The organism is Mesorhizobium sp. M0048 (genome assembly GCF_040323405.1).
GTDB lineage: Bacteria > Pseudomonadota > Alphaproteobacteria > Rhizobiales > Rhizobiaceae > Mesorhizobium.
In genome coordinates this window covers 1-54434 of record NZ_JAMYUV010000017.1, presented here as the reverse complement: position 1 = coordinate 54434, position 54434 = coordinate 1, and the positions used below count along the sequence as shown (strand labels likewise).

Annotated in this window: 57 protein-coding genes and 2 pseudogenes (1 of these 59 running past the window's edge); 25 read left to right on the top strand and 34 right to left on the bottom strand. The window is 63.3% G+C overall.

Annotated elements, in window-relative coordinates; all coding sequences use genetic code 11:
- The 3 genes from NKJ84_RS16695 to NKJ84_RS16685 all read right to left on the bottom strand — a co-directional run.
- Positions 1-129: the 5' portion of a DUF805 domain-containing protein gene (locus tag NKJ84_RS16695; RefSeq protein ID WP_352507362.1), read on the bottom strand. The gene continues 549 nt to the left of window position 1, outside the view; the window shows 129 of its 678 coding nt (coding positions 1-129); it begins with the start codon at positions 127-129; its stop codon lies off the left edge, out of view.
- 108 nt (positions 130-237) lie between these two features.
- Entirely contained in the window at positions 238-951 is a 714-nt protein-coding gene (locus NKJ84_RS16690) for a DUF805 domain-containing protein (protein ID WP_352507361.1), read from the bottom strand.
- Between the two features lie 87 nt (positions 952-1038).
- On the bottom strand, positions 1039-2886 hold the full coding sequence (locus NKJ84_RS16685) for a DEAD/DEAH box helicase (protein WP_352507360.1): 1848 nt from the start codon (positions 2884-2886) through the stop codon (positions 1039-1041).
- Positions 2887-3342: 456 nt separating this feature from the next.
- Here NKJ84_RS16685 and NKJ84_RS16680 point away from each other — a divergent pair, with 456 nt between their 5' ends.
- The gene (locus NKJ84_RS16680) at positions 3343-4377 is read left to right on the top strand and encodes an aspartate-semialdehyde dehydrogenase (RefSeq protein WP_352479700.1); all 1035 of its coding nucleotides are present in this window, start codon (positions 3343-3345) and stop codon (positions 4375-4377) included.
- A gap of 185 nt (positions 4378-4562) precedes the next feature.
- On the opposite strand, the pseudogene NKJ84_RS16675 reads toward NKJ84_RS16680, so the two are convergent.
- A pseudogene (locus NKJ84_RS16675) lies at positions 4563-4961 on the bottom strand (ACT domain-containing protein).
- A gap of 253 nt (positions 4962-5214) precedes the next feature.
- Here NKJ84_RS16675 and NKJ84_RS16670 point away from each other — a divergent pair.
- Entirely contained in the window at positions 5215-5625 is a 411-nt protein-coding gene (locus NKJ84_RS16670) for a DoxX family protein (RefSeq protein ID WP_352507359.1), read from the top strand.
- A 206-nt stretch (positions 5626-5831) separates the two neighbouring features.
- Positions 5832-6095, top strand: coding sequence for a YMGG-like glycine zipper-containing protein (locus NKJ84_RS16665; RefSeq protein ID WP_023680734.1), 264 nt, complete (start codon positions 5832-5834; stop codon positions 6093-6095).
- A 71-nt stretch (positions 6096-6166) separates the two neighbouring features.
- Here NKJ84_RS16665 and rpsP read toward each other — a convergent pair whose 3' ends face one another.
- The 8 genes from rpsP to NKJ84_RS16625 form a co-directional block, all read right to left on the bottom strand.
- Entirely contained in the window at positions 6167-6568 is a 402-nt protein-coding gene (gene rpsP / locus NKJ84_RS16660; protein ID WP_254817891.1) for a 30S ribosomal protein S16, read from the bottom strand.
- A 50-nt stretch (positions 6569-6618) separates the two neighbouring features.
- Positions 6619-6945 carry a chorismate mutase gene (locus NKJ84_RS16655; protein ID WP_254817890.1) on the bottom strand — a complete coding sequence of 109 codons (327 nt, stop codon included), beginning with the start codon at positions 6943-6945 and terminating at the stop codon, positions 6619-6621.
- A gap of 7 nt (positions 6946-6952) precedes the next feature.
- Entirely contained in the window at positions 6953-8581 is a 1629-nt protein-coding gene (ffh, locus tag NKJ84_RS16650) for a signal recognition particle protein (RefSeq protein WP_352507358.1), read from the bottom strand.
- A 411-nt stretch (positions 8582-8992) separates the two neighbouring features.
- Complete coding sequence (locus NKJ84_RS16645; RefSeq protein ID WP_352507357.1) at positions 8993-9961, bottom strand: CPBP family intramembrane glutamic endopeptidase; 969 nt, start codon at positions 9959-9961, stop codon at positions 8993-8995.
- Between the two features lie 147 nt (positions 9962-10108).
- On the bottom strand, positions 10109-10711 hold the full coding sequence (locus NKJ84_RS16640; protein ID WP_352479695.1) for a DUF1236 domain-containing protein: 603 nt from the start codon (positions 10709-10711) through the stop codon (positions 10109-10111).
- A gap of 63 nt (positions 10712-10774) precedes the next feature.
- Complete coding sequence (locus tag NKJ84_RS16635; RefSeq protein ID WP_352507356.1) at positions 10775-11869, bottom strand: zinc-binding metallopeptidase family protein; 1095 nt, start codon at positions 11867-11869, stop codon at positions 10775-10777.
- A gap of 90 nt (positions 11870-11959) precedes the next feature.
- A complete protein-coding gene (locus tag NKJ84_RS16630) occupies positions 11960-13030 on the bottom strand; it encodes a flavin monoamine oxidase family protein (RefSeq protein WP_352507355.1) in 1071 nt (356 codons plus the stop codon).
- Positions 13031-13207 (bottom strand): FAD-dependent oxidoreductase, encoded by a 177-nt coding sequence (locus NKJ84_RS16625; protein WP_352507354.1) that lies wholly within the window; start codon positions 13205-13207, stop codon positions 13031-13033.
- Positions 13208-13392: 185 nt separating this feature from the next.
- Between NKJ84_RS16625 and NKJ84_RS16620 the strand changes: the two genes are divergently transcribed.
- Positions 13393-14187, top strand: a complete 795-nt coding sequence (locus NKJ84_RS16620; protein ID WP_352507353.1) for a lytic murein transglycosylase — start codon at positions 13393-13395, stop codon at positions 14185-14187.
- A 92-nt stretch (positions 14188-14279) separates the two neighbouring features.
- On the opposite strand, the gene NKJ84_RS16615 is transcribed toward NKJ84_RS16620, so the two are convergent.
- The gene (locus NKJ84_RS16615; protein WP_352507352.1) at positions 14280-14951 is read right to left on the bottom strand and encodes a hypothetical protein; all 672 of its coding nucleotides are present in this window, start codon (positions 14949-14951) and stop codon (positions 14280-14282) included.
- Complete coding sequence (locus tag NKJ84_RS16610; RefSeq protein WP_352507351.1) at positions 14948-16171, bottom strand: argininosuccinate synthase; 1224 nt, start codon at positions 16169-16171, stop codon at positions 14948-14950. The genes NKJ84_RS16615 and NKJ84_RS16610 overlap by 4 nt, the downstream gene beginning before the upstream one ends.
- A gap of 167 nt (positions 16172-16338) precedes the next feature.
- On the opposite strand from NKJ84_RS16610, the gene NKJ84_RS16605 reads away from it, so the two are divergent.
- A complete protein-coding gene (locus NKJ84_RS16605; protein WP_352507350.1) occupies positions 16339-16980 on the top strand; it encodes a LysE family translocator in 642 nt (213 codons plus the stop codon).
- A 46-nt stretch (positions 16981-17026) separates the two neighbouring features.
- On the opposite strand, the gene NKJ84_RS16600 is transcribed toward NKJ84_RS16605, so the two are convergent.
- From NKJ84_RS16600 to NKJ84_RS16590, 3 genes are all read right to left on the bottom strand, one after another.
- A complete protein-coding gene (locus tag NKJ84_RS16600; protein ID WP_352507349.1) occupies positions 17027-17479 on the bottom strand; it encodes a hypothetical protein in 453 nt (150 codons plus the stop codon).
- Positions 17476-18708, bottom strand: coding sequence for a dual-specificity RNA methyltransferase RlmN (gene rlmN, locus NKJ84_RS16595; RefSeq protein ID WP_352507348.1), 1233 nt, complete (start codon positions 18706-18708; stop codon positions 17476-17478). The genes NKJ84_RS16600 and rlmN overlap by 4 nt, the downstream gene beginning before the upstream one ends.
- 261 nt (positions 18709-18969) lie before the next feature.
- The gene (locus tag NKJ84_RS16590) at positions 18970-19476 is read right to left on the bottom strand and encodes an invasion associated locus B family protein (protein ID WP_023721899.1); all 507 of its coding nucleotides are present in this window, start codon (positions 19474-19476) and stop codon (positions 18970-18972) included.
- 361 nt (positions 19477-19837) lie between these two features.
- Here NKJ84_RS16590 and NKJ84_RS16585 point away from each other — a divergent pair, with 361 nt between their 5' ends.
- On the top strand, positions 19838-20344 hold the full coding sequence (locus NKJ84_RS16585; protein WP_352507347.1) for a methyltransferase family protein: 507 nt from the start codon (positions 19838-19840) through the stop codon (positions 20342-20344).
- Positions 20345-20486: 142 nt separating this feature from the next.
- On the opposite strand, the gene NKJ84_RS16580 is transcribed toward NKJ84_RS16585, so the two are convergent.
- The 4 genes from NKJ84_RS16580 to NKJ84_RS16565 form a co-directional block, all read right to left on the bottom strand.
- Positions 20487-20849, bottom strand: coding sequence for a YkvA family protein (locus NKJ84_RS16580; RefSeq protein ID WP_352507346.1), 363 nt, complete (start codon positions 20847-20849; stop codon positions 20487-20489).
- 92 nt (positions 20850-20941) lie between these two features.
- Positions 20942-21238: a 4a-hydroxytetrahydrobiopterin dehydratase gene (locus NKJ84_RS16575; RefSeq protein WP_254817876.1), complete on the bottom strand. Its 297-nt coding sequence runs from the start codon at positions 21236-21238 to the stop codon at positions 20942-20944.
- A 6-nt stretch (positions 21239-21244) separates the two neighbouring features.
- Complete coding sequence (gene thpR / locus NKJ84_RS16570; protein ID WP_352507345.1) at positions 21245-21841, bottom strand: RNA 2',3'-cyclic phosphodiesterase; 597 nt, start codon at positions 21839-21841, stop codon at positions 21245-21247.
- A gap of 137 nt (positions 21842-21978) precedes the next feature.
- Positions 21979-22623 carry an arylesterase gene (locus NKJ84_RS16565; protein WP_352507344.1) on the bottom strand — a complete coding sequence of 215 codons (645 nt, stop codon included), beginning with the start codon at positions 22621-22623 and terminating at the stop codon, positions 21979-21981.
- A 109-nt stretch (positions 22624-22732) separates the two neighbouring features.
- On the opposite strand from NKJ84_RS16565, the gene NKJ84_RS16560 reads away from it, so the two are divergent.
- The 4 genes and pseudogenes from NKJ84_RS16560 (at position 22733) to NKJ84_RS16545 (ending at position 27669) form a co-directional block, all read left to right on the top strand.
- Entirely contained in the window at positions 22733-23443 is a 711-nt protein-coding gene (locus tag NKJ84_RS16560) for an ABC transporter ATP-binding protein (protein WP_352507343.1), read from the top strand.
- The gene (locus tag NKJ84_RS16555; protein WP_352507342.1) at positions 23443-25992 is read left to right on the top strand and encodes an ABC transporter permease; all 2550 of its coding nucleotides are present in this window, start codon (positions 23443-23445) and stop codon (positions 25990-25992) included. The genes NKJ84_RS16560 and NKJ84_RS16555 overlap by 1 nt, the downstream gene beginning before the upstream one ends.
- A gap of 219 nt (positions 25993-26211) precedes the next feature.
- Positions 26212-26991 (top strand): Bax inhibitor-1/YccA family protein, encoded by a 780-nt coding sequence (locus tag NKJ84_RS16550; RefSeq protein ID WP_352507341.1) that lies wholly within the window; start codon positions 26212-26214, stop codon positions 26989-26991.
- A gap of 109 nt (positions 26992-27100) precedes the next feature.
- A pseudogene (locus NKJ84_RS16545) lies at positions 27101-27669 on the top strand (GNAT family N-acetyltransferase).
- Between the two features lie 4 nt (positions 27670-27673).
- Here NKJ84_RS16545 and NKJ84_RS16540 read toward each other — a convergent pair.
- Complete coding sequence (locus NKJ84_RS16540) at positions 27674-28060, bottom strand: DUF2794 domain-containing protein (RefSeq protein WP_254817869.1); 387 nt, start codon at positions 28058-28060, stop codon at positions 27674-27676.
- A gap of 477 nt (positions 28061-28537) precedes the next feature.
- Positions 28538-29287: a DUF1223 domain-containing protein gene (locus tag NKJ84_RS16535; protein WP_352507393.1), complete on the bottom strand. Its 750-nt coding sequence runs from the start codon at positions 29285-29287 to the stop codon at positions 28538-28540.
- Positions 29288-29462: 175 nt separating this feature from the next.
- Here NKJ84_RS16535 and NKJ84_RS16530 point away from each other — a divergent pair, with 175 nt between their 5' ends.
- Positions 29463-30134: a ceramidase domain-containing protein gene (locus NKJ84_RS16530; RefSeq protein ID WP_352507340.1), complete on the top strand. Its 672-nt coding sequence runs from the start codon at positions 29463-29465 to the stop codon at positions 30132-30134.
- Positions 30135-30174: 40 nt separating this feature from the next.
- Here the strand turns inward: NKJ84_RS16530 and acnA are convergent, their stop codons facing one another.
- The gene (acnA, locus tag NKJ84_RS16525) at positions 30175-32865 is read right to left on the bottom strand and encodes an aconitate hydratase AcnA (protein WP_352507339.1); all 2691 of its coding nucleotides are present in this window, start codon (positions 32863-32865) and stop codon (positions 30175-30177) included.
- A 283-nt stretch (positions 32866-33148) separates the two neighbouring features.
- Between acnA and ccmA the strand changes: the two genes are divergently transcribed.
- The 4 genes from ccmA to NKJ84_RS16505 all read left to right on the top strand — a co-directional run bounded on the left by ccmA (position 33149) and on the right by NKJ84_RS16505 (position 35377).
- Complete coding sequence (gene ccmA / locus NKJ84_RS16520; protein WP_352507392.1) at positions 33149-33757, top strand: heme ABC exporter ATP-binding protein CcmA; 609 nt, start codon at positions 33149-33151, stop codon at positions 33755-33757.
- Between the two features lie 88 nt (positions 33758-33845).
- Positions 33846-34511 carry a heme exporter protein CcmB gene (gene ccmB, locus NKJ84_RS16515; protein WP_352507338.1) on the top strand — a complete coding sequence of 222 codons (666 nt, stop codon included), beginning with the start codon at positions 33846-33848 and terminating at the stop codon, positions 34509-34511.
- Positions 34512-34637: 126 nt separating this feature from the next.
- Positions 34638-34805, top strand: coding sequence for a heme exporter protein CcmD (ccmD, locus tag NKJ84_RS16510; RefSeq protein WP_352479673.1), 168 nt, complete (start codon positions 34638-34640; stop codon positions 34803-34805).
- Positions 34802-35377, top strand: a complete 576-nt coding sequence (locus tag NKJ84_RS16505; RefSeq protein WP_254817862.1) for a DsbE family thiol:disulfide interchange protein — start codon at positions 34802-34804, stop codon at positions 35375-35377. Before ccmD ends, NKJ84_RS16505 begins: the two co-directional genes overlap by 4 nt.
- 34 nt (positions 35378-35411) lie before the next feature.
- Here NKJ84_RS16505 and NKJ84_RS16500 read toward each other — a convergent pair whose 3' ends face one another.
- On the bottom strand, positions 35412-35579 hold the full coding sequence (locus NKJ84_RS16500; protein WP_254817861.1) for a hypothetical protein: 168 nt from the start codon (positions 35577-35579) through the stop codon (positions 35412-35414).
- Between the two features lie 262 nt (positions 35580-35841).
- Between NKJ84_RS16500 and NKJ84_RS16495 the strand changes: the two genes are divergently transcribed.
- Positions 35842-36759 carry an SMP-30/gluconolactonase/LRE family protein gene (locus tag NKJ84_RS16495; RefSeq protein WP_352507337.1) on the top strand — a complete coding sequence of 306 codons (918 nt, stop codon included), beginning with the start codon at positions 35842-35844 and terminating at the stop codon, positions 36757-36759.
- 41 nt (positions 36760-36800) lie between these two features.
- Complete coding sequence (locus NKJ84_RS16490) at positions 36801-37001, top strand: tautomerase family protein (protein ID WP_352507336.1); 201 nt, start codon at positions 36801-36803, stop codon at positions 36999-37001.
- A 7-nt stretch (positions 37002-37008) separates the two neighbouring features.
- Here the strand turns inward: NKJ84_RS16490 and NKJ84_RS16485 are convergent, their stop codons facing one another.
- The 8 genes from NKJ84_RS16485 to NKJ84_RS16450 form a co-directional block, all read right to left on the bottom strand.
- Positions 37009-37542: an NADPH-dependent FMN reductase gene (locus tag NKJ84_RS16485; RefSeq protein ID WP_352507335.1), complete on the bottom strand. Its 534-nt coding sequence runs from the start codon at positions 37540-37542 to the stop codon at positions 37009-37011.
- A gap of 33 nt (positions 37543-37575) precedes the next feature.
- Positions 37576-38196 carry a pyridoxamine 5'-phosphate oxidase family protein gene (locus tag NKJ84_RS16480; RefSeq protein WP_352507334.1) on the bottom strand — a complete coding sequence of 207 codons (621 nt, stop codon included), beginning with the start codon at positions 38194-38196 and terminating at the stop codon, positions 37576-37578.
- Between the two features lie 67 nt (positions 38197-38263).
- A complete protein-coding gene (locus NKJ84_RS16475; protein ID WP_352507391.1) occupies positions 38264-38938 on the bottom strand; it encodes a septation protein A in 675 nt (224 codons plus the stop codon).
- A gap of 60 nt (positions 38939-38998) precedes the next feature.
- Positions 38999-40825, bottom strand: coding sequence for a signal recognition particle-docking protein FtsY (gene ftsY / locus NKJ84_RS16470; protein WP_352479668.1), 1827 nt, complete (start codon positions 40823-40825; stop codon positions 38999-39001).
- Between the two features lie 11 nt (positions 40826-40836).
- Positions 40837-42138 carry a tRNA (N(6)-L-threonylcarbamoyladenosine(37)-C(2))-methylthiotransferase MtaB gene (gene mtaB, locus NKJ84_RS16465; protein WP_352507333.1) on the bottom strand — a complete coding sequence of 434 codons (1302 nt, stop codon included), beginning with the start codon at positions 42136-42138 and terminating at the stop codon, positions 40837-40839.
- On the bottom strand, positions 42138-43022 hold the full coding sequence (gene dapF / locus NKJ84_RS16460; protein ID WP_352507332.1) for a diaminopimelate epimerase: 885 nt from the start codon (positions 43020-43022) through the stop codon (positions 42138-42140). Before dapF ends, mtaB begins: the two co-directional genes overlap by 1 nt.
- A 74-nt stretch (positions 43023-43096) precedes the next feature.
- A complete protein-coding gene (locus NKJ84_RS16455) occupies positions 43097-43258 on the bottom strand; it encodes a DUF1328 family protein (protein WP_031195454.1) in 162 nt (53 codons plus the stop codon).
- Between the two features lie 71 nt (positions 43259-43329).
- A complete protein-coding gene (locus tag NKJ84_RS16450) occupies positions 43330-44340 on the bottom strand; it encodes an MBL fold metallo-hydrolase (RefSeq protein WP_352507331.1) in 1011 nt (336 codons plus the stop codon).
- A gap of 313 nt (positions 44341-44653) precedes the next feature.
- Between NKJ84_RS16450 and NKJ84_RS16445 the strand changes: the two genes are divergently transcribed.
- Both NKJ84_RS16445 and zapE read left to right on the top strand, forming a co-directional pair.
- Entirely contained in the window at positions 44654-45193 is a 540-nt protein-coding gene (locus NKJ84_RS16445) for a protease inhibitor Inh/omp19 family protein (protein WP_352479663.1), read from the top strand.
- A 144-nt stretch (positions 45194-45337) separates the two neighbouring features.
- Complete coding sequence (gene zapE, locus NKJ84_RS16440; protein WP_352507330.1) at positions 45338-46534, top strand: cell division protein ZapE; 1197 nt, start codon at positions 45338-45340, stop codon at positions 46532-46534.
- 39 nt (positions 46535-46573) lie between these two features.
- On the opposite strand, the gene NKJ84_RS16435 is transcribed toward zapE, so the two are convergent.
- Positions 46574-47002 carry a GNAT family N-acetyltransferase gene (locus tag NKJ84_RS16435; protein ID WP_352507329.1) on the bottom strand — a complete coding sequence of 143 codons (429 nt, stop codon included), beginning with the start codon at positions 47000-47002 and terminating at the stop codon, positions 46574-46576.
- Positions 47003-47232: 230 nt separating this feature from the next.
- Between NKJ84_RS16435 and mdh the strand changes: the two genes are divergently transcribed.
- The 6 genes from mdh to NKJ84_RS16405 all read left to right on the top strand — a co-directional run bounded on the left by mdh (position 47233) and on the right by NKJ84_RS16405 (position 54357).
- Entirely contained in the window at positions 47233-48201 is a 969-nt protein-coding gene (mdh, locus tag NKJ84_RS16430) for a malate dehydrogenase (protein WP_352507328.1), read from the top strand.
- 41 nt (positions 48202-48242) lie between these two features.
- Complete coding sequence (gene sucC / locus NKJ84_RS16425; protein WP_352507327.1) at positions 48243-49439, top strand: ADP-forming succinate--CoA ligase subunit beta; 1197 nt, start codon at positions 48243-48245, stop codon at positions 49437-49439.
- Positions 49439-49930 carry a hypothetical protein gene (locus NKJ84_RS16420; protein ID WP_352507326.1) on the top strand — a complete coding sequence of 164 codons (492 nt, stop codon included), beginning with the start codon at positions 49439-49441 and terminating at the stop codon, positions 49928-49930. The genes sucC and NKJ84_RS16420 overlap by 1 nt, the downstream gene beginning before the upstream one ends.
- Positions 49931-49962: 32 nt before the next feature.
- A complete protein-coding gene (locus NKJ84_RS16415; RefSeq protein ID WP_254817847.1) occupies positions 49963-50334 on the top strand; it encodes a cupin domain-containing protein in 372 nt (123 codons plus the stop codon).
- Positions 50335-50383: 49 nt separating this feature from the next.
- Positions 50384-51286, top strand: coding sequence for a succinate--CoA ligase subunit alpha (gene sucD, locus NKJ84_RS16410; RefSeq protein ID WP_352507325.1), 903 nt, complete (start codon positions 50384-50386; stop codon positions 51284-51286).
- A gap of 131 nt (positions 51287-51417) precedes the next feature.
- Positions 51418-54357 carry a 2-oxoglutarate dehydrogenase E1 component gene (locus NKJ84_RS16405; protein WP_352507324.1) on the top strand — a complete coding sequence of 980 codons (2940 nt, stop codon included), beginning with the start codon at positions 51418-51420 and terminating at the stop codon, positions 54355-54357.
- The last annotated feature ends 77 nt before the right edge of the window (positions 54358-54434 follow it).

The following is a 54434-nucleotide window of genomic DNA, read 5'->3' as shown; positions in this document are numbered from 1 at the left end:
GGGTGCGCCTCTGACCAACGCCACGCCGGGACTCAGATCCTCATGCCCGACGATGTAACGCTTGCCGTCGGCTCCATTGATGTATCCGAAACCCTGATCCTGGTCATAATGATAAATCGCGCCGCGCACTGCTTGCCCCCAAATACTGTGCCGTACGGATACTATCCAAGGTTGTTTTCAATTGCAATATGCACGCATCACATGTGCGAATGGAGCGGCTGCTAGGCACGGCGCCAGCTAAACCCTGACGCCTGCCGGCACCGGACCCCACTGGTTTTCACGCGGCTGGGTCGGGATCAGCGCGAAGATCAGGATGATCACGGTGCCGAAGGTCGGGATCAGGAAAAGCAGGAAGAGCCAGCCGGTCAGGCCGATGTCGTGCAGGCGACGCACGTTCAGCCCGAACCACGGCAGGGCTGTCGCCAGCAGAAAGAGGCCGAAAAGGCCGACCGTCACTGCCGGCAATTCACTGTTGTCGAGATTGCCCATGGCGTCGTCGATGAAGACGCCGATGCCTATGACCACAATCAGCGCGATCGTCCAGAACAGGCAATACCCCCAATATTCCTTGCGGCGGGCACGGCCGGCGAAGTTGAAGTAATTCTCGGTCAGACCCAGCCAGAAATAGTTCCACAGGCCGGCGGATTCGGCCGGACTTTGTTCAGCGGAACGGCCGAAATGTTGCGGCTGACGTGCCGCTGGCGCATTGCCGGCCTGAGATGGCACGGCGGTTGCAGTGGAGGCGTCGGCAGGCGCACTGCGAGGTTGGACGCGGATCGAAAAAACATCGCGTGCCCGTCCGCCAGCCGGCTGGAATTCGACGGTCGTACCTCCGGCAACCGATGCTTCGCGGCGCAAATCTTCGCGCGCCAAAGTGTAGCGGTTGCCGTCGGCTCCGGTGATGAAACCAAAACCCTGGTCTTCGTCGTAATGAAGAACTTCGCCGCGCATGTCCTGCCCACCCCCATTTCCCCGCCCCAGACTGTGCAAAGTTCCGGCAGACGCAAGGGGCGTGCGGAAATGGAGAGTGCTGGCTATTTACCCCGGCCGTTTCTTCGATTTCTTGTGTTTCGCAGGTCCGCCTTCGAACTTCGCCTTGGCCGGTTTCCCGGCCCAGGGCTTCGCCTCGAATGCCGGGCGCTGGTCGGCCGGTGCGCGCTTCTCGAATTTGGGCGCGTGCTGATCGAAGGTGCGCTTGCCGCGATGCGGCTTCTTGTCGGGCCGCGGTTCCTGATAGCCGGCTCGCGACAAATCCGGCGTAGCGTCCAGCCGCTTGACCGCAATGTTGCCCTGCAGCTTGCGGTCGGGACCGATCGCAGCGAGGAAGCGCTCGGCCCAGTCCGCCGCGATCTGCACGAAGGTTTCCTCCGGCTGCATCTTGATCGCGCCTATCTCGCGCTTGGAAATGCCGCCTGTCCGGCACAGCATCGGGATCAGCCAGCGCGGCTCGGCGTTCTGCCGGCGTCCGACCGACAGCGAGAACCAGACGCTGTCGCCGAAATCGTCGCGGCGGCTCGGTGCCTCGTCGCGGCGGGCGGCTCTGTCGCCAGCGGGTCTGTCGCCCGACGGCATGAACGGAGCGACGTCCAAGAGATCCTCGGGCGCCGAGCGGCTGGAGCGGCAGAGACGCACGAAGGCTGCCGCCACCAGTTCGGCGCCACGTTGGTCGAGAAGCGCGTTGACGAAGCCGCGCTCATCGTCCGTCACCGGCTCGCTGAAGACCGGGTCGGCGAGGATGCGTTCGTCGTCGCGGCGCAAGACGTCGTCGGCCGAAGGCGGGCTCGCCCACGTCGCCGCAAGGCCGGCGCTTTGCAGCAGGCGTTCGGTGCGCCTGCGGGCATTGTTGGGCACGATCAGCGCGCTGACGCCCTTGCGTCCTGCCCGTCCCGTCCGCCCGCTTCGGTGCAGGAGCGTCTCCGGGTTGGTCGGCAAGTCGGCGTGGATGACCAGTTCGAGGTTGGGCAGGTCGATGCCGCGTGCCGCGACGTCGGTGGCGATGCAGACTTTTGCGCGGCCGTCGCGCATCGCCTGCAGCGCGTGGCTGCGCTCGTTCTGGCTAAGCTCGCCGGACAGCGCCACGACGGAAAAGTTGCGGTTGTTGAAGCGCGCCGTCAGATGGTTGACGGCGGCGCGGGTGTTGCAGAACACCAATGCATTCTTCGCCTCGTAGTAGCGAAGCACGTTGATGATCGCGTTTTCGCGGTCCGCCTGGGCGACGCTCAGCGCCCGGTATTCGATGTCGAGATGTTGTTTCTCCTCGCCACCAGCCGAGATGCGTACCGCATCGCGCTGGTAGCCCTTGGCCAGCGTGGCGATGGAGCGCGGCACAGTGGCGGAAAACATCAGCGTGCGGCGATCGGCAGGGGCAGCATCGAGGATGAATTCCAGATCCTCGCGAAAGCCGAGGTCGAGCATCTCGTCGGCTTCGTCGAGCACCACTGCCTTGAGCGCCGACATGTCGAGCGAGTTGCGGGTGATGTGGTCGCGCAGGCGGCCGGGCGTGCCGACGACGATATGGGCGCCGCGCTCCAGCGCGCGCCGCTCGGTGCGCATGTCCATGCCGCCGACGCAGGACGCCACCGTGGCGCCGGTCAGTTCGTAAAGCCATTCCAGCTCGCGCGTCACCTGCAGGGCCAGCTCCCGCGTCGGCGCCACGGCAAGCGCCAGGGGTGCCGCCGCGTGGGAAAAGCGCTCCGCGCCGTCCAGAAGGGTCGGCGCCAAAGCCAGCCCGAAGGCGACGGTCTTGCCGGAGCCGGTCTGGGCCGAAACCAGCGCATCGGCCTGGCCAAGCTCGAGAACCGCCTTCTGCACCGGCGTCAGCTCGACATAGCCGCGTTTTTCCAGCGCCTTTGCCAGCGCGGGAACAATAGCTTCGAAATTGGACATCTTGCTCTTTCGAAATTCGGATTCTTAAATACCCGGCGACGGGTAAATGTCGGCAAGCGCCACGGACGGGCGCCACGAGCCAGACGATACCCGTTCGTACTTGGTGCCGCTGGCATTGTACAGGGCGGGCGGGTCGGCCTGCTTGCGATTGACTCTGGACGCAAACCGCGTAAAAGCCGGCACCGAACGGGATAGTTTCGATGCGCGGCCTTATGATGGCGCTCCTTGCATTCGACATCCCCGGCCCCAATGCGAACCATTGGGCCGGGTGCGTCGCTGCGTCTCCTCGTTCCAGCAAACCCACGTTGTTGCTCAAAAAAACCGGCAAAACGACCACCAAAACGGTCTGATTCCCTTGGCCTAACCACCCTCTCCCGGGTCCGGCCCGGGGGTTGAAACCCGCATCGGCCGGCGGGTTTTCTCCAGAAACCGAGCGGAGAGGGACAGGAGATTTCGATGAGTTTCAAGGTTGCGATCGTCGGCGCCACGGGCAATGTGGGCCGGGAAATGCTTAACATACTGGAGGAACGCGGCTTTCCGGTAAGCGAGGTGGTGGCGCTGGCCTCGCGGCGCAGCCAAGGCACGGAAGTGTCGTTCGGCGACCGCACGCTGAAGGTCAGGGCGCTCGACCAATATGATTTTTCAGACACCGACATCTGCATCATGTCGGCTGGCGGCAACGTCTCCAAGGAATGGTCGCCGAAGATCGGCAAGCAGGGCTGCGTCGTCATCGACAATTCGTCGGCCTTCCGTTACGACCAGGACGTGCCGCTGATCGTTCCGGAAGTGAACCCGGATGCGATCTCGCTGTTCACGCGCAAGAACATCATCGCCAACCCGAACTGCTCGACGGCGCAGCTGGTCGTGGCGCTGAAGCCGCTGCATGACGCTGCCACCATCAAGCGCGTCGTCGTCGCCACCTACCAGTCGGTCTCCGGCGCCGGCAAGGAAGGCATGGACGAATTGTTCACGCAGACGCGCGCGGTGTTCGTCGCCGACACCGTCGACGTCAAGAAGTTCACCAAGCGTATTGCCTTCAACGTCATCCCGCATATCGACGTCTTCCTCGACGACGGCTTCACCAAGGAAGAGTGGAAGATGGTGGCCGAGACCAAGAAGATGCTCGACCCCAAGATCAAGCTGACGGCGACCTGCGTGCGGGTGCCGGTGTTCATCGGTCATTCGGAAGCGGTCAACATCGAGTTCGAAAAGCCGATCACCGCCGATGAGGCGCGCGAGATCCTGCGCGAGGCGCCGGGCTGCCAGGTCATCGACAAGCGCGAGGACGGCGGCTACATCACGCCACTGGAATCGGCCGGCGAGGACGCCACCTTCATCTCGCGCATCCGCGAGGATTCGACCATCGACAACGGCCTTTCGATGTGGATCGTCTCCGACAATCTGCGCAAGGGCGCAGCACTCAATGCGGTTCAGATCGCCGAGCTGCTGGTCGAGCGCGGGCTGATACAGCCAAAGAAGAAGGCGGCGTAGTTTCGCTCACGGCCGTATCGCCGCTATCGCGGCTGGCCCTCCGCGGGGGCGCCGGAAGGCCGGCGGCCCGCAGTCGCGGGCTCGGCCTTCGGCCGTTAGCGCCCTTCTCCCCGCTCACGGGAGAAGGTTCCGGCAGGAGGATGAGGGGCAGCGCAGGCGTCTCAATAGGCAGCAAGGCGCCGGCGTCACAGCCGGTTCTCCTCCGCTAGGTCCAACAGCAACTCCAGCGCCTCCTCCGCCCGGTCGGCGGGCACGAACAGGTGATCGTGGTAGAAGGCCGAGACCGGATTGACGCCGATGCCGGCCGCGGCCAGTCGTGCGGTGATGGCGGCGAGGAAGCCGATCGCGTCCAGCGACGAAATGGATGTTGAGCGTCAGCATCCGGCAGCGGAACACGGTTTTCAGTCCAGCGGCCTTGGCATGGTCGATCAGCGTCATGCCCTCGCGCTCGCGAAATAGCATCACCGGGTGAGCCTGTCGGGAACGGGCGCATCGGGTGGCAACGTGGTGAACACATGAACCCCGGCAAGCAATTCCGGCGTCATTGCCGCCGGCAACTGTTTCAGGTCGGTCTCTCCGGCCATCGATTGCTTTCGTTGTGCGACTAGGCGGCTGCTGCGTCGAGCGCTCGAAGACACTTCTATGGATTTTCGATAACGCCCTCCACCTCACCCCGCAAGGTGGACTTGGCCAGGTTCGTTGCTGACTTAACGTACACACCCAAAGTTCGCCGCTGGAGTGGAAAAACTGGAGGCATGTCGGATCGCCGTCACGGGCCGCGTCCTTGGTTCGAGCTGGCGGAGGAGCCAGTGCTCACAACGACCGGAGGGAACATCAATGACCATGTCTCAGGCAGCACCCGTCTCATCGCGTGCCTTGTGGGCCGGCCGCGTGCTCAGCGCCGTCGTCGTGCTGTTTATGATCTTCGACGGCGTGATCAAGCTACCGCCGCTCGAAATCGTCACCCAGACCATGGTGCAGCTCGGCTGGCCGGCCGATGCCAATGTCTCGCGCATGCTCGGCATCATCGGACTGGTCTCGACAGCGCTTTACGCGCTGCCGCGCACCTCGGTGCTCGGCGCCATCCTGCTCACCGCTTATCTCGGCGGCGCCGTCGCCACGCATGTGCGGATCGGCAGCCCTTTATTCTCGCACATACTGTTCGGCGTCTATCTCGGCGCCATCCTCTGGGGTGGCCTGTATCTGCGCGATCCAAGGGTGCGCGCGTTGTTCCCGTTCAGCCAATAGCGGCGACTTCGAAAGCCGTTCGATGGTGGCCACGCCGCCAGAGCGGGCGCGATCTGCCGCCGCTTTTCTACTCTTTGGATCAAATCGAGTTGGATCAAATCGAGCGCTGCCGGGCGGCAGCCGATCTTCTTCTTTGGATCAAATCGCCTGGTTGCGAGTTAGGAGGTTCAGCGGCGAGGACGGCACCCTGTTGGAGAGGAACGACAATGAAAAAGGTGATGATCTTGATGGCCTTGCTGGTACCGCTCGGTGCCTGCTCCCGCACTGAGCAAGGCGCGGCAGTTGGTGGCCTGGGCGGTGCGGCGGTCGGCGCTGCGGTGGCCGGCAACCCAACCAAGGGCGCGGTGATCGGTGGTGCGGCCGGCGCTTTGGCCGGTGCGCTGATCGGCCGTGCCAGCGAAAGCGGCCAGTGCCGTTATCGCGATCGTAACGGTCGTGTGTACGTTGCGAGTTGCCCAGAGGGCTATTGATCGGGCCGCACCATGCGGACGAACAGCAAAACGGCGGGCAAGGCCCGCCGTTTCGTGGTTGTGGAGATGATTTATTCGGCGCTGGCGGCTTCCGCCTCGGCCGGCGCGGCTGCAGCGGCGGCAACGGCCGCGGCGGCATCTTCCTGCGCCTTCTTCAGCAAGGCTGCGCGCTCCTGCGCCTTCTTGCCGGGCTCGGCCTTCTTCGGGTTGGAGCGGGCTTCGCGCTTGGCGATGCCGGCTTCATCGAGGAAGCGCAGCACGCGGTCGGTCGGCTGGGCGCCATGCGACAGCCAATGCTTGACGCGCTCGGCGTCGACCTTGACGCGTTCGCCGTCCTTGGGCAGCAGCGGGTTCCACGAGCCTAGCGACTCGATGAAACGACCGTCACGCGGCGAACGCGCGTCGGCGACGACGACATGGTAATAGGGACGCTTCTTCGAGCCCGCACGGGCCAATCGGATTTTCAGTGGCATTTCTCTTCTCCTAAAAGCTCTGATTTGGTTGATCGGTTGGTGGCTGGTCCTCAGCCGGTTTTCGTCACGCCGTTGGATGCGGCGATCTGCTCGTGATGGCGGATCACTTCGCGGACGACGAAGTTCAGAAATTTCTCCGCGAAATCCGGGTCGAGATGGGCGTCCTTGGCCAGTTGGCGAAGACGGGCGATCTGCTCCTGCTCACGCGCCGGGTCGGCAGGCGGCAGGCCATGTTCCGCCTTCAGCACACCGACTGCCTTGGTGCAGCGGAAGCGCTCGGCCAGCATGTGGATCAGCGCCGCGTCGATGTTGTCGATCGAGGCGCGATAATTGGCCAGCGCCGCACGTGCGTCCGCCATGTCCTTCTCTTCGTTCATGGCGCCCTCACTTCTTCTTGCCGAGGCCATTCTTGCCAAGCATTGGCAGCCCGCCACCGCCCGGCAGGCCGGGAAATTTCATGCCGCCGGGCAGCCCAGGCAGGCCACCGCCACCGGGAAGACCGCCGGGCAGGCCCTTCATGCCGCCGAGCCCGGCCGCCTGCGCCTGCTTCTGCAAGGCTTCGAGCTGCTTGGGGTCCATCTTGGAGAGATCCGGCATGCCGCCGCCCATCATGCCGCCTCCGGGACCGCCTGGGCCGCCAGGCATCATGCCGCCGAGCCCCATCTTGGAAGCGAGGCCGCCCATCATGCCGCGCATCAGGCCGCCGCCTTTGCCCTTGCCGCCCATCGCCTTCATCATGTCGGCCATGCCGCGATGCATCTTCAACAGTTTGTTGATTTCGGCCGCGTCGGTGCCCGAGCCGGCGGCGATGCGCTTCTTGCGCGAGTGCTTCAGAATATCGGGGTTGGCGCGCTCCGCCTTGGTCATCGACGAGATGATGGCGAGCTGGCGGCCGAACATCTTGTCGTCGAGACCGGCGGCGGCCATCTGATCCTTCATCTTGCCCATACCGGGCATCATCCCCATGATGCCCCCCATGCCGCCCATTTTCGACATTTGCTGAAGCTGGCCGGCGAGGTCGTTCAGGTCGAACTTGCCCGACTGCATCTTCCTGGCCATCGCCGCCGCCTGTTCGGCGTCGATGTTCTCGGCCGCCTTTTCGACGAGGCTGACGATGTCGCCCATGCCGAGGATGCGGTCGGCGATACGCTTGGGATGGAATTCCTCCAGCGCGTCCATTTTTTCGCCGGTGCCGATCAGCTTGATCGGCTTGCCGGTAACGGCGCGCATCGAGAGCGCCGCACCACCGCGGCCGTCGCCGTCCATGCGAGTCAGCACGAGGCCGGTGATGCCGACGCGCTCGTCGAAGCTTTTTGCCAGATTGACGGCGTCCTGGCCGGTCAGCGAATCAGCAACCAGCAGGATCTCGTGCGGCGACGACATCTTCTTGATGTCGGCCATCTCGACCATCAGCGGCTCGTCGATGTGGGTGCGGCCGGCAGTGTCGAGGATGACGACGTCATGGCCGCCGAGCTTGGCCGCCTGCACGGCGCGGCGGGCGATATCGACCGGCGTCTGGCCGGCGACGATCGGCAATGTGGCGACCTTGACCTGCTCGCCGAGCTGGCGGAGCTGCTCTTGCGCGGCGGGACGCCGCGTGTCGAGCGAGGCCATCAAAACCTTCTTGTTTTGACGGTCGGTGAGGCGCCTGGCGATCTTGGCCGAGGTCGTCGTCTTGCCGGAACCCTGCAAGCCGACCATCATGATGACGACCGGAGCCGGTGCATTGAGATCGATGGCGACGCCCTCGGCGCCGAGCATCTCGACCAGTTCGTCATGGACGATCTTGACGACCATCTGGCCGGGCTTGATCGACTTGACCACGGCGGCGCCGACGGCCTTCTCGCGCACCTTGTCGGTGAAGGAACGCACCACTTCCAGGGCCACGTCGGCCTCGAGCAACGCACGGCGCACCTCGCGCAGCGCCGCCGAGACATCAGCCTCCGACAAGGCGCCGCGGCCGGTGAGGCCGTTCAGGATCGAACCAAGGCGCTCTTGCAGGGACTCAAACATTGGTCAACCCACCGCGCGACAGCGCCTTGGATTGATTTTGATCCCTGTCGGGCCGATGGCCCTCCACACCTCTTGTGCGTTCCTGTAGCGATTCAAACATTCTTTTTCCTTTTCCCTGGCACCCGGATGATGCCCGAGAGGTAATGCGTTCGCGCCAACTGTCCAAGCAAAAGCCGGTCCGGGCAAAAGCCCAAAGCCAAAAAGCACCCGGGGGCGCACAGCGCTGCCGGGTGTTGGCCTCCGGGATCGATTTACAGCACTTCACCTCAAGGAGGTTTCGGCGTCCCGGTCGGTTTGCTCGGAGGAATACTCGTCGCGGATTTCGCGGCGTGTAGACAGGAAATCGGCTGCAGAGTCAAGCTTTGGTCAGGCTTTGCGCCAAATATGCTCGGGGCGGCCAGGCAAGGCGCATCAGCGCACGCCGCCGGCGCGCGGCATATCCGGCTCGACCTTCAGCGGTGAGCGCGGATGCAAAAGCAACAGAACAGTCAACAGGCTGCTGACGATGCCGATCACGGCGATGAGGACGGCGTCTAAAGTCGTCCAGCCGGCGGATTCGAGCGGCTTGGCGTTGAACAGGGCGAAGGAATTATAGCTTTGCTGGTGCGAAATCAGCAGGAAACCGGTCAGATTGTTGCCGAGATGGGCGCCGAAGCCTGCACCGAGATTGCCGGTCGCATAGACCAGAAGCGTCAGCAACAGCGCAAAGGCGGCGATCGAGGCCAGCACGCAGGCATTGATGGCGGCGCTCGAACCTGGGCTCCAGTGCAGGGAGGTGAACAGCAATCCCGGCAGCAGCGCCCAGATGAAAGGGTTCTGGAACCGGCTCGCCAGGCCCCTGAGCAGATAACCGCGAAAAAGCATCTCCTCCGACGAGGTCTGCAGAAAGGTCAGGGCGGCGATCGGAATCAGGAACAAAAGCCACCAGGACAGGCCGATCGCGCCGCGCGCGATGTCGGGCTGCAAACCATAAAGCAGGATCTCGGAAAGCAGCGAGGTGATCAGCACCGCGGTCAACCCTTTCAGGAACCCCGCCCAAGAAATGCGCCGGCTGACGCCAATCAGGGCGGTCAGCTTCTCGCGATGGATCCAGCGCATTGCAGCCCAAAGGCCGAGCCAGATTCCGGCAAATGAAGCCAGCGCCGCGAGGATGCCCGCAGGAGAGGCCGTGAAATCCTGCACCGCTCCTCCACCTGGCGAGGCGGTGCCAGATGACGCCTGCCAAACGGCAAAGGCATATGTGCCGCCGAACAGCACGGCGGCAGTGGTTCCGAGCCAGAACAGGATGACGACCACCGCTCCAAGCAGAAGCCGCGGCAAAGTGGTCTTGTTGTTGGTGGTGTGCCGGTACTGTTGGAAGGCGGTTGGGTCGATCGTCACGCGGGCTCGCTGGCTGGTGCTTCGGCTCGCAAGGTCTAGAACATCGGCCGCAATGTGGAAACCGGTATTGCAGCGGCAGTACCGGCTTGTGGCAATGTCGGCAGTGCGAGCGGCCGCCGCTATAGGGCGACCGCCCTGTTTGTATTGTCAGCGTTCGACGTACATGATGCGCCTGGTGCCTGGATCGACCAGTGCCGGCTGGCCGTTCACATAGACATAGCGGTAATCATAGTCCGGAATCTCGCGCAGCTCGACGGTGTCAGGCAACGTCGCGCCGGTCACCACCTCGCCCTCGAGATAGACCGGTTCGAGCCGATGCGTACGGACATAGGTGCGGATCTCGGCCGGCGGTCTGCGGATGGGCTCGATCGCCTCGCCGGCAACGATCGCTCCGGTATAGGTGTCGGAATATTCGGCGCTATCGGCAGGCGGTGTCACGACGGCAATGTCGGCGCTGGCCGGACGCTGTGTCAGGACCACACGGCTGCCGCCGAAATCGGCCGTCACATAGTCGGAATAGACCCAGCCTTGGCCGTTGGCCTCGGCGATGGTACACCATTTGCTGTTGGCGATGCAGCCGTCGAGCGTCGCCGACTGGCCGGCCGCGAGCACACCGATGACCGGATATTGCGGGCCGGGGCCGGCGCGTACATTGAGATCGGTGATGGCCGAGACGGCGGTGTCGGCCAAAGCAGAGCCCGACATCGCTATGAGCGCTCCGGCCACCGCCGGAAACAATATGCGTTTCATGGTTTTCTCTCCGTTTCACAGTCCCTCGGGACCGAAAACGAAGCAAAGCCGCATGCGTTCCGGCTAAAAGGCTTCGGCCGGCTCACGATTTGTTCCAGTCGTTTTCGGCAGGTCGGTCAAAAGCTCGTGAACAAAAGCAAGTTTTTGCGCCGCCACGTCCGAGATGACGAAGGGATAGAGATCGGGCAGGCCCATACAGCGGTTGATCGAGTTGGACGCCTCCGACAGCACCAGCCAGCGCTCGAGAATCCTTTCGAAGGGCTCTGGCCTGGGGGCGGGTTCCGATGGTGCCGGCTGCAACTTGCCGCCGGTATCGGCGCGCGGCAGCTCGTTGGCTTCAACGGTCTCCAACCGGCCGAGCGGGAAATTCAGGGCATGCACCATCTCCAGCGTGTCGGTGATGTGCATGTGATGCGCCCATGTCTCGGCCCAGTCCTCCCATGGGTGCGACGTCGCATAGGCCGAGATATGGCGCTGCTGCCAGTCGGGCGGCGCGCCATCGGCATAATAGGTCTTCAGCGCCTGTTCGTAATCGGCGCGCTCGTCGCCGAACAAAGCGCGAAAACCGGCAAGCCTTTGCGGATCGTCGCGGATCAGGCGGTCCCAGTAATAATGGCCGAGTTCATGGCGGAAATGGCCGAGCAGCGTGCGGTAGTTCTCGCCCATCTCGACGCGCCGTCGCTCGCGCTCTGCCGAATCCGCCTCGGCGACGTTGAGCGTGATCCGGCCGTTGTCGTGGCCGGTCAAGATACGCTCGCCGCCGGGACCGCCGCCGATCGGATCGGCAAGAAAATCGAAAGCGAGGCCGATCTCGTCGCCGGGATTCTGCTTGGGTGCGACCGGCAGGCCGAAGGCGAGCAGCGAATACACGGCACGCTTCTTTGCCGCCTCGACACGGATCCAGCGGCGGCGGTTGCCGTCGACCGACAGATCCGGGATCAGCTGGTTCAGCGAACAGGCGCGGCAGAAGGCGTGGCCGGGCTCCGCCATCCAGTTGCAGGCGCATTCGTCGGCATTGGTGCAATGGAAGACGTCGCCGCCGGACAGCGCGAAGCACGCATGCTCGGGATCGTAGACCACGAGGCTGGCGCAGTTCAGGCATTGCGCGTTCTCGAAATAGAGACGGTGGCCGCAATGCGGGCAGTCGAAAAGCTTCATTGGCGTCTCAAATCATTCGAAATGCGAAGGACAATACGAACAGGAGAACGCCAAACGCCTGTCAGCTGCCCACGTTCCTGCCGGCCGACGCTATTTTGCCGCAAGCTGGGCGACGACCTCCTTGGCCACTGCCGCGCCCGATAGCCTGGCGCCGCCGCAGGTCTGCATCAGCGGACCGGCCAAATGCTCGCCGGCGAAGAAGATCTTTTCCGCCACCGGCTGCATCAGCGTGGCGCGCGCTTGCGAGCGGCCTGGCCGCGCCGCCGCATAGGCGCCGCGCACGAACCGCTCAGCGCCCCAATTGGTCATCATCGCGCGTCCGACATGTTTTCGCACGTCGCCGCCAAAGATGCCGCAGAGCCGGTCGACGACGAAGTCGATGCCGGCCGCCTCGCCCGCCGCCGACATCTCCCAGGCGAAATCGCCGCCGACGAAACCGACCATCAGATCGAGGTCGAAGGGAAAGCAGAGGAAGTAGATGTCGTGTCTGGCCAGCCGCTCGATCAGCAAATCGTCGAACGGCTCCAGGCCGAGCCTTGTACCGGATATTTCGACCGGCAGCTTGGTCAGCATGCCCATCGGCAGGTCAAAGAAGGCGGCGAAATGCGCGTCGGGGAGTGCAGGCGAGAACGCAATCTCCTCGAAGGCGAGCACTGCCGGCGAGGCGGTGACGATAACCGCCTTGGCGCAGATGGTACCGCGATCGGTGACGCAGGCTACGCCCGGCCCATCCCAGACGATCTTGCGCACCGGCGTCGACAGTGCCACCGGCACATCGGCGCCGAAGCGCGCAACCAGCGTACCGAAGCCTTCCCTGGTGAAATAGTTCGGATCGAGATCGGCGGCGGCCTGAAAGTCGCGGATCGATATCTCGTCCTCGTCGGCGCCGAAATCCATCGGCCCGGCGAAGGTTGCGGCGGCGCGCGGCGCGTGTCCCTTGGCGAGCAATGCCGAAAGACGGTCGTCGTCGCCTTCCCTCACCTGATGTGCCGCCACCAGTTCGAACAGCCTTGCGTCGGCCACCTTCATCGCCGCCTCTTCGGCTTCGCTTGCCTTTCGCTCGCGGTAGTAGAGATGATCGACATTCATGTCGTGATGGTGAAGCGTCCAGGCGGCGGCTTTCGCCTCGGGAAAATAGGGATTGCGGTCCGCGGCATGCAACTAGGCGCAGCCGATGTCGAACGGCACGCCGAAATGCTGATCGCTGGTCCAGGCGCGGCCGCCAATGCGGTTCATCGCTTCCAACAATTTGAAGGAAAAACCGGCAGCGCGCAGGGTCTTGGCAGCCGAAAGCCCGGCTGAACCGGCGCCGATGATCACGACGTCAACGTCTTCCATGCTTATTCTGCCCCCGCCACAATAATTACTTGATCGTAGGCAAATTCCCGGGTGTCCGCCAGTGTGGTGGATTTGAGGTTCCTGCTGTATTGAGTGCATCGGCGTGGCGCCGGGGCAGTGACAAGCAGGTGTTTCGCAGGCAAGTTCGCAATTGGGAACGTGATTCAGGCAACCAGGAGAGCAGCATGGCATTTCTTGCCAAGAAGATGTTTGTAGTGGCCACGGTGGTGGCGGTGCTTGCGCTGGCGACGGGCGCAGGGGCGGCCAGCTGTGGCAAGAGCGGCGCCGGCTTCGAGGCGTGGAAACCGGAGTTCGCCGCAGAGGCCAAGGCCGACGGCGTCGGCTCGAAGGGTCTGGCCGCTCTGGCTCGCGCAACCTACGCGACAAAGACGATCTCCGTTGACCGCGCCATCCATAAGGCTTTCAGCGGCTCGGTGGAAGCTTTCATGAAGCGCCGTGGCGCGTCCGCGATCATTGCCAGGGGCCGTGCACTGAAGAAGGCCAATGCTGCGCTGTTCGACAAGATCGAACAGAATTACGGCGTGTCGCCGGGCGTGTTGCTCGCCATCTGGGGCATGGAAACCGGCTTCGGTTCCGCCATGGGCAACCAGAATACGGTCTCCGCCATTTTAACGCTCGCTTATGACTGCCGCCGTCCGGAGTTCTTCTACCCGCATGCCATTGCGGCCCTGAAGCTGGTTGATCGCGGAGCGTTGAGCGCCTCGTCGGTCGGTGCCGCGCATGGCGAGATTGGTCACACGCAGTTCCTGCCCGGAAATGTTTTGACATATGGCGTAGGCAACAAAAACCTGCGCGACAAGGCCACTGCGTTGGCTTCTACCGCCAACTTCCTCAAGAGTCATGGTTGGCGACCGGGCGCCAGCGCGCAGGCGAATATCGGTGCAATTGCCGGCTGGAATTCCGCGAGCGTCTACCAACAGGCCATCGCCCAGATCGCCGACGCGATCGACGGCGGCTGACTAGAAATGTCCGTTCGACAAAAAGCCCGGCCGTGTGCCGGGCTTTTTTGTCGGTGCGTGTGGCATGCCAAGAGAGGCGAGCGCCTGGGCTCTCAATTGTTCACGTAACCGCCGCCCAATGGGCATTTCTTGGAAGCGGGAACCTCGAAGGAGCCTGCGTAAACATTTGAGCAGGTACGGAACTTGGAGTTCCGTGGCGTTGAAGGAGCCGCCTTTGGCCTGCCCTCGATCACCGTCGGGACTCCGGCAGCTTGCGAGTAGCTGCCGCCCAAGGGGCATTTCTCGGAAGCGGCAACCTCGAAGGAGCCGGTGATAACATTTGAGCAGGTACGGAATTTGGGGTTCCGCGGCGCCGGGGTGGCCCTAGCAGCCGCCTTTGACTTGCCCTTGATGACCATCCAGATTTCGGTCGGTTGATCTAGCTGCAGGCTGTTTATGTCGGAGTAGCTGATGCGTCCGGTGCGCACCCCTTCGGCAAGGCGCTGGCAGAACAGGGCCGGCATGTGCTCCTGCGAGACGCCCATGAAAGAGGCGATATCGTGCTTGAGCGTGATGCTCCACAGGTGGACAGCAGAGATGCACCCGTCTGGATTCTGCTCGCGTTTCGAGGCCGCCTGCGAGGACTGGCATCCAATAAAGACGATGGCTGCCGCAAGCAGGAGAAAAATGGCGTTTTCATTATCAGAATCCCTCCGTCCCGCGAGGGATACCAAATAGAAACCCGGCGTCTCCGCCGGGTTTTCCTGGAATAGTGTTTGGCTCAACCCGTGCGGCTGCGCGCGGCCAATGTCCTAAGCCTGAGCGCGTTGAGGCGGATGAAACCTTCGGCATCCTTCTGATCATAGGCGCCGCGGTCGTCCTCGAAGGTGACCAGCGCATCGGAATAGAGCGTCTTCCTCGACTTGCGGCCGGTGACAATCACGTTGCCCTTGTAGAGCTTCAGCCGCACCGTGCCTTCAACGTCTTCCTGGCTCTTGTCGATCATCGCCTGCAGCATCAGCCGCTCGGGCGCGAACCAGAAGCCGTTATAGATCAGCTCGGCATAGCGCGGCATGAACTCGTCCTTGAGATGGGCGGCTCCGCGGTCGAGCGTGATCGATTCGATCGCCCGGTGGGCCGATATCAGGATGGTGCCGCCGGGGGTCTCGTAGACGCCGCGCGATTTCATGCCGACGAAACGGTTCTCGACCAGATCTAGCCTGCCAATGCCGTTGTCGCGGCCGAGATCATTGAGCGCCGCCAGCATCGTCGCCGGCGACAGTTTCTTGCCGTCGAGCGCGATCGGATCGCCTTTGAGGAATTCGATCTCGATCTCGGTGACCTCATCCGGCGCATCCATCGGCGATATGGTGCGCTGGTGGACGAATTCCGGCGGCTCGCTCCACGGGTCCTCTAGCACCTTGCCCTCGGAGGAGGAGTGCAGAAGGTTGGCGTCGACCGAGAACGGCGCATCGCCCTTCTTGTCCTTCGGCACCGGGATCTGGTGCTGCTCAGCGAAGTTGATCAGGTCGGTGCGCGACTTGAACGACCAGTCGCGCCAGGGTGCGATGACCTTGATGTCGGGGTTCAGCGCATAGGCGGAAAGCTCGAAACGCACCTGATCGTTACCCTTGCCGGTGGCCCCATGCGCGATCGCGTCGGCGCCGGTCTCCCTGGCGATCTCGACAAGATGTTTCGAGATCAGCGGCCGGGCGATCGAGGTGCCGAGCAGATAGCTGCCCTCATAGACGGCGTTGGCGCGGAACATCGGGAAGACGAAATCGGATACGAACTCCTCGCGGACATCTACGATGCGGATGTCCTTGATGCCCATCATCTCGGCCTTGCGCCTAGCCGGCTCCAGTTCGCCACCCTGGCCGAGATCGGCGGTGAAGGTGACGACCTCGGCGCCGAGCTCGGTCTGCAGCCATTTCAGGATGATCGAGGTATCGAGGCCGCCGGAATAGGCGAGCACGACTTTCTTGACGGCTTTTGCTTTCGACATGGTGGGCAGTTCCGCGACAGGGGTTCTTCGCGGGCGAGGTATCACGGCGTTTTAGGCCAGCGCAAGGGACGAACGATGCTGGACCAGATGCTGTATCGCTCAGAGGCTGGCGAGCACACGGGTCCTGCGCTATGGCTGCGCCGTCTTTTGCCGCTACGAGACGAGCCATGTCCTTCATCCCCGACAGTGCCACGCTTATCCAGTTCTCCATCGCCACCTTCATCCTGGCGATCACGCCCGGGCCTGACATGACGCTGTTCGTCTCGCGCACGCTGAGCCAGGGCCGTGCCACCGGTTTTGCCTCGATGACCGGCGCCTTGTGCGGCACGCTGATTCACACCACGCTGGTGGTGGTCGGCGTCTCGGCGCTGATCGTCGCCTCGCCGATGGCGTTCTTCGTGCTGAAGATTTTCGGCGCCGGCTATCTGGTCTTCCTGGCATGGCAGGCGATCACAAAAGGGTCGGCGTTTTCACCGGAGAAGAAGAGCGGGCCGCAGATCTCACTGTTCCGCAGCTGGGCCGCGGGGCTCGGGGTCAACCTGCTCAACCCGAAGATCATCCTGTTCTTCATGACCTTCCTGCCGCAATTTGTCTCCGCCCATGACCCCAATGCGCCGGGAAAGCTGTTCTTCCTCGGCGCGATGTTCGTCGTGCTGGCAATCCCGGTGACGGCGCCGATGGTGCTGGCGGCGGAAAAATTCTCGGCCGCGATGAAATCCAGCCCGCGTGTGACCCGCGTCGTCGACTATCTGTTTGCCGGAGTTTTTTCGGCCTTCGCGCTCAAGATCCTGACGGCCCAGGCGAAATAGGTACTTTCATTTTGCCCATGATCCTTTCCGAACCTTTGGTTCGGGGTCATGCGCTGATCTGGCGCCAGCTTCCGGCCGAGCGCCCGGCGCTCAGCCAGTAGAAAATACCGCCGACCATACCGCAGCCGATCACCGCCAGCATGACGCTGGTGTTGGTAACCTCGAAATTGGCATCGGCCGTCTGGTGGACGAAGCCGAGGAAGACCGCCGCCACCGCCGCGCCCGCCAGTGCATAGAACAGCCAGTCCCGCCGGCCAAGGACCTCGGAAACCAGGATGGCGATGGCCGCCGGCATGAAAGCGAAATAGGCGACGAACAGCCCGACGAAGGGGACTGAAAACCACAGCGAAGCCTGCGCCGCCGGTTGAATCTCGTCCGTCATCAGCCCAAGAGACGCCAGGAACATGATGTTAAGGAAGGCGCTTGCCGCCAGCGAAGCAACGCCATAGCCGACAAGGATGACGGCGAAGCGGATCAGATAGGCGACGACGCGGTTCACACCTCGCCATGCCCCGCGATCATCATCGCTTCCAGCGCCAGCCGGTCGACCTTGCGCATACGCTCGGAGTCCGACTTGAGCTGGCCGCAGGCGGCGAGGATGTCGCGGCCGCGCGGCGTGCGGATCGGCGAGGCATAGCCGGCATTGTTGATGTAGTCGGCGAACTTCTCGATCGTTTCCCAGTCCGAGCACTGATAGTTGGTGCCCGGCCACGGATTGAACGGAATCAGATTGATCTTGGCGGGGATGCCCTTGAGCAACTTGACCAGCGCCTTGGCGTCCTCGATTGAATCGTTGACGTCCTTCAGCATCACATATTCGAAGGTGATCCGCTTGGCGTTGGACAGGCCGGGATAGGCCCGGCAGGCAGCGATCAGCTCGTTCAGCGGATACTTCTTGTTGATCGGCACCAAAAGGTCGCGCAGATCGTCATTGGTGGCGTGCAGCGAGATCGCCAGCATCACACCGATCTCCTCGCCGGTGCGGAAGATCTCGGGCACGACACCCGATGTCGAGAGCGTGATGCGCCTCTTCGACAGGGAAAGCCCGTCGCCGTCGGATGCGATCAGCAGCGCCTTCTTCACCGCCTCGAAATTATAGAGCGGCTCGCCCATGCCCATCATGACGACGTTGGACACTTTCCGGCCCTCGGCCGGCACGATGGCGCCGTCGGGTGTGTCGCGGTCGGGGAAATCGCCGAGCCGGTCGCGGGCGGTCAAAAGCTGGGCGAGGATTTCCTCGGCGGTCAGGTTGCGCACCAGCTTCTGCGTGCCGGTGTGGCAGAAGGAGCAGGTCAGGGTGCAGCCGACCTGCGAAGAGATGCAGAGCGTGCCGCGGCCTTCTTCGGGAATGTAGACGGTCTCGATCTCGACCGGCCGGCCGGCGCCGCGCGGCGGAAAGCGGAACAGCCATTTGCGCGTGCCGTCGGAGGAAATCTGCTCCTCGACGATCTCGGGCCTGGCAACGGTGAAATGCGTGTCAAGGGCGGCGCGCAGATCCTTGGAGATGTTGAACATGCCGGCAAAGTTGGAAACGCCGCGCACATAGATCCAATGCCAGAGCTGTTGGGCGCGCATTTTCGCCTGGCGCTCCGGCACGATGCCGGCGGCGACGAGGGCGGCCCCGAGTTCGGCGCGCGTCAGGCCGATCAGCGACGGCTTTTCAGGCGTCGTGCGGGTGCGCAACGCGTCACGCGCGCCCTCAGTGGTGAGATCGAATGAAAGGGTCATTGTTGCGCCAATATAAGCGATTTGCGGCCGAGTACAGCATCGTGCCCGAAATGAAGCGCGGCGCATAGCACAGGTTAGCGGCGGAGTCATGCAGGTGGTCTTCCCTTCTCCCCTGGGAGAAGGTGGCCCGAGCGTAGCTCGGTCGGGGGTGTTCCAGCTTGGCGCCGACCGCGTTCCGTCCAACACCCCTCTTCCGTCTCGGCGCTGCGCGCCGATCCACCTTCTCCCACAAGGAGGGAAGGGAAGACCGCGCCTAACCGCCTACTTGCACTTGGCGATCGAGGCCAGCGCCGCCGAGATGCCCTTCAGCGAGAAGACGTAAGTGGTGGTGTTGCCGCGGCCGGACTTGGCCGACACCTTCATGTCCGTGCCGGTCTTCATCGCGGCGATCAGCACCGGCTCCTCGGCGGCGTTCTCGACCCAGGCCGACTTGCCGCGCGTGAACATCGAGAAAGACTTCTTGTCGATGGTGACGGTGGCCTTGGAACCCTCCTGGAAGGTATAGCCGGCAATGAATTGCGGCTCGTAGGACACTTGCTGCCCCGGCCGCTGGCTGACGAAGAAGAACATGTCGCCGTGATCGAGCGTCGGCGGCTGCTTGTCGGTTGGCACGGTCAGGACATAGCAGACCTTGCCGCCGCCCGACGCCTGATAGCTGTAGGTGCCCCAGGCATTATGCTGGCCGATCTTGGTGGCCGACTGCGCCAGCGCGGGCGCCGTCAGGGCCACCAGGGCCAGGCTGGAAACTATAGCAATCAATCCGCGCATCGCTTTTCCCGTATTCCACTGGTGCGGCGGCAGGCCGGCTCGGCGTCCTGCCCGTCGCTTCATTTTGATTTAATCTGGGTTACCAAACGGTGAATTTCCCTAAGAAAAGGATGTTCACGCCAGGAAACCGCCGCCGTCTTCGCGCTGCCGCCCGAAAAAGCGGCTGGCGCACTGTCCCTGCCGCGACTTGGAGGCCACGAAAACGGCAAGAGTTTGACTTTTCAAGCAGCTAGGTTTCGCGGCGATTCCCGCTTTTCTTGAGGTACGTGACGAATTTCCCTGCAGGCGGTACCATGTCTGCGTTCGTTGCCACGGCACTCGGCCAGGGTGCCCTCCTTGGCGGCTTACGGGAGATTTGGCCATGGCCATTTCCGAGACAGTCCTGATCCTCGCGGGCGGCACAGTCGTCCTGGCGATTGTGTTCGGCATTCGTGTCGCCGTCCGCGCGGCGGCTAGCGGCGCGGTGCCCCGGTCGGATGGCGGAGAGGCGGCGGGCGGATCGGGCGCGTCCGACGTTCCCGGGGTCATTGCGCTACCGCCTTTGATTTTCCTCGGCTTCCTGGCGGCGGCAACCGTGCTCGAGGTGCTCGCGCCCCTCCCGGTCATGGCCGGGCAGGCGCTCGCCCGCTATCTGGCCGGCGCCGTGCTCGCGGTGTGCGGCTTCGTGTTCCTCTTTATGGCGGCGGGCCGCTTTCAGGCCGCTGGAACCAACATACCACCGACCTTGCCAACGACGGCGCTGGTCGTCGACGGTATCTATCGGCGGACCAGAAACCCCTTGTATCTGGGAGCGACCCTCATTTATCTGGGCCTCGGCGTCGCCGCCGGAAGTCTTTGGGCTATCGCGCTCGTCATCCCCCTGCTGTAGGTGATCAATACCGGCGTCATCGCGCCGGAAGAGCGCTATCTCGAGCGGAAGTTCGGAGATGCCTATCGCGCCTACAAGGCGCGGGTGCGGCGGTGGGTTTGACGGCCGGAAAGTCTCGCGCGATTTTTTGCGCCGTGCCGGCTCAGCTCTTGTCGGCGATGGCCTGTTTGGCGGCGAGCCGGTGCGCGGGCGTGATGTGGGCGCTGACGGTTGTGATCGCGGCGGTCAGCACGGCGATGTCGTCGGTGAAGCCAAGCCCAACCATGAAATCGGGGATGACGTCCGTCGGCAGCACGAAATAGCCGAGCGCAGCCAGCAATGTGCCCTTGGCGCGAAGCGGCGTCTTCTTGTCCATGGCGCAGTAATAGGCGGCGACCACCTCTTCCATAAACGGGATATGACGGGCGGCTTTCTTCGCCGTACGCCAGAACTTGTCGCGCACGTCACTCTCGTTGCCCGGCTTGCTGCCGAGGCCGAAGAAATCAAAACCGGATTTTTGCGCCATTAATCTCTCCTTGCGGCCGTCGCGTGACTTCACGCATGACCGCGAGGCAAAATGTGGTGAAAGCCGAACCTCGCTGCAAGGTGTAGCTAGGCTCAGCCGCCGAAATAGCGGTTCATCTTTCTGGCCAGATCGAAATCCAGCGCCGTCAGGCCGCCGGCGTCGTGCGTGTTGAGGGTCACGTTTACCGTCTTGTAGACATTCGACCAGTCGGGATGGTGGTCCATCTTCTCCGCCGCCAGGGCGACGCGGGTCATGAAGGCAAAGGCTTCGGAGAAATTCTTGAAGGTGAAGGTGCGGGTGATCGAGCCGCCATCCTTGGCAAGCGACCAGCCTTCGAGGCCGGCAAGTTCGGCGCGGATCGCCTCTTTTGCTAGTTTCTCCCTGGCCATATCCGCCTACCGCATGATCCGCGAAGCGTCGGCGGCGCCGACCAAACGGCTGGCGACGCGGTTGTCGGCACCTGAAAGCGGCCAGGCCTCCTCGACGACGTAAGGCCCGCCGCCGACCGAATCGCGCGACGACATCAGCACGAAGCGGCCGACCCGGAACGGCAGCGTCGAAAAATTGCCGCGTGCCGACAGGTACTGGGCGACATCGAGCGGGCTCGAATTGCGCAGGCGGGCCAGCGTCACATGCGGCATGAACTTGCGCGGGTCGGCCGGGATGCCGAGCCGCTGGCAGATGCGCTCGATCTCGGCCTGCAATGCGGAAAGATCGGGCGAAGCGGCGACCCCGGCCCACACCGCATGCGGCTTCTTCTGGCCGAAGGCGCCGACGCCGGACAGCGTCAGCGGGAAGGAGGAGCGGTGAACACGGTCGAGCGCGTTGGCGATTTCGTCGGCGACATGGCCCTCGACATCGCCGATGAAGCGCAGCGTCAGATGGTAGTTCTCGACGTCGATCCAGCGGGCTCCGGGCAGGCCGCCCCTGAGCAGGGACAGCGAAAGAGCGGCATCACGCGGTATTTCGAGGGCGGTAAAAAGACGCGGCATGGGAAGCCTCCTGTCCTCGAATCGAACTCTTGCACCTAGCGAATCATCGATATTCGAACGGGGCAAGCGGTTTGTTGGTCGCAGGGCTGCCTAAAAGCTTCCCCAACGGAATGTGGTGCGGCGGCGAACCCTCGCCTTCAGGAATTACCCCGCACCGTTGCAATGGCCTTCTCCACACCGGGCAGCATACCCTCGACGATGCGGTCGACGCCTCCGGCGTTCGGATGAAGGCCGTCCTCGAGCTGCAGGACGGATTGACCAGCGATGCCCTCGAGAAAGAAAGGATAGAGCGGCACGCCGTATTTTTCAGCCAGTCGCGGAAAGATTGCGTCGAACGCCTTCTGGTAGTCGGCGCCGAGATTGGGCGCCGCGCGCATTCCGGCAAGCAAAACGGCGATCTTGCGCTGCTTCAGTTTTGCCAGCATGGCGTCCAGGTTTTTTTCCGCTATGGCGGGCGAAACGCCGCGCAGCATGTCGTTGGCGCCGAGCTCCAGGATGACGAGTTGCGTTCCGTCCGGCACCGACCAGTCGAGCCGTGACAGGCCGCCGCTCGTCGTATCGCCGGAGACGCCAGCATTGGCGACCGTGACATCGTAGCCCTTGGCGCGAAGCGCCGACTGCAGCTTTTCGGTGAAGCCCTGACCTGGCCCGAGGCCATAACCCGCCATCAAGCTGTCGCCCAAACCGACAATGGTGAACGGTTCGGCGCTCGCCGACGAAATGGCGCCGCAAACGGCGAGAAAAAGGGCGAAGGCTGCGGCAAAGGTGTGTTTGAAAGCCATGCGGCAGGCCCCATATGAACCAGGAACATCTGTTGGCGAAGGCAGGTTTTCATCTTTTGTCGAGCATCGGATGCTCTAGCCTTCATCCTCCATATAGGACGATTTGATTTTGGAAGAAGCCGTCATTTCGCTGAAAGACGTATCGCTGACGCTTGGTGAAGGTGGCTCCTCGGTCCATGTGCTGAAGGGCGTCAGCCTCGATGTGGCGGGCGGCGAAGCGACAGGCATCGTTGGACCCTCAGGTTCGGGAAAGTCGACATTGCTGATGGTTTTGGCTGGGCTTGAAAGGGTCGATTCGGGCACGGTTCGAATTGCCGGCGAGCTGCTCAACGGCAAAAGCGAAGACCAGATCGCATCGTTTCGGGGGCGAAACATCGGCATCGTATTCCAGTCTTTCCATCTCATCCCCAACATGACGGCGCTGGAAAACGTTGCCGTCCCGCTGGAGCTTGCCGGCCATGCCGATCCGTTCGGCGTGGCGGCGCGCGAGCTGGCGGCGGTCGGCCTCAGCGATCGCGTCACCCATTACCCCGGCGAATTGTCTGGCGGCGAGCAACAGCGCGTGGCGATCGCCCGGGCGCTGGCGCCGTCGCCGCGCATCCTGATCGCCGACGAGCCGACCGGCAATCTCGACCAGGCGCCGGGGCGGCACGTCGCCGACCTGCTGTTTGCCAAGGCCGCGGAACGCGGCATGACGCTGGTGCTGGTCACACATGACCCGGTACTCGCGGCGCGCTGCTCGCGCCAGGTGTCGATGCGGTCGGGGCTGATCGAGGACGCGCCTGAGCCGGCCACCAGGGCCGGCAAGGTGACCGCCTGATGCCGCTGTCGCAAACACTGAGGCTCGCCTTTCGGTTTTCGCTGCGCGAAATGCGTGGCGGGCTGTCCGGCTTCCTGATCTTCCTTGCCTGCATCGCGCTCGGCGTCGCGGCAATCGGCGGCGTCAATTCGGTGGCGCAAGCGATTTCCGCCGGTGTTGCCGACCAGGGCCAGACGCTGCTCGGCGGCGATCTCCGCTTCCAGCTCAACCAGCGCGATCTTACCAGAGCCGAACGCAGCTTCGTCGACCGGCTTGGCGCGGTTTCGCACAGTGCCAACCTGCGCTCGATGGCCAGGCTCGAGGACGGCTCCGACCAGGCGCTGGTCGAGGCCAAGGCGGTCGACGGCGCCTATCCGCTCTATGGCGCGCTGGAGACTGAGCCGGTGCTGTCGCGAGAGGATCTGTTCGGCGAAAAATCCGGCGTCTTCGGCGCCGCCGCCCCGGCTCTCTTGTTCGAGCGGCTACATCTTGGCATCGGCGACCGGCTGAAGCTCGGCAGCGCGACATTCGAGCTGCGTGCAAGGCTGGTCAACGAGCCGGATGCGGTGTCGGATGGCTTCGGCTTTGCGCCGCGGCTGATGGTGTCGACCGACGGGCTTGCCGCTTCCGGCCTGATCCAGCCGGGCAGCCTGGTCGAGAACGCCTATAGGGTCCGGCTGCCCGGCGGCACCGGCGACGCACAGATCAAGGCGATCCAGGAGCAGGCGGCAAAAGAGTTCCCGCAGGCCGGCTGGTCGATCCGCACGCGCAGCAACGCGGCGCCGGCGTTGTCCTCGAACATCGAGCGGTTCTCGCAATTCCTGACGCTGGTTGGGCTGACGGCGCTGGTGGTCGGCGGCGTCGGCGTGGCCAATGCCGTGCGTGCCTATCTCGACGGCAAGCGCGGCGTCATCGCCACCTTCAAGAGCCTAGGGGCTTCGGGCGGGTTCGTCTTTGCCGTCTATCTGGTGCAGATCCTGATGATCGCCGCCCTCGGCATTACGCTGGGCCTGGTGCTCGGCGCATTGATGCCGTTCGCGGCCAGCGCCGCACTCCAATCGGTTATTCCTGTGCCGGCGGAAGGTGGGTTCTATCCCGGCGCCCTCGGCATGGCAGCGCTGTTCGGGCTGCTGGTGACGCTGGCTTTCGCCTTGCTTCCGCTCGGCCGCGCCCGCGACGTGCCGGCAACGGCGCTGTTTCGCGAAATGGGTTTCGAGGGCCGCGGTTTTCCCCACCCGCTCTACATCGCCGCGGCATTGGGCATCGCCCTGCTCCTGGCGGTACTGGTGATCCTGTTTTCCGGCGACCGCCGTATTGCCTCGATCTTCATTGGGGCCACGGTGTTGTCGTTCCTGGTGCTGCGCGTCGTCGGCTCGCTGGTGCAGTGGGCGGCGAAGAAAAGCCCGCGCGTGCGTTCGACCGCGCTCAGGCTCGCCATCGGCAACATCCATCGGCCAGGCGCCTTGACGCCATCGGTGGTTCTGTCACTTGGCCTCGGGCTGACGTTGCTGGTGACGCTGGCGCTGATCGACGGCAATCTCAGGCGGCAGATCTCGGGCAGCCTGCCGGAACGGGCGCCGAACTTCTTCTTCGTCGATATCCAGAGCGGCGACGTCGATGCTTTCTCTGCGCTGGTCGGCAAAGAGGCGCCGCAGGGCAGGCTGATCAAGGTGCCGATGCTGCGCGGCCGGGTGATGGCGCTCAACGGCGTCGCTGTCGACAAGGTCAAGGTTCCGGCCGAGGGCGCCTGGGTGCTGCGCGGCGATCGCGGCCTGACCTATGACGCAAAGCTGCCGGAGAATGCGACGCTGACCGAGGGCAGCTGGTGGCCGGAGAACTATGCCGGCGAGCCGCTGGTCTCGTTTTCCGCCGAGGAAGGCAACGAGATTGGGCTGAAGCTCGGCGACACCATCACCGTCAACGTGCTCGGCCGCAACATCACGGCCAAGATCGCCAATTTCCGCCAGGTCGAATGGGAAACCATGGGCATCAATTTCGTCATGGTGTTCTCGCCCAACACATTCGCCGGGGCGCCGCACGGCTGGTTGGCTACGCTGACCGAGACGAATGCGTCGGCAGCCGACGACGCGCACCTTCTCAACGCCGTCACGCGTGCCTTTCCCGCGGTCACGACGGTCAGGGTCAAGGACGCGCTCGAAATCGTCAACCGGCTGGTGGCGCAACTCGGCACAGCAATCAGGGCGGCAGCGGGCGTGGCGTTGATCGCCTCGGTGCTGGTGCTGGCCGGCGCGCTCGCCGCCGGCAACCGGGCTCGCATCCACGACGCGGTGGTGCTGAAGACCCTGGGTGCGACCAGGAAAACGCTGATCGCCGCTTTTTCGCTGGAATACATGCTGATCGGCCTTGCCACCGCGATCTTCGCACTGGCGGCGGGCGGTGTAGCGGCATGGTTCGTCGTCGCGCGCATCATGACGCTGCCATCGCACTTCATGCCCGAGGTGGCGGTGGCGACCATCGGCTTTTCACTGGTGGTCACCGTCGGCATCGGCCTTGCCGGCACGTGGCGGGTGCTGGGCCACAAGGCGGCGCCGGTGCTGCGGAATCTTTGAGCCAGAGCCGGTTTTGATTAAATCTCGTTAATGTTTCGGGCGGGAAGGCCAATAAAACCGGATCTCTGGCACTTCACGGAGCATTACGTTTGGTTACGGTCTTGTCCTTTACACCAAGAACCATCATATTTCGGCGCAGGCATGCTGGAGCCCCGCCAGCGGCGCCTGGGTTCAAATGGACCTGACACCGGACGGGGCAGAAGCAATATGAGGATTTCCATGGCTGATCCCGTTCGCAATTATCAGACGCGCGCCGTGCCCGGCGCCGGCGTCGATGCTGCCATCGACCAGGGCCTGCGGGCCTACATGATCAAGGTCTACAATCTGATGGGGCTTGGCCTCCTCATCACCGGCCTTGCCGCGGTCGGCACAATCATGCTGGCCACGACCAGCGATCCCGCCTCGGCGGTCGCGACGTTGCCAAGCGGCGAGATGCTGACCTCGTTCGGCTACGCGATCTTCGGCTCGCCGCTGAAATGGCTGGTGATCTTTGCCCCGCTGGCAGCGGTGATGTTCCTGTCGTTCCGCGTCCAGTCGATGAGCGTTTCGGCCGCACAGACGACGTTCTGGGTCTATGCCGGCCTCGTCGGCCTGTCGCTGTCGTCGATCTTCCTGGTCTACACCACCGCCAGTATCTCGCAGACCTTCTTCGCCACCGCCGCCGCCTTTGGCGGGCTGTCCCTCTACGGCTACACGACCAAGCGCGATCTCTCGGCGTTCGGGTCGTTCCTGGTCATGGGCCTGGTCGGCCTGATCATCGCGATGGTGATCAACATCTTCCTGCAGTCGTCGGCGCTTTCCTTTGCCGTTTCGGCGATCGGCGTGCTGATCTTCGCAGGCCTCACCGCCTACGACACGCAGAACATCAAGGAGATGTATTTCGAGGGTGACGAGACTGATGTCGCCGGCCGCAAGGCGATCATGGGCGCATTGAGGCTCTATCTCGATTTCGTCAACCTGTTCATGTTCCTGCTGCAGTTCATGGGCGACCGTCGCTAAATACGGTTTTCCTGGACCAGGAGTGTGGAAAGGGCGGCCCAATGGCCGCCCTTTTCTTTTGTGCCGGCTTTTGCTGTGATATGGGGCAGATGAACGACGTGCCTAAATTATGAGCAGCATCACCTTGCGGGCCGCGACGTCGGCCGATCTCGACCGGATCACGGAAATCTATGCCGACGCGGTGACGAATGGCACTGCCAGCTATGAACTCGAGCCACCAAGCCGCACCGAGATGGGCGCGCGCTTCGACAACCTGATGGCGGGCGGCTTTCCTTATCTGGTTGCGGAAAAGGCCGGCAGCGTGCTCGGCTATGCTATGCCGGGGCGTTCCGGCCGCGCCCGGCCTACCGCTTCGTCGTTGAGGATTCCGTCTATGTCGCGCCCGAGGCCAAAGGGCAAGGCGTCGGGCTGCTCTTGATGCAAGGGCTGATCGAAGCGGCCAAGGCGGCAGGTTTTCGCCAGATTATCGCGGTGATCGGCGACGGCCGGCCCGATAGCGCCTCGGTACGGTTGCACGAGAAGCTCGGCTTTCGTCATTCCGGCCGCCTGGAAGGCTCAGGGTATAAGCACGGACGCTGGCTCGACACGGTGTTCATGCAGTTGCCGATCAATGGCGGGGCGTCGATCCCGCCCGATCCGCAGTCACTGCCCGAGCGGAAGTTCCGCGAACAAAAATAAGAGGTTACGCTTCGACCAGCTTCAGCGTTCGGTCGAACACGCCAAGCACCCGGCCGAGCTCCTGGCCGCGCTTGAGGATGCGCCCGCCGGCGGCGATGACGGCGAACGCGCCTTGCCGGCGCGCCAGCTTCGGATCCTTGACGATCTGGAAAAGCGGCACTTCGCTGGTGCGGCGGAAGACAGAAAAAACGGCGCGGTCGGCGAGATGGTCGATGGCATAGTCGCGCCACTCATTGGCGGCAACCATACGGCCGTAGAGTCTGAGGATCTGGTCCAGTTCGCGCCGGTCGAACTGCACCGGCTGGTCGAGGCGTTCGCGTCTTGCCTCATGCAGCGGGATCAGTATTGCGGATGCGTCCCCATCCTCCATCCCGCTGCTGCGATCAGTCATGCCTGGATCCTCGCAATGAATCGTACGCCGACCAAAGTTGGCGCTTTCGTTGCCGAATTGCAAGGCCCGGCCGAGCAAGGGCAGCGTCGTGCGGTTTCTGCAGCGTCCAGTCACGTTTGCGAAACGCCTGTTGGAATTGGTGATGCTTCGCCACAATCCTGCCTTTTTTTATCCGTGCTCATGCCCCAATGTCCGACGAATTTACCGGTGTTGCCTGAGACGGTTCGGTCCGGCACCGGCTCGTAAACCCCAAGCCCCCCGCCCACGGGTCTGCGTCGGATCGAACCAACCTCGGTTTTTCCTTGGAAAGATCGGGTGCGACGATCCCAAAACCTAAATGACCGGCGTCAGAAGCAAGCTGACGCCGGTTTTTTATTGGCCGGAGCCGTGGCGGTGCGATCCCTCCAGACAGGCTGTCGTCGGAGGCTTGAGCGCGGTTATCCTCTTCTCCCACAGGGAAGAAGGGGAGCGCTCTATTTAAGGCTTGCGGATAAAGGCTGCACCCAGGATCGGACCGGGCATGCCGTCCTTGCCAACTGACTGCAGCAGCACGGCGCAGCCGCCCTTCTTGGCGATCTCGCTCATCGGCAGTTCGTAGCGCTGCGCCTTGCCGTGCCACATGCCGGCGGTCTGGATGCTGGTGACGGCGTTCCAGTAGGTCATGCTGCGGCCGCTGTTTTCGCCCTTGCCGATCTTTATCGTCTGTGGCGGGTTGAAATAGACGATGACGACATGCGCGTCGGCGGGGCCGGTCACGGCGTCGCCGGCATCGATCATGACGCGATCGCTGGTCCGGCTGACTTTGATGCCGACGCGCATGCCTTCGCCGACCCTCTCCATGCGGGCCAGCGCGCCGTCGACTTCCTTGCGGCTGGCGCCGTTGACATGGCTGCGGCCGTTTATGACGGCTTGCGGGGTGTAGACGGAACGGCTGCCGAAGGCGCGCATATACTCATATTGCCGCTCGGTATTTTCCTTGCGGCTCAGCGTGTCCTGCCAGCCGAGGTAATCCCAATAATCGACATGATAGGCGAGCGCGACGATGTCCTCCTTGGCGGCGAGCTCGGCGAAGAATTCGTCGGCCGGCGGACAGGAGTTGCATCCCTGGCTGGTGAAGAGCTCGACGACGCCTAATGGCTTGTCGGTTGGCTCGGCAAGGGCCCCGCCGGCAAACGCCGAGAGGGCCAGCGCAAGGGCCGCAAGCCGCAATGGTCTTCGAGATGGCATGGCCGTTCCGATCCCGCCGGTGACGCCGGCTTTGTTCTGGTTGTCGAAATATGTGGCAGAAGCGTCAGTCAACGGGAAGTCACGTTGCGGTGAAATTTTGCCGTTGCAACCGCTGGCAAGGGCGCAATAGGTGGACTTGCACTACACGATGGAAGCGATTCGGGCGGCAATCAGCATGTGGCAATCTCTCCTGGCGCCGGTCGACCTGTACTGCGAGCGGACCGGGCCGGAACTCTGGGCCGAACCGCTCAATGCGCTGAGCAATCTGGCTTTTTTTGCCGCCGGGCTGTGGGGTGTCTGGCAGGTGCGCAGGCGCGGCACCGGCATCTTCGCCGAAGTGCTGGCCTGGTGGGTGGTGGCGATTGGCGTCGGCTCGTCGCTGTTCCACACCTTTGCCAACCGTGGCACGGTCTGGGCCGACGTGCTGCCAATCGCCGGGTTCACGCTGGCCTACACGCTGTTCAACCTGCGGCGTTTTCTCGGCATGAAATGGGGCAAGGCGATCGCCATCTTCGTCGCCTTCTATGCCGTCGCCGGGCTGGTGACCTTTGCCGTGCCGGACTGGCTGCGCGAGGCGTCGAACGGCACGACCGGCTATCTGCCGCCCTTCCTGGCGCTCGCCTTCTTCGGCGCCTTGGTGGCGGCGAGCGGCAACCGTGCCGGCTGGTACAATCTGGCGGGCTCGGCGATCTTCGTCGTATCGGTCGTCTGCCGGATGATCGATCCGCTGGTCTGCGGCAGCTTCCCGCTCGGCACGCACTTCCTGTGGCACATCCTCAACGGGCTGATGCTCGGTGTGCTGCTGGCGGCGACAGCGCGGTTTGGAAAGCCGGGAATAGGGGAATAGGGGAAGCGTTCCCTACTCCCTTACTGCCCTACTCCTCTCTCTATGCTGCCAGATCGCGCAGCACGTATTGCAGGATGCCGCCATTCTTGAAGTAGTCGAGCTCGTCCAGCGTATCGATGCGGCAGATGATCGGAACCTCTTTGACGCTGCCGTCGCCGTAGGTGATTCTGGCGGTCATCTTCTGCCGCGGCTTGATGTTGCCCAGTCCGTCGATCTCAACCAGTTCGTCGCCCTTGAGGTTGAGCGAGGCCCATGAGGTGCCTTCCTCGAAGACGAAGGGGATGACGCCCATACCGACAAGATTGGAGCGGTGGATGCGCTCGAAGGACTGGGCGATGACGGCGCGAACGCCCAGCAAATTGGTGCCCTTGGCCGCCCAGTCGCGCGACGAGCCGTTGCCATATTCGACGCCGGCGAAGATGACCAGCGGCACGCCTTCCTTCTTGTAGCGCATGGCGGCGTCGTAGATCGATTCCTCTTCTTTCGACGGGTAATGGATGGTGTAGCCGCCCTCGCGGCCGTTCTCGCCCAGCATGTGGTTGCGGATGCGGATGTTGGCGAAGGTGCCGCGCATCATTACCTCATGATTGCCGCGGCGCGTGCCGTACTGGTTGAAATCGGCGACGCCGACGCCGTGGTCGGTGAGGTACTTGCCGGCCGGGGAGGCCGCCTTGATCGAACCGGCCGGCGAAATGTGGTCGGTGGTGATCTTGTCGCCGAACAGACCGAGCACACGCGCGCCCTTGATATCGCCGATCTTGCCGAAGCCTGACGTCATGCCGGCGAAATAGGGCGGGTTCTGCACATAGGTGGAATTGTCGTCCCAGGCATAGGTCTGGCCTTCCGGCGCCTTGACGTTCTGCCAGTACTCGTCGCCCTTGAAGACGTCGGCATATTTGCGGGCGAACAATTCGCGTGTGACGTTCTTCTCGATGAATTCCTGGATCTCGACCGAACTCGGCCAGATATCCTTGAGATAGACCGGATTGCCGTTGCGATCCTCGCCGAGCGGCTCGGTGGTCAGATCCTTGGTCACGGTCCCAGCCAGCGCGTGGGCGACGACCAGTGGCGGCGAGGCGAGATAGTTCGCCTGCACGTCGGGCGAGACGCGGCCTTCGAAATTGCGGTTGCCGGACAAGACTGCCGCAGCGATCAAGCCCTTATCATTGATGGTCTTAGAGATCGGCGCCGGCAGCGGGCCGGAATTGCCGATGCAGGTGGTGCAGCCGAAGCCGACCAGGTTGAAGCCGATCTGGTCGAGCTCCTTCTGCAGGCCGGATTTCTCGAGATATTCGGCCACGACCTGGCTGCCCGGCGCCAATGAGGTCTTGACCCACGGCTTCTGCTTGAGGCCGAGCCGGTTGGCGTTGCGCGCCAACAGCCCGGCGCCGATCAGCACGCTCGGGTTCGAGGTGTTGGTGCAGGAGGTGATGGCGGCGATGACGACATCGCCATGGCCAAGATCGTAGTCCGTCCCCTCGACGGCATAGCGCTTGTCGATTTCGGCGGCCTTCTTGTATTCGGTCTCCATCGCCTTGGCGAAGCCAGCCGGAATGTCTTCAAGTGCGACCCGGCCTTCCGGCCGCTTGGGGCCGGCCATCGACGGGACGACGCTGCCGAGATCGAGCTCCAGCAGGTCGGTGAAGACCGGATCGGCCGAGCCGGCATCGCGCCACAAGCCTTGCGCCTTCGAATAAGCCTCGACCAGGGCGATGCGGCCTTCGTCGCGACCGGACATGGTGAGATAGCGGAGGGTTTCGCTGTCGACCGGGAAGAAGCCGCAGGTTGCACCATATTCCGGCGCCATGTTGCCAATGGTGGCGCGATCGGCCAGCGTCATGTTGGACAGGCCCGGACCGAAGAATTCGACGAACTTGCCGACGACGCCCTTCTTGCGCAGCATCTGGGTGACTGTGAGCACCAGGTCGGTGGCGGTGACGCCTTCCCTCAGCCTGCCCGTGAGGCGAAAGCCGATGACTTCCGGCAGCAGCATGGAAACCGGCTGGCCGAGCATCGCGGCCTCCGCCTCGATGCCGCCGACGCCCCAGCCGAGCACGCCAAGACCGTTGATCATGGTGGTGTGCGAATCGGTGCCGACGCAGGTGTCGGGATAGGCGGTGGTCTCGCCGTCTTCGCTGTTGGTCCACACCACCTGGCCGAGGTACTCGAGATTGACCTGATGGCAGATGCCGGTGCCGGGCGGCACCACGCGGAAATTGCGGAACGCCTGCTGGCCCCATTTCAGGAATTTGTAGCGTTCCTCGTTGCGCTCATATTCAAGCTCGACATTGCGGGCGAAAGCCAGCGGCGTACCGAATTCATCGACGATGACCGAATGGTCGATGACCAGATCGACCGGCACCAGCGGATTGATCTTTTGCGGGTCGCCGCCGAGCGAGGCCATGGCGTCGCGCATGGCGGCAAGGTCGACCACAGCCGGAACGCCGGTGAAATCCTGCATCAGAACGCGGGCCGGGCGATAGGCGATCTCGACGCCGGCAGTGCCCCGGTCGGTCAGCCAGCCGGCGACCGCCTGGATGCTCTCCTTGGTAACGGAACGGCCGTCCTCGTTGCGCAACAGGTTCTCCAGCAGCACCTTCATCGAATAGGGCAATTGGGCAATGCCTGTGAGGCCGTTCTTTTCGGCCTCGACAAGGTCATAGTAGATGTACTCGGTGCCGCTGGCGGTCAGCGTGCGGCGGCAATTGAAGCTGTCGAGTGATTTGGACACGTGCGATCCCTAACTGTCGGTTGCCGGGAGGGAACGGACGCCAGTGGGCATGCAAATCACGCGCAAAGGTGCGGGTACGGCCATTTCCGCTGTCCGTTCCCAAGCGTCCGGGCCGTTCAAGGCGGCACGCGCGCTGGTTCGGCGCAAATTCGGTTCCCGTGCCGACCGCTGGCACGGATGATGCGGATATAGAGAATTTTCTGGAATAGTTCTAGACACGGAATCGCCATTTTTGCTGCGGCGCACCGAAGCCGCACTTGAACTTTTCGGCGAAGGGGAACGGATGCGGCTGATCGCCGAAAATCTGGGCGGCGAACGCGGCGGCGAGACGGTATTTTCCGGCATCGAATTCGCGCTGGGGGATGGCCAGGCGCTGGTCGTCACCGGGGCGAACGGCGCCGGCAAATCGACGCTGCTCAGGATCGTCGCCGGTCTGTTGCCGGTGGCGGCAGGCCGTGTGCGGTTCGAAGGTGGTGGCGAAGACTTCCCGTCGGTCGCCTCGGCCTGTCACTATCTCGGCCACCTCAACGCGATGAAGACGGCGCTGAGCGTCAAGGAGAATCTGTGCTTTTGGCGCGATTTTTCGGGCGCGGGCTCTGCGGGTGTCGAAGAGGCGCTGGAAACCGTCGGCCTGGGCCGCATCGGCCATCTGCCGTTCGGCTATCTCTCGACCGGCCAGCGCCGGCGCGCGGCGATTGCAAAACTGCTGGTCAGCCATCGGCCATTGTGGCTGCTTGATGAGCCGACCGCAGGACTGGACAAGGTTTCGGAGGAGAGAGTCGGCGAATTGATGGAGAAGCACCTCGAGAGTGGGGGGATCGTGGTCGCGGCGACGCATTTGCCGCTGGGGATCGAGCGGGCACAAGGGCTGGTGATGGGCGAGGCCGTTTGATGTTGGTGCTCTACGGCGCCCCCCTCTGTCCTGCGACGGAACTCCATCCTTTGCTTGGCCTTCACGCCTGCATCAGGACCAAACCATAATGTGGTCCCTCTTCCTGCGCGACATCCGCCTGAGCATCCGCGCCGGCGGCGGAGCGCTGACTGGAGTGATTTTCTTTCTCGCCGTCATCACGACCATCCCGTTCGGCGTCGGTCCCGACCTGAGGCTGCTGGCCCGCATCGGCCCGGCGATCCTGTGGATTGCCGCCTTGCTTGCCTGCCTGCTCGGCCTCGACCGGCTGTTCCAGGCTGATCGGGAAGACGGCTCTCTCGATCTTCTGGTGCTTGGCAACGACCGGCAAATGCTGGCCTTGACCGTGCTGACGAAATGCCTGGCGCATTGGGCGGGAAGCGTGCTGCCGCTGGTCGTCGCCGCGCCCCTGCTCGGCCTGTTCATGAACATGGAGCCGGCCGGCATCGGCGCCACGGCGCTGACGCTGCTGGTCGGCACGCCGGCGATTACCTTCATCGGTGCCGCCGGTGCTGCGGTGGCGGTAGCGTTGCCGCGGGGCGGGCTGCTGATCTCGGTGCTGGTGCTGCCGCTGACCATTCCCGTGCTGATCTTCGGCGTATCGGCAAGCTATGGCGCGGTAGCGGACCCCGATCCGTTCCTGCAGCCCTTCCTCATTCTTGCCGCGCTGACCCTGTTCCTTGCCGTGCTCGGGCCGGTGGCGGCGGCGCTGGCGCTGCGGCACGGAACGGATTGATGTGTTGGCTTCAGCTCATCCCTGCGGCGCGGCGAACAATTGCGGAGCCGATGGCGCGGCGTTAAGAGAGGACATGTCGGAACAAGGCGAGACGGACCGTTTGGAAAGCGCCGCGGAGCGAGAAGCATGAGCGTACACGCGCTTTATGTCACCGCCGCCTATGCGATCACGGCCGTGGTGCTGGGCGGGCTGATCGGCTGGATCCTGCTGGACCAGCGCGGCCGCAAGCGAGAACTCGCCGAGCTGGAAGCATCCGGCGTGCGCCGGCGCTCCGATAGGGCAGTCAAGCCATGAGCACGGAAACGGAAACACCGGCGCGCCGCCGCCTGATCGTGCTGCTGCCGCTGCTGGTCTTTCTCGGGCTGGCGGGATTGTTCCTGGCGCAGCTCTTGTCCGGGCGCGACGTGTCGGAAGTGCCGTCGGCGCTGATCGGCCTGCCGGCGCCGCAGACCAACCTGCCGGCGCTCGAGGGCACCAATTTGCCGGGCCTCGATTCAAAACAGTTCGCCGGCAAGGTGACGCTGGTCAACGTCTTCGCGTCGTGGTGCGCGCCGTGCCGCGAAGAGCACCCGGTGCTGCTGGCGCTGTCGCAGGACAGACGCTTCGTCATGGCAGCGTTGAACTACAAGGACCAGCCGGAAAACGCCCGTCGGTTCCTTGGCGATCTCGGCAATCCGTTCCAGGCGATCGGCGTCGACCAGGCCGGGCGCACGGCGATCGACTGGGGTGTCTACGGTGTGCCGGAGACCTTCGTCATCGGCAAGGATGGCAAGATCGCCTACAAGCATGTCGGGCCGCTGACGCCGGACTCGGCGCAGACGCTGCTGCTGCCGGAGATCGAGAAGGCGCTGGCCGTGCCGGGCTGATTGCCCGCCGTTTCATCAAAGGTCGACGGAAGACTCAGCCGTAGATCTGCTTGTGGACCTGGTAGAGCATTTCTGAGCGATCGGCGCGCATGTCGGCGAGGTCGCGGCTGGTGAAGCTGTCGATTTCGGCGACGAGGCGGTTGTAATGCCGGCGCTTGGCGATGCTGGCGCGAGCGCGGCTCATGAGGCTGTCGATGATCATAGCGAGTCTCCTTTTGCGCCGCATTTGCGGCCAGTTGTTCCTCCCTTGATCGATACGAAGCATGACATAGTTATGGTGCGTTGCAAAAATAAGATGTTGCAATGCACCATTGCGCTGGGCGCATAGCCGGTTAACCGGATGTGACCTGCCGTCCGCGCCAGCATTCGCTTCCATAAGGCTTCTGACGCATCATCGATCTTGCTATATCGAGCGTGGGCTGGCTTGATCGCGCCTCGCCAAGCGACTGCTACCGGGAGGAACCATGGCCAGCGAATTCTACGAAGTTCTCGATCCGCGCTTTTCGCGGCTGTTCAACGGCAATGCACAGGTCGACAGGCTGTTTACCGGCTGCCGATGGGCGGAAGGACCGGCCTGGTTTGCAGCCGGGCGCTATGTGGTATGGTCCGACATCCCGAACAATCGCATGCTGCGTTACGACGAGACCGACGGCAGTGTCAGCGTGTTCCGTCAGCCGTCGGGCAATTCCAACGGCAACACCGTCGACCGGCAAGGCCGGCTGGTTACTTGCGAGCATTCCGGCCGCCGTGTCAGCCGGACCGAGCATGACGGCTCGGTCATCACCATCACCGACAAATGGCGCGGCAAGCGGCTGAACTCGCCCAATGACGCGGTGGTCAAGTCCGATGGCTCGATCTGGTTCACCGATCCGAGCTACGGCATCGATACCGATTACGAGGGCGACAAGGCCGAAAGCGAGATCGGCGCCTGCCATGTCTATCGGGTCGATCCCGGCACCGGCGAGACCGAGGCGGTGATCACCGACATGGTCAGGCCCAACGGGCTCGCCTTCTCGCTCGACGAGAGCAAGCTCTATGTAGCGGATACCGGCCGTACGCATGGTGCGCAAAACCCGGCGCACATCCGGGTGTTCAATGTCGGCCAGGGCGGCAAGACGGTCTCAGGCGGAAAGGTCTTTGCCGACTGCACCGCCGGCCTGTTCGACGGTTTCAGGCTGGATGCGGACGGCCGCATCTGGACCAGCGCCGCCGACGGCATCCACTGCTACGATCCAGACGGGACGCTGATCGGCAAGGTCAAGGTACCGGAAGTCGTTGCCAATTGCGTGTTCGGCGGCAACAAGCTGAACTGCCTCTACATCGCCGGCACGACCTCGCTCTACATGGTCCGGCTTATGGTCAACGGCGCCAAAACCTACTGAGCGGATGCCAAGCATATCCAAGGGAGGGAACCAGGCCGTTCGTGAACATCCGCCTGGTCAAGGAGGTGATTGCCGATGACCCGGCCGGCAAAAAGGCCGCGATCGCCGCCCAGGTGACAGCGGCTATCACCGCCGTCACCGGCCTGACCAACAACGATGTCTGGGTGGTCTTCGAGGAGGTCGCTGCACGCGACTGGTTCGTCGGCGAAACCGACGTCGAGACGCGGAGAGGCAAGGGTTGAGCGCCGCTCAGCCAGCGCGGATGAACTCGGCGAAATCCGAAACGGCGCCGCGCATCGCCAGCCGGTTTTCCGGTTCCGCCAGGATTTTCTCAACCTCCGGCCGCCTCTTGCCGAGCAGCGCGATTTCGAGCGCTGCTTCGTCATAGAGCGCGAAAGACATTGTCCGCATGACCTCGACCAGTGCGGCGCGGGCAAACAGCGAGCGCGGCGAAGCATGCACCAGCATGGCTGGCTTGCCGACGGCGGCATCGCGCGACACCAGCCAGTCGAGCGCGTTCTTCAGGCCGCCTGGCACGCCGTGTGCGTATTCCGGGCAGGAGACGATGACGCCGTCAGCGGCGGTGACCGCATCGATCAGCGCCGCTGCTTGCGGCGGCGTCCGCTCGCCTTCGTCGTCGGGGTTGAAGATCGGCAGCCGACCAAGCCCGTCATAGACGGAGATGTGACAGTCCGGCGGCGCGTTTTGCGTGAGGGCCGCGACCAGGGCCGAATTGGTCGAGGCGGCGCGCAGGCTGCCGGAAATGGCGAGAATGTTCAGCAAAGGGACCGGCTCGGCGATTCGTTGCCGGGCACGCTACCACATGGTCTGCTTGTAATCCTCGTCAAGCCAGCGGTCGGTGGCCTCCGCCGTTTCGGCAAGCGCCAGCTGGTCGCGCAGGATCTGGCCGAGCGTCGGCAGCGTCGCACGGTCGTACCAGGTTTCGGGCTTCCACAGTTCGGAGCGCATGAAGGCCTTGGCACAATGCATGTAGGCAGCCTTGACCGTCACCACGACGACGCTTTGCGGTGCCTTGCCGTCGACCGCCAGCCGCTCGCGCAATGCCGCATCGACGGTGATGCGGGCATCGCCGTTGACACGCAGCGTCTCGTTCATGCGGGGAATGAGGAAGAGCAGCCCGACCGAGGGATTGAGAAGGATGTTCTCCAGCGTGTCGAGCCGGTTGTTGCCCGGCCGGTCGGGGATGGCGATGGTCTTCTCGTCGAGCCCTGCCACAAAGCCCGGCCTGTCGCCCTTGGGCGTCACATCGGCATTGCCGGCGCCGTCGGACGAGCCGATCAGCACGAACGGGCTCTTGCCGATGAAGGAACGGCAGTGGCCGTCCAATGTCTTCAATTCCTTGCGAATCGAGCCGTCGGTCGGCCGAGGCGTCTTGTAGATCGTCCTCAGCTCGTCGCGCGTGATGATGAATTCCATCCACGTCCCCTCCTATTCTGACGCAATTCCCAGGGGAAACCGCTGCACAGACCTTTTCCTGGAGTTGCTACTTGCCGGCCTTTCCCGCTTTCTCGGTCTTGTCCTCGAGCGAATGGCGCAGGATCAGCGGCATCTGGCTGAAGGTGAACAGAAGCGTGATCGGCATGATGCCCCAGACCTTGAAGGTAACCCATGTATCGGTGGAAAAATTCCGCCAGACCGCTTCGTTGACAAGGGCTAGGAACAGGAAGAACAGGCCCCAGCGGAAGGTGAGCTTGCGCCAACCCTCGGCGTCGAGATTGAAGGCCGATTCGAAGACATAGCCGAGCAGCGATTTGCCGAAGAACAGGCCGCCGAGCAGCACGCCGCCGAACAGCGTGTTGACGATGGTCGGCTTCATCTTGATGAAGATATCGTCCTGCAGGTAGAGCGTCAGCGCACCGAAGATGAAGACGACGACGCCCGACACCATCGGCATGATCGGCAAGGTACGGGTCAGCAGCCAGGAAGCGATCAGCGCGACCGCGGTCGCGGCCATGAACAGGCCGGTGGCGACGAAGATCGGTCCGCCGAACTCGCCCAGCGCCGGGAATTTCTGCACCAGCCATGCGCCGCGCGCATTGGCGAAGAAGAATACCATCAGCGGGCCAAGCTCCAGTACCAGCTTGAGCAGCGGATTGACGGCTTCCTTCTTCTGCTTTTGCGGGTCGGATGGGTCGCGTTCGAGAATGGGTGGGCTCATAAGGTCCTTCTTACGCATGATTCAATCCAAAAAGCCTGCACCTTATTGGGATCATGCTCGTCAAGCCACGCCAGCGATCGCCCTGGCGAATTCGCTTGCGGAAAAGGGTTCGAGGTCGTCGACCTGTTCGCCGACGCCGATGAAATAGACCGGCAATTTATGCTTCGCCGCGATCGCCACCAGAATACCGCCGCGCGCCGTGCCGTCCAGCTTGGTCATCACCAGGCCGTTGACGCCGGCGACATTGCGGAAGATCTCGACCTGGTTGAGCGCGTTCTGGCCGGTGGTGGCATCGACCGTCTGCAGCACCGTGTGCGGCGCTTCCGGATCGAGCTTGCCCAGTACGCGGACGATCTTTTCCAGTTCCGCCATCAGTTCGGTCTTGTTCTGCAGCCGCCCGGCGGTGTCGATGATCAGCACGTCCGAGCCGGCCTCCTTCGCCCGCTCGAATGCGTCATAGGCGAGGCCAGCGGCGTCGGCGCCGAGCTTCGAGGCAATGACTGGCGAGTTGGTGCGCTCGCCCCAGATCTTCAGCTGCTCGATGGCGGCTGCGCGGAAAGTATCGCCGGCGGCGAGCATCACCGAGAGGCCGCCATCGGTGAGCTTTGCGGCGAGCTTGCCGATAGTCGTTGTTTTCCCGGTGCCGTTGACGCCGACCACCAGGATGACATGCGGCTTATGGCTGAGGTCGAGTTCCAGCGGCATGGCGACATGGGACAGCACCTTCTCCACCTCGGCCGCCATGATGGCGCGGACTTCGGTATCGGAGACGTCCTTGCCGTAGCGGCTGGCGGAGAGTGCATCGGTTACGCGCAAAGCCGTCTCCATGCCGAGATCGGCGCGGATCAGCACGTCCTCCAGGTCCTGCAGCGTGTCCTCGTCGAGTTTCCGCTTGGTGAAGACGCCGGCGATGTTGCCCGACAACTCCCGGGAGGAGCGCGCAAGCCCGTCTCGCATGCGCTGGAACCAGGAGCGCCTCGGCGTCGGTTCGGGCGCCTTCTGCGGCTCGGCTTTCTGCTCGACCTTCTTGGTTACGGTGACTTTGCCGGGGGCGGGCTTTGGCTCCGGCGATGGTTGCGGGACGGCCTCCGGCTCGGGCGCGATCTCGGCGAGCGGCGGCTTCGTCTCGACGGGCGCTGGCTGGCGGATCGGCGGCGGGATTTCGGCCGGCGGCGGCGCTTCGGGTGCTGGTGGCGTGATTTCGGCAGTGGGTGCCGCGTCTTGCGCAGGTTGGCGCTGCCCCTCACCCTCACCCGTTCCGGGGCGCGCCGCTTGTCTCACCCGTCCTTCGGACCCCCGTAAGGGACGGGGAGAGGGGGGCGTCAGCGCCGGAGCTTTTTCTTTGCCGCTTTCAAAACGAGGCTCGGCGTGACGATCAGCACCCTTCTCCCCGTCACTATACGGGGAGAACGTGCCTGCAGGCGGATGAGGGGCAGCGCCACGTTCGGATGGCGGAGGCTCAGTCTGGACGATTTCTGGCTGCGTCGGCTCTGGCTCAGGAATTTCCTTCGGCTCTGGCTCTGGGGCTGGCTCGGGAACGACGGGAGCGGCGTCTGACGCAGCCTGTTCAGCAGGCGCCTCTGGCTCCTCGACCGGAGCTGGTTCTGGCTGGGTGTCCGGCTCGACCAGAAGGGTCGGCGCAGGTTCGGGCTCGGCCTCTTCAACAGGCGCCGGCTGCGGCGCGGGTGCTTCCGCCTCGACCGGCGGTACGGCTTCGGGGCGAGGCTCTTCGCGTTTCAAAAACTCCGGAACGGTCTGCTCGGCGGCCGGCTTCAGCGCCTCCAGTTCGTCCCATTTGATCGGCGGCAGCGGTGCGGTCTCGTCGGGCCGCTCCTCGACCACTTCCTTCTTGCCGAACGAAAATATCTTCTTGAAAAAACCAGCCATGTCTTGCGCTCTCAGACGCCGCGGGCGGCAAGCGGCGCGGCGATCAGTCTGATACCGTCATGGCCGGCGATATCAGCCTCGACGATGTCGCCAGGCGCGCCCGCCGACAACACTGCCAGCGTAAACCCCTCGGTGCGGCCAAGGCCGTCACGCTCGACCAGGATCGACTGATGCGTTCCGGCGAGCGAGGCAAGATGGCGGCGATAGGCGGCCTCGCCGGCGGTGCGCAGGCGTGCCGCGCGTTGCTTGACGACGTCGCGGCGGAGCTGCGGCATGCGCGCGGCGGGCGTGCCTTCGCGCGGCGAAAACGGGAAGACATGAAGATGCGTCAGGCCGCATTCCTCGACGATCTCCAGCGAGTTTTCGAACATGGCGTCCGTCTCGGTCGGGAAGCCGGCGATGATGTCTGCGCCGAAAACGATACCGGGGCGCAGTTTGCGCACATCCTCGCAAAAGCGGATCGACTGGTCGCGGCTGTGCCGGCGCTTCATCCGCTTCAGGATCATGTCGTCACCCGATTGCAGCGACAGATGCAGATGCGGCATCAGCCTGGGCTCGGTGGCGATGGCGTCCAGCAGATCGTCGTCGGCCTCGATCGAATCGATGGAGGAAAGCCGCAGGCGCTTCATGTCGGGCGCCTGCTTCAGGATGGTCTTGACCAATTTGCCGAGCTTCGGTGCGCCAGCCAGGTCGGCGCCGAAACTGGTCATGTCGACGCCGGTCAGCACGATCTCGGCATAACCATTGCCGACGAGTCGCTTGACCTGCTCGACCACGGCGCCCATCGGCACGGAGCGCGAATTGCCGCGACCGTAGGGAATGATGCAGAAGGTGCAGCGGTGGTCGCAGCCGTTCTGCACCTGGACGAAAGCGCGTGCCCGGCCCTCGATGGCGTCGACCATGTGGGCGGCCGTCTCGCGTACCGAAAAAATATCGTTGACGCGCGCCTTTTCGGTGTCGTTGACGCCGAAATCCGGCAGCGCGCGATAGGAATGCGCCTTCAGCTTTTCCTCATTGCCGAGGACGAGGTCGACCTCGTCCATGGCGACGAAATCCTGCGGGCCGGTCTGCGCGGCGCAGCCGGTGACGATGATGCGGGCGGCCGGGTTCTCACGGCGGGCTTTTCTGATCGACTGCTTGGCTTGGCGTACAGCCTCGCCGGTGACGGCGCAGGTGTTGAAGATGATGGCGCCGCCTTCGAGGCCGCCGAGGCCCGCACTTTCGGCTTCACGCCGCATCACCTCGGATTCATAGGTGTTCAGCCGGCAACCGAAGGTGACGACCTCGATGCCCTTGTTGCCAAGAGGAGCCATCAGGCGGCGCTTTCGGTGTCGCGCGCCCACGCCCCGGTCGCCGGATCGAAGCTGCCGGAAAATTCCCATTCGGCGGCACCGGTGAGGATGACGTGGTCGTCGTCGCGCCACAGAACATGCAGCGAGCCGCCGCCGGGCGTCATCAGCGTGACGCTGCGGCCGGTGCGCCGGGTGCGGGCCGCGGCGACCACGGCGGCGCAAGCGGCCGAGCCGCAGGCCCTGGTCAGGCCGGCGCCGCGCTCCCAGGTGCGGATGATCATGGTCTCCGGCGAAGTCACCTGCGCGATGGTGATGTTGGCGCGCTCGGGGAAGATCGGGTGGTTTTCGAGCAGCGGGCCGAAGCGCTCGAGCTCGTAGGACCAGACGTCGCGGTCGACCCAGAAGATAGCGTGCGGATTGCCCATCGAGACGACCGACGGCGAATGCAGCACCGGGGCATCGATCGGGCCGATCTGCAGCTCGATCATGCGGGTGTCACGGAATTCCTCGGCCAGCGGGATGTCCTGCCAGCCAAAGCGCGGCCTGCCCATGTCGACCGAGATCATTCCGTCGGCATGTTCCTCGGCGTTTAGCATGCCGGCGACTGTTTCAAAGGCAAATGTCTTCTGGCCGGTCTCGGCGGCGAGCGCCTGGACGACACAGCGCATGCCGTTGCCGCAAGCTTGCGCGCTGGTCCCGTCGGAATTCAAGATATCGATGAAAAAGGCGGTGCCCGGCGTCCTGGCGTCGTGGATCGCCATGATCTGGTCGAACCGGGTCGACGTGTCGGCATTGAGCGCGACGGCTGCCGCAGACGTCACGCGATCGGCACGGCCACGCATATCGGCAACGATGATTTCGTTGCCGATGCCGTTCATCTTGGCGAAAGGGGCCGCGCTTGCCATCGATCGAAAGGTCTCTTGCCGGTTTGGCGCCTATATGGCGGATAGCGGCAGAAATTACCAGCGCGGCGTGATTTTCACGTCACCGCGAAGACGCCAAGCACGATCAGCAGGAAGATGATCAGCACGATGCCGATGAGGATGCGCGCGCCGGTGGCGGCGGCTCCGGCCAGTGCCGGCATGCCGAGCAGGCTCGCCGCGGCCGCGATAATCAAAAGAATGATAATCCACCTGATCATAAGAGGCACCTCGCAACCGACAGGTTTGAACAACCTACAAACGTCTATGTGATGCCTCAGGTTCCGCCGCGCTAAACCTCCGGCACGTCCCAGACTTCGCCCGGCCGCAAGGCGCGAAAACGTTGCCGCGGCAGGCCGGCAGCATCGAGCGCTTCACCGAGCTTTCTGGGCGGCTCCTCGATCGGCTCGTTGGTGAGCCGGAACGTGCCCCAGTGACAGCCGGCGGCATAGGCGGCGTTGCACAAAAGCATGCCTTGCACCGCCTCTTCCGGATCCTGGTGATGAGGCGCCATGAACCAGCGCGGCTCGTAGGCGCCGATCGGCAGGATGGCGAGGCGGAAGCCGCCGTGCTTTTGCGCCATCAGCCGGTAATTGATGCCGCCGTGGAAGCCGGTGTCGCCGGCGAAATAGATCTTTGCGTCGGGCGTCTCGACGACGAAACCCGCCCATAGCGCCATGCGCCGGTCGCGAGTACCGCGGGCCGACCAGTGATGCACCGGCTCGACATGGACGGCGACGCCATCGCCGATATCGACCCGGTCGCCCCAGTCATGCGCGGAAGGCCGCATACCGGGCACGGCGGCGCCGACGATTGTGTCGTTGCCGAGCGGCGTCAGCAGCAGCGGGTCGTGTTTTGTCTTCAGGCGCTTCAGCGTGGCGAGGTCGAGATGGTCGTAATGGTTGTGGCTGACCAGCACGAGGTCGATCGGCGGCAAATGGGAAAAGGCGATGCCGGGCGGATTGACGCGTTTCGGCCCGGCGAAGGAGAGCGGCGAGACACGCCGCGACCAGACCGGATCGGTCAGGATGTTCAGGCCTGCTGTCTGGACGAGCAGCGAGGAATGACCGACCATGGTGAGGCGCAGCGCAGAACCATCGATGCGCTCGACCGGTCTTGCCGGCGGAAACGGGCTCGGATCCGCCGTCGGCCATTTCGAGCGCTCGCGGCTCAGTTGCCACTTCAACAGATCGGCAAAGCGACCCGGCGGCCGGCCGTCGGGATTGAAGAACAAGGTGCCGTCGAAATGATCGCTGGGCGGCCCGCTGTAATAGCGGTTGGCGGCTCTCTTTCTCGCGGCCAAGAAATCGGCTCCCTGCAGCTTGCTGATCGCCAAGAGATAATGCCGGAGCCGGCCCGCACAAGCATTGAGGTGAACGCCAAGGAAACGCCAAGGATTTGACGCCAGCGCGCCGTATCGCATCAACCGGAGAGGCCGGCCAAAGGCCAAGGCGCGACGCAATTCAGGCAATGTGCATTTTGCGACAAATTTGCAACATTAGCGGCGCAAACCGTATTTTAACCATATCGGGTTGAAATTTCGCCACCTTCTCCATCTTGGTGAGGGGGACATTGCGCGGACGGCTTCCCCAGCTCGATCCGACGGAGGTTGAAGAATGAAATTTTCGAAAACCGGCCTGCTGGCCGTATCGCTGGCCGCGCTCGTTGCGAGCGGCTGTTCGACCTCGCGGTTCTCATCGATGGACGAGCAGCAGCCGGCGCCGCTGGAAGCTGCGCCTGCCGGCAAGGTGACTGCAAACCAGTTGCCGCCACCGGCGACACCCGGCGCCGCCGACCCGTCGAAATTTCCGACTGCGCCGCAGAACACGCAGGTCGCCTCGCTGCCGCCCGACGGGACGGCGCCGGCCGGTGCGGCCGACCTGACCGCCTCTAGCGTCGCTGGTGTGTGGAAAGCAAGCGTGTCCGGCCAGAGCTGTCAGGTGGCGACGCCGCAGACCAAATTCGGGTCGGGCTACCGCGCCGGACCGCTGCATTGCCCGGCGCCGATCGACGGCATCAAATCCTGGAACGTCGCCGGCAAGCAACTGACGCTCTATGACGAGAATGGCGGCACGCTGGCACGGCTTTATTCCTCGGGCGGCGAGAAATTCGACGGCCAGACTTCCAACGGCCTGCCGATCTCGCTTACAAGGTAAGAGAACGGCCCCCATTGGTACGCAATTCCGGACGGAAAACCGCTACATACTTTTCCTGGAATTGCTCTCTTTTGTTTTTTACGCAATTCCGGACAGAAAACCGCTACACACTTTTCTTGGAATTGCTCCGGAACGACGTGACCGATGCATCTGCGTGACGGCCTCCAGACCCATGCGACCGTCAAGCAGCGCTATGACCATCTGGTCGAGACGGGCGCCATCGGGCGCGATCCGGCGCAGGAGCGGATCGCCGCTGCGCTCGACCGGCTGATCGACGAGATATCGGCAAAGCGGCTGGCGCATAAATCAAGCGCGCTGGGGTGGTTGTTCGCCCGCAAGCGCGAGGGGCACGAGGCGGTCAAGGGCCTCTATATCCATGGCGGCGTCGGCCGCGGCAAGACCATGCTGATGGACATGTTCTTCGAGCTGTTGCCGGTGCGGCGCAAGCGCCGCGTGCATTTCAACGATTTCATGGCCGACGTGCAGGACCGCATCCAGAAGCACCGGCAGGCGCGTAAAGAGCGTACGGTCAAGGAGGACGACCCGATCCCGCCGGTGGCGCGCGCGCTTGCCGAGGAAGCCTGGGTGCTGTGCTTCGACGAATTTTCGGTCACCGACATCGCCGATGCGATGATCCTGTCCAGGTTGTTTTCGGCGTTGTTTGCCAATGGCGTGGTGCTGGTCGCCACCTCCAATGTCGCGCCGCAGGATCTCTACCGCGACGGCCTGAACCGTCAGTTGTTTTTGCCGTTTGTCGCTATCCTGGAGTGCCACGCGCACGTGCTGGCGCTGGACGCCGACAAGGATTACCGCCTGGACAAGCTCAGCCGCATGCCGGTCTACATCACCCCGGCCGATGCCGCCGCCGACCATGCGCTCGACGAGCTGTGGGCGGTGATGACGCATGGCAGGCCGACGGCCGAGACGATGCTGACGGTTAAGGGCCGACATGTCGTGGTGCCGCGTGCTGCCGGCGAGGCGGCGCGGTTTTCGTTCGCCGATCTCTGCGAGAGGCCGCTCGGGGCCCGCGACTATCTTGCCATTGCCCGCCGTTTCTCGACCATCGTCATCGACCGGGTGCCGGTGCTCGGCGAAGGCAAGCGCAACGAAGCCAAGCGCTTCATCCTGCTGGTCGATACGCTCTACGATCATCATGTACGGCTGGTGATGAGCGCCGCGGCACCGCCGGCGCAGCTCTATACGGCCAAGCGCGGCAACGAAGTCTTCGAGTTCGAGCGCACCGCATCGCGGCTGATCGAGATGCAGAGCCACGACTGGCTGGAGAACTGGGCGGAGAGGCAGAGGGCGCGGGGATCATCGACCGAGGCACGGCAGGCTTAGGCGTGAGGGATAGTACAGAAGAGGCCCTGCCGCCGGCGCCTATAACCGATAAACATACATGACGAACCCCTCCGCCGGCCCACGCGGCTCTTTTCGCGACTCGTAAAGTGCGCGAGCAGCAACATTGTCCGGCTCGGTGCCGACCCACGCCTCCTCACAGCCATGCTCGCAACCGAGTGCGAACATGGCGTCGAGCATCCTCGTCGCAATGCCCTGGCGTTGAAAGGCCGGCGCCACGCCGACCTCGTCTATGTAGAGTTCGCTCACCTTGTCCGGGTGGCGGTGGATGACGGCTGCGCATTGGCCAACGACGATGCCGTCGGCGAGGGCCACGACCATGAAATGACCGGGCTCCGCAAGATAGGCGGAGAGCCGATCCGGCCTGACCGGCTCGTCGAAGACTTCGTCGGCAGCCCGCATCACAAGGGCGTCATCGCCAGGAAACAGCCTTCTGATTTCCAGTGCCATTGTGTAGAATTCCTCTAGTCGGCTTCAGATTTTGACGTTTACGTAAGTCCCATTGTTTCTAACCGATTGAAATTATTCACTGCAAAATAATCGTTTGAATTTTTGTGCGGCCGGGGCTATTGCGTGCGGCGAATTTCGCGGTTCCGCAGCATTCCGGCCTCTTCCTCCGACGCGTCATCAAATCGTCAAGGATTTGGGCGCCGTCATAGTCAAAGGGAAAACATCCTGACATGGCACGCAACAAGATAGCGCTCATCGGCTCGGGCATGATCGGCGGCACCCTCGCCCACATGGTCGGCCTCAAGGATCTCGGCGACGTCGTGCTGTTCGATATCGCCGAAGGCATCCCGCAAGGCAAGGGGCTGGACATCGCGCAGTCGTCGCCGGTCGATGGGTTCGACTCCAGGCTGACCGGCGTCAACGACTATGCCGGCATCGAGGGCGCCGACGTCTGCATCGTCACCGCCGGCGTGCCGCGCAAGCCCGGCATGAGCCGCGACGATCTTCTGGGCATCAATCTGAAGGTGATGGAGCAGGTCGGCGCCGGCCTCAAGAAATACGCGCCGAAAGCCTTCGTTATCTGCATCACCAATCCGCTCGACGCCATGGTCTGGGCGCTGCAGAAGTTTTCCGGCCTGCCCAAGAGCCATGTCGTCGGCATGGCCGGCGTGCTCGACAGTTCGCGCTTCCGTTATTTCCTGGCGGAGGAATTCAAGGTCTCGGTCGAGGACGTCACCGCCTTCGTGCTCGGCGGCCATGGCGATTCCATGGTGCCGATGATCCGCTATTCGACGGTTGCCGGCATCCCGTTGCCCGACCTCATCAAGATGGGCTGGACCTCGAAGGAGCGGCTCGACCAGATCGTGCAGCGCACCCGCGACGGCGGCGCCGAGATCGTCGGCCTGCTCAAGACCGGCTCTGCCTTTTATGCGCCGGCCGCCTCGGCCATCGCCATGGCCGAAGCCTATCTCAAGGACAAGAAGCGGGTGCTGCCCTGTGCGGCGTACCTCTCCGGCCAATATGGCGTCAAGAACACCTATGTCGGCGTTCCCGTGGTGATCGGCGCCGGCGGCGTCGAGCGGATCATCGAGATCGAGCTCACAAAGAACGAGCAGAAGATGTTCGACAATTCGGTCGCGGCGGTGCAGGGCCTGTGCGACGCCTGCGTCAAGATCGCTCCACATCTCGCGGCCAAGTAAGCCGGTAACCAAGCCCGCCAAGCAAGCTGGAGACATAGCGCATGAACATCCATGAATATCAGGGCAAGGCGCTGCTGAAAGGCTTTGGCGCACCCGTGGCCGAGGGCGTGCCGGTGTTCAAGGCGAGCGAGGCGGAAGCTGCCGCCAAGGCGCTGCCCGGTCCACTCTATGTGGTCAAGAGCCAGATCCATGCCGGCGGCCGCGGCAAGGGCAAGTTCAAGGAGCTCGGGCCCGATGCCAAGGGCGGCGTCAGGCTGGCGAAATCGGCGGCCGAGGTCGTCGCCAACGCCAAGGAGATGCTCGGCCACACGCTGGTCACCAAGCAGACCGGACCGGCCGGCAAGCAGGTCAACCGGCTCTATATCGAGGACGGCGCCGACATCGAGCGCGAACTCTATCTGTCGATCCTGGTCGACCGCTCGGTCGGGCGCGTCGCCTTCGTCGTCTCGACCGAGGGCGGCATGGACATCGAGGCGGTCGCCCACGACACGCCGGAAAAGATCATTACCGTCGCCATCGACCCGGAAAAGGGCGTGACGGCCGACGATGTGAAGAAGCTCAACGCCGCACTGAGGCTCGACGGCGACGCCGCCAAGGACGGCTCCACGCTGTTTCCGATCCTCTACAAGGCGTTTGTCGAGAAGGACATGAGCCTGCTCGAGGTCAACCCGCTGATCGTCATGAAGAGCGGCCGGCTGCGCGTGCTCGACGCAAAAGTGTCGTTCGACAACAATGCGCTGTTCCGTCACCCGGACGTGCTCGAATTGCGCGACACCACCGAAGAGGACGAGAAGGAGATCGAAGCGTCGAAATACGACCTCGCCTATGTCGCGCTCGACGGCAATATCGGCTGCATGGTCAACGGCGCCGGCCTTGCCATGGCGACGATGGACATCATCAAGCTCTACGGCGCCGAGCCCGCCAACTTCCTCGATGTCGGCGGCGGCGCGTCGAAAGAAAAGGTGACGGCGGCGTTCAAGATCATCACCAAGGATCCGGCGGTCAAAGGCATTCTGATCAACATCTTCGGCGGCATCATGAAGTGCGACATCATCGCCGAGGGCGTCATCGCCGCGGTCAAGGAGGTCGGCCTGCAAGTGCCGCTGGTCGTGCGGCTGGAAGGCACCAATGCCGAGCTCGGCAAGAAGATCATCAACGACAGCGGACTGAACGTGGTGTCGGCCGATGACCTCGATGACGCAGCCAAGAAGATTGTCGCGGCGGTGAAGGGCGACTGATGCATCGGTTGCTGGCCATAGCGCTCTGCTGCATGGCTTTTTGGGCCAGCGCGGCGACTTCGGCTGAAGATCCGGCATCGCCTGCCTGGATCGGCAAGCGGGTGAATTTGTTCATGAGTCTGTGCCCGGCGACCGCGCCTCGATTCGGCAGGTTTAATGCGGTCGCCCGGAATAGCGGCTTCCTGGCCGGCTCGAAGGGACGTCTGATTTACAAAGCTACAGAAGTCGTTGCCTCGATCAGAAATTCGGGTGGCAGATGCGATTGCCTGGTTTCCTTTGGCACAGACAATCCGAAGCTCGCGGCGGATATGATCCTGAAAAGACTGCTTTCCAGATATGGCAGCAGGTTCCAGGCGGATGAAGATCCCAATTCCCTCGGGGAGCTCAAGACCGCAGACGGCAATCTGTCTATTCAGGTGGTGACTACGCGTGAGGCTAAGGGCCAATGGATCGGTGCTGTCGTTCACGGAAATAAAAAATGCCCAGCTTGAACACAGAACTTCATGGTCGAGGTCGCTAGGCGATGCCTCCACACAAGATAAACCTCGTCGAGGCGGCGGATGCGAAGATCAAGAAGGTCTTCGATCCGCATATTGCCGGCGACGTGAATGACAGCCAGGTCAAGATCGCCAAGTTCGGCGACGTCTTCGACTGGCACGCACATGACAATGAGGACGAGGCGTTCCTCGTGCTGCGCGGCCGCATCGCTATCGATTTCCGCGACGGCACGGTGGAACTTGGCAGCGGCGAGTTCATCGTCGTGCCGCGCGCCGTCGAGCACCGGCCGCGCTCGCTGAGCGAGGAACCTGTCGTGCTGATGTTCGAGCCGGCGACGACGCTCAACACCGGCAACGCCAAAAGCGACCTCACCGTCGCCGACCTGAAGCGGTTGTGACCATGAGCGCGCGGCCTTCCCCGATCAACGGTTTTTAAAAAGGACCACCATGTCCATTCTCGTCGACAAGAACACCAAGGTGCTGGTGCAGGGCCTGACCGGCAAGACCGGCACGTTCCACACCGAACAGGCGCTCGCCTATCACGGCACAAAGATGGTTGGCGGCATCCACCCCAAGAAGGGCGGCGAGACCTGGACCGGCGCCAAGGGCGAGACGCTGCCGATCTTCTCCACCGTTGCCGAAGGCAAGGCGAAGACCGGTGCCAATGCCTCCGTCGTCTACGTGCCGCCGGCGGGTGCTGCCGAAGCGATCCTGGAAGCGATCGAGGCCGAGATCCCGCTGATCGTCTGCATCACCGAGGGCATACCGGTGATGGACATGATCAAGATCAAGGCAAGGCTCGACCGCTCGACATCGCGGCTGATCGGGCCGAACTGCCCCGGCGTGCTGACCCCCGACGAATGCAAGATCGGCATCATGCCCGGCAACATCTTCCGCAAGGGCTCGGTCGGCGTTGTTTCGCGCTCGGGAACGCTTACCTATGAGGCGGTGTTCCAGACCACCAATGTCGGTCTCGGCCAGACCACCGCCGTCGGCATCGGCGGCGACCCGGTCAAAGGCACGGAGTTCATAGACGTGCTGGAGATGTTCCTCGCCGACGACGAGACCAAGTCGATCATCATGATCGGTGAGATCGGCGGTTCGGCCGAGGAAGACGCCGCGCAGTTCCTCAAGGACGAGGCAAAGCGCGGCCGCAGCAAGCCGATGGCCGGCTTTATCGCCGGGCGCACCGCGCCGGCCGGCCGCACCATGGGTCATGCGGGCGCGGTCATCTCCGGCGGCAAGGGCGGTGCGGAAGACAAGATCGCGGCGATGGAATCGGCCGGCATCAAGGTTTCGCCATCGCCGGCCCGGCTCGGCACGACGCTGGTCGAGGCGATCAAAGGTTAGTGAGTAGCGAGTAGTGAATAGCGAATAGGTAAGAACAGAGTAACGGCGCGAACCAGGGAAAATCCCTACTCGCTATTCGCTACTCTCTATTCGCTCTGAAAAGGAGACGGAGCGCGGCTCCGCGGACAAAAATGGCAAGACAAGATCAGGCCAACGACCAGTTTTCGCTTACCTCTTTCCTCTATGGCGGCAATGCCGATTATATCGACGCGCTCTATGCCGCCTATGAGGACGATCCCGCTTCGGTCGATCCCGAATGGCAGGACTTCTTCGCGGCGCTGAAGGATGACGCCGGCGACGTGCGCAGGAACGCCAAGGGCGCCTCTTGGGCCAAGCCCTCCTGGCCGATGCAAGCCAATGGTGAGCTGGTCTCGGCGCTGGACGGCAATTGGGGCCTGGTCGAAAAGCACATCGAAAAGAAGGTCAAGGACAGGGCAGCCGGCAACGGCGCAGCGCTTTCCGACGCCGACGTGCATCAGGCGACGCGCGATTCCGTCCGCGCCATCATGATGATCCGCGCCTTCCGCATGCGCGGCCACCTGCACGCCAATCTCGATCCGCTTGGCATTGCCAAGCCGCTGGAGGATTATAACGAGCTGTCGCCGGAGAATTACGGCTTCACCGAAGCCGACTACGACCGGCCGATCTTCCTCGACAATGTGCTCGGGCTGGAATTCGGCACCATCCGGCAGATGCTCGATATCCTGACCCGGACCTATTGCTCGACGCTCGGCGTCGAATTCATGCATATTTCCGATCCCGAGGAGAAGGCCTGGATCCAGGCGCGCATCGAGGGTACCGACAAGGAGATCTCCTTCACCGCAGCCGGCAAGAAGGCGATCCTGCAGAAGCTTGTTGAGGCGGAAGGCTTCGAGCAATTCATCGACGTCAAGTACAAGGGTACCAAGCGCTTCGGCCTTGATGGCGGCGAGTCGCTGATCCCGGCGCTGGAGCAGATCATCAAGCGCGGCGGCCAGCTCGGCATGAAGGAGATCGTGCTCGGCATGGCGCATCGCGGCCGGCTGAACGTGCTGTCACAGGTGATGGCCAAGCCGCACCGCGCCATTTTCCACGAGTTCAAGGGCGGCTCGGCCGCGCCCGACGAGGTCGAAGGCTCGGGCGACGTGAAGTACCATCTCGGTGCTTCGTCGGATCGCGAGTTCGACGGCAACAAGGTGCATCTGTCGCTGACCGCCAATCCTTCGCATCTGGAAATCGTCGATCCGGTGGTGATGGGCAAGGCGCGCGCCAAACAGGACTATTTGTTCGGCCGCAGCCGCGAGGAGATCGTGCCGCTGGAGGAGCGTGCCAAGGTGCTGCCGTTGCTGCTGCACGGCGACGCCGCCTTTGCCGGCCAGGGCGTGATTGCCGAAATCCTCGGCCTGTCCGGCCTGCGCGGCCACCGCGTCGCCGGCACGCTGCATTTCATCATCAACAACCAGATCGGCTTCACTACCAACCCACGCTTTTCGCGTTCGTCGCCCTATCCGTCCGACGTGGCAAAGATGATCGAGGCGCCGATCTTCCACGTCAACGGCGACGATCCGGAAGCCGTGGTCCATGCCACCAAGGTGGCGATCGAATTCCGCATGAAGTTCCACAAGCCTGTCGTGGTGGACATGTTCTGCTACCGCCGCTTTGGCCACAATGAGGGCGACGAGCCCGCCTTCACCCAGCCGATCATGTATCGCAAGATCCGCAACCAGAAGACGACGGTGCAGATCTATGCCGACCGGCTGATTTCCGAAGGCCACATCACCCAGGCCGAGTTCGAAAAGATGAAGGCCGATTGGCGGGCGCATCTCGAGCAGGAATTCGAGGTCGGCCAGCATTACAAGCCGAACAAGGCCGACTGGCTGGACGGCGCGTGGTCCGGCTTGCGCTCGGCCGACAACCAGGACGAACAGCGGCGCGGCAAGACCGCCGTGCCGGTCAAGACGCTGAAGGAGATCGGCAAGAAACTGACCGAGGTGCCGAAGGATTTCGAGGCGCACAAGACGATCATCCGCTTCCTCGACAATCGCCGCCAGGCGATCGAGTCCGGCGAAGGCATCGACTGGTCGACGGCCGAGGCGCTGGCCTTCGGCGCCATCCTGCTCGACGGCAATCCGATCCGGCTGTCCGGACAGGATTCGGAGCGCGGCACCTTCTCGCAGCGCCATTCCGTGCTCTACGACCAGCGCGACGAGACACGCTATATCCCGCTCAACAATCTGTCGGCGGCGCAGGCCGGCTTCGAGGTCATCAACTCGATGTTGTCGGAAGAGGCCGTGCTCGGCTTCGAATATGGCTACTCGCTGGCCGAGCCGAAGGCGCTGACGCTGTGGGAAGCGCAGTTCGGCGACTTCGCCAACGGCGCCCAGGTGGTGTTCGACCAGTTCATCTCGTCGGGCGAGCGCAAATGGCTCAGAATGTCGGGCCTCGTCTGCCTGCTGCCGCATGGCTATGAAGGCCAGGGGCCCGAGCATTCGTCGGCCCGGCTCGAGCGCTTCCTGCAGCTTTGCGCCGAAGACAACATGCAGGTCGCCAATGTCACGACGCCGGCCAATTACTTCCACATCTTGCGCCGGCAATTGAAGCGGGACTTCCGCAAGCCGCTGATCCTGATGACGCCGAAGTCGCTGCTGCGCCACAAGCGGGCTGTGTCGACCCTCCCGGAAATGTCGGGCGAAAGCGCCTTTCACCGGCTGTTGTGGGACGACGCGCAGCTGCTGTCAGGCCAGGCCATCAAGCTCACCAAGGATTCGAAAATCCGCCGTGTCGTGCTCTGTTCGGGCAAGGTCTATTACGACCTCTACGAAGAGCGCGAGAAGCGCGGCATCAACGACATCTATTTGTTGCGCGTCGAGCAGCTCTATCCGTTCCCGGCCAAGGCGCTGATCACCGAACTGTCGCGCTTCCGTAATGCCGAGATGGTGTGGTGCCAGGAGGAGCCCAAGAACATGGGCGCCTGGTCGTTCATCGACCCGTATCTCGAATGGGTGCTGGCGCATATCGACGCCAAGCATCAGCGGGTGCGCTATACCGGCCGGGGGGGCGCCCCCCCGCCCGCCCCCCGCCGGATAGCGTAGGAGAAAGACCACCGAAGCCCCCAAGGACAGCCCCCCCGAGGGGAGTAGAAAGAGTCTATTATAAAAAAATAAAAACC

Excerpts from the sequence above, each read along its gene's own strand:
- NKJ84_RS16475 (WP_352507391.1), bottom strand. The coding sequence starts at position 38,938 with ATGAGCCCACCCATTCTCGAACGCGACCCATCCGACCCGCAAAAGCAG.
- NKJ84_RS16435 (WP_352507329.1), bottom strand. The coding sequence starts at position 47,002 with ATGGCACTGGAAATCAGAAGGCTGTTTCCTGGCGATGACGCCCTTGTG.
- NKJ84_RS16540 (WP_254817869.1), bottom strand. The coding sequence starts at position 28,060 with ATGACTGATCGCAGCAGCGGGATGGAGGATGGGGACGCATCCGCAATA.
- mtaB (WP_352507333.1), bottom strand. The coding sequence starts at position 42,138 with ATGGCTCCTCTTGGCAACAAGGGCATCGAGGTCGTCACCTTCGGTTGC.
- NKJ84_RS16535 (WP_352507393.1), bottom strand. The coding sequence starts at position 29,287 with ATGCCATCTCGAAGACCATTGCGGCTTGCGGCCCTTGCGCTGGCCCTC.
- NKJ84_RS16565 (WP_352507344.1), bottom strand. The coding sequence starts at position 22,623 with ATGGCTTTCAAACACACCTTTGCCGCAGCCTTCGCCCTTTTTCTCGCC.
- NKJ84_RS16655 (WP_254817890.1), bottom strand. The coding sequence starts at position 6,945 with ATGAACGAAGAGAAGGACATGGCGGACGCACGTGCGGCGCTGGCCAAT.
- ccmB (WP_352507338.1), top strand. The coding sequence starts at position 33,846 with ATGTGGTCCCTCTTCCTGCGCGACATCCGCCTGAGCATCCGCGCCGGC.
- NKJ84_RS16550 (WP_352507341.1), top strand. The coding sequence starts at position 26,212 with ATGGCTGATCCCGTTCGCAATTATCAGACGCGCGCCGTGCCCGGCGCC.
- NKJ84_RS16590 (WP_023721899.1), bottom strand. The coding sequence starts at position 19,476 with ATGCGCGGATTGATTGCTATAGTTTCCAGCCTGGCCCTGGTGGCCCTG.
- NKJ84_RS16670 (WP_352507359.1), top strand. The coding sequence starts at position 5,215 with ATGACCATGTCTCAGGCAGCACCCGTCTCATCGCGTGCCTTGTGGGCC.
- mdh (WP_352507328.1), top strand. The coding sequence starts at position 47,233 with ATGGCACGCAACAAGATAGCGCTCATCGGCTCGGGCATGATCGGCGGC.
- NKJ84_RS16640 (WP_352479695.1), bottom strand. The coding sequence starts at position 10,711 with ATGAAACGCATATTGTTTCCGGCGGTGGCCGGAGCGCTCATAGCGATG.
- NKJ84_RS16680 (WP_352479700.1), top strand. The coding sequence starts at position 3,343 with ATGAGTTTCAAGGTTGCGATCGTCGGCGCCACGGGCAATGTGGGCCGG.
- sucC (WP_352507327.1), top strand. The coding sequence starts at position 48,243 with ATGAACATCCATGAATATCAGGGCAAGGCGCTGCTGAAAGGCTTTGGC.
- NKJ84_RS16575 (WP_254817876.1), bottom strand. The coding sequence starts at position 21,238 with ATGGCCAGGGAGAAACTAGCAAAAGAGGCGATCCGCGCCGAACTTGCC.
- NKJ84_RS16415 (WP_254817847.1), top strand. The coding sequence starts at position 49,963 with ATGCCTCCACACAAGATAAACCTCGTCGAGGCGGCGGATGCGAAGATC.
- NKJ84_RS16505 (WP_254817862.1), top strand. The coding sequence starts at position 34,802 with ATGAGCACGGAAACGGAAACACCGGCGCGCCGCCGCCTGATCGTGCTG.
- NKJ84_RS16585 (WP_352507347.1), top strand. The coding sequence starts at position 19,838 with ATGGCCATTTCCGAGACAGTCCTGATCCTCGCGGGCGGCACAGTCGTC.
- NKJ84_RS16635 (WP_352507356.1), bottom strand. The coding sequence starts at position 11,869 with ATGAAGCTTTTCGACTGCCCGCATTGCGGCCACCGTCTCTATTTCGAG.
- thpR (WP_352507345.1), bottom strand. The coding sequence starts at position 21,841 with ATGCCGCGTCTTTTTACCGCCCTCGAAATACCGCGTGATGCCGCTCTT.
- ftsY (WP_352479668.1), bottom strand. The coding sequence starts at position 40,825 with ATGGCTGGTTTTTTCAAGAAGATATTTTCGTTCGGCAAGAAGGAAGTG.
- NKJ84_RS16405 (WP_352507324.1), top strand. The coding sequence starts at position 51,418 with ATGGCAAGACAAGATCAGGCCAACGACCAGTTTTCGCTTACCTCTTTC.
- rlmN (WP_352507348.1), bottom strand. The coding sequence starts at position 18,708 with ATGACCCTTTCATTCGATCTCACCACTGAGGGCGCGCGTGACGCGTTG.
- NKJ84_RS16530 (WP_352507340.1), top strand. The coding sequence starts at position 29,463 with ATGTGGCAATCTCTCCTGGCGCCGGTCGACCTGTACTGCGAGCGGACC.
- ffh (WP_352507358.1), bottom strand. The coding sequence starts at position 8,581 with ATGTTTGAGTCCCTGCAAGAGCGCCTTGGTTCGATCCTGAACGGCCTC.
- NKJ84_RS16500 (WP_254817861.1), bottom strand. The coding sequence starts at position 35,579 with ATGATCATCGACAGCCTCATGAGCCGCGCTCGCGCCAGCATCGCCAAG.
- NKJ84_RS16690 (WP_352507361.1), bottom strand. The coding sequence starts at position 951 with ATGCGCGGCGAAGTTCTTCATTACGACGAAGACCAGGGTTTTGGTTTC.
- sucD (WP_352507325.1), top strand. The coding sequence starts at position 50,384 with ATGTCCATTCTCGTCGACAAGAACACCAAGGTGCTGGTGCAGGGCCTG.
- NKJ84_RS16620 (WP_352507353.1), top strand. The coding sequence starts at position 13,393 with ATGGCATTTCTTGCCAAGAAGATGTTTGTAGTGGCCACGGTGGTGGCG.
- NKJ84_RS16445 (WP_352479663.1), top strand. The coding sequence starts at position 44,654 with ATGAAATTTTCGAAAACCGGCCTGCTGGCCGTATCGCTGGCCGCGCTC.
- NKJ84_RS16555 (WP_352507342.1), top strand. The coding sequence starts at position 23,443 with ATGCCGCTGTCGCAAACACTGAGGCTCGCCTTTCGGTTTTCGCTGCGC.
- zapE (WP_352507330.1), top strand. The coding sequence starts at position 45,338 with ATGCATCTGCGTGACGGCCTCCAGACCCATGCGACCGTCAAGCAGCGC.
- ccmA (WP_352507392.1), top strand. The coding sequence starts at position 33,149 with ATGCGGCTGATCGCCGAAAATCTGGGCGGCGAACGCGGCGGCGAGACG.
- ccmD (WP_352479673.1), top strand. The coding sequence starts at position 34,638 with ATGAGCGTACACGCGCTTTATGTCACCGCCGCCTATGCGATCACGGCC.
- NKJ84_RS16455 (WP_031195454.1), bottom strand. The coding sequence starts at position 43,258 with ATGATCAGGTGGATTATCATTCTTTTGATTATCGCGGCCGCGGCGAGC.
- dapF (WP_352507332.1), bottom strand. The coding sequence starts at position 43,022 with ATGGCAAGCGCGGCCCCTTTCGCCAAGATGAACGGCATCGGCAACGAA.
- NKJ84_RS16685 (WP_352507360.1), bottom strand. The coding sequence starts at position 2,886 with ATGTCCAATTTCGAAGCTATTGTTCCCGCGCTGGCAAAGGCGCTGGAA.
- NKJ84_RS16665 (WP_023680734.1), top strand. The coding sequence starts at position 5,832 with ATGAAAAAGGTGATGATCTTGATGGCCTTGCTGGTACCGCTCGGTGCC.
- NKJ84_RS16480 (WP_352507334.1), bottom strand. The coding sequence starts at position 38,196 with ATGGAATTCATCATCACGCGCGACGAGCTGAGGACGATCTACAAGACG.
- NKJ84_RS16625 (WP_352507354.1), bottom strand. The coding sequence starts at position 13,207 with ATGGAAGACGTTGACGTCGTGATCATCGGCGCCGGTTCAGCCGGGCTT.
- rpsP (WP_254817891.1), bottom strand. The coding sequence starts at position 6,568 with ATGCCACTGAAAATCCGATTGGCCCGTGCGGGCTCGAAGAAGCGTCCC.
- NKJ84_RS16580 (WP_352507346.1), bottom strand. The coding sequence starts at position 20,849 with ATGGCGCAAAAATCCGGTTTTGATTTCTTCGGCCTCGGCAGCAAGCCG.
- NKJ84_RS16610 (WP_352507351.1), bottom strand. The coding sequence starts at position 16,171 with ATGTCGAAAGCAAAAGCCGTCAAGAAAGTCGTGCTCGCCTATTCCGGC.
- NKJ84_RS16605 (WP_352507350.1), top strand. The coding sequence starts at position 16,339 with ATGTCCTTCATCCCCGACAGTGCCACGCTTATCCAGTTCTCCATCGCC.
- NKJ84_RS16495 (WP_352507337.1), top strand. The coding sequence starts at position 35,842 with ATGGCCAGCGAATTCTACGAAGTTCTCGATCCGCGCTTTTCGCGGCTG.
- NKJ84_RS16420 (WP_352507326.1), top strand. The coding sequence starts at position 49,439 with ATGCATCGGTTGCTGGCCATAGCGCTCTGCTGCATGGCTTTTTGGGCC.